The following is a 54,158-nucleotide window of genomic DNA, read 5'->3' on the forward strand; positions in this document are numbered from 1 at the left end:
GGCCGAGACCATCGAGGCCGGCCGCATCGCCACCGAGGCGGCGCTGCCGGACATCAAGGCCGCGCTGGCAGCCCTGGCGTGATGCGGTCGTGCGGATGACTACGTCCGTCCGCCGATCGGGTCGAACAGCGCGAAGCCGACGAGACCGGCGACGAAGCCGCCGAGATGCGCCTCCCAGGCGATGGAACTGCCGGCGAAGTCGCTGCCGAGGCTGCCCAGGCCGAACAGGAAATTGAGCAGCACCCACACCGCCAGGAAGGCGACGATGCGCGGATCGCGCAGCGCCTGGGCGAGCGGCAGCGCCGGCACGCGATAGGCCGCAGCCCCGTGGGCGCGGAAGGCGCCCAGCGGCCCGCCGGCCTCGAACACGAAGCGCGCCGCCGCCGCCATGCAGCCCGACAGCGCCGCCGAGGCCCCGACCAGCGGCTGCGGCTCGCCGATGTGCAGCGCCAGATGAGCAGCGGCGCCGGCCGCCGCGGTCATGACGAAGAAGCCGAGAAAGCGCGCCGCGCCGAACCGCCAGGCCACCGGCGAGCCGAAGGCGAGAAGCCACACGCTGTTGATGGTCACGTGCGCCCAGTCGGCATGCAGGAACGCGTAGGTGACGAAGGTCCACACGTCGGCGGCCACCCCGCCCGGCCATTCGACGAAGCCCATGGCATCGCCGCCGTAGCGGGCCGGGATGAAGGCGAAATAGAGCAGGATGTCGACGCTGGCGTCCCGCCCGACCAGCTCCCGGACGAGATGCACGACCACCATGGCGCCGGTCAGCGCCAGCACCACCTGGGGCACGTTGAACATCGGCTCTGCGCGCGGGCGGTTGAAGGCGTCCATGGTCACTCCCGTATGGATGTCGTCGCGACGGTATCCGCCCCAGGGGCGAAGCGGACCGGCGGGACCGGCAGCCGAAGGCAAGCGGTGGGCGCCCGCCATCCGGACGTCAAGGCATGGCCCGGACCGCGCCGGTGCGCAAGGCAGACCCGCTGGCGTGCAGCCTGTGGATAGCCGCCAACCCATCAAATTGCACACATGCCGATAGCCCCCGCTTAACGGTCGGGGCGCGATAGGCGTCGCCCGCCGAATTTTCTCCGCCTTGGCACCCCAGGTGTGCGGAGACGACCGAGGCCTGGCCGCACCGTTCCCCTCGGGACGCGCCGGCCGCAACGGAGCCGCATTATGAAACACCCGATCCTGCGGGATCTGTTTGCGGAGTGGACCCGGCTGAAGGGCAACGGCCGCGCCCCCGAACGGGCCATGCTGTCGCCCGCCGCCATTCCGGGCGTGCTGCCCGATGCCTTGGTGCTGGCGTTCGATCCCGGCGCCGGGCATCCGGTGCGGGTGGCCGGCTCGCGGGTCTGCGCGCTGTTCGACCGGGAGCTGCGCGGCCAGGGCTTCGTCGCGCTGTTCGAGCCGGCCGGGCGGGCAGCGGCCGCGGCGCTGGTCGAGGGCATCGCCGATGCCCAGAGTCCGGCGCTCGCCGCGTTGGTCGGCCGCAGCGCCAGCCATGGCGAGCTCGATTTGCAGCTCCTGCTGCTGCCGCTCCGGGTGGATGGCGAGACCCACGAGCGGCTGCTCGGCGGGCTGGTCGGCACGGCCCTGCCGTGGTGGCTGGCGCGCGATCCGTTGCGCAGCCTGCGGATCCGCTCGCTGCGCAACGTGCAGGATCTGGGCACCGCGCAGGATCTGGGCACCGCGCAAAACCTGAGCAACGCGCACCACCCGTGCGAGGCCGCCGACCGTGCGCTTCCCCCGCGCGTTGCCGGGGCCGGCGCGGCATCCGCCTGACTCCTTGCCAAATATGTGAACGCTCCCCACCGGAAGCTTACGCGGTGTTAACCAAACGCGAACATGCTAATGCCATAGGGAACCTCGACTCCAGCCTCAACGCCGGACCATGGCCGACGCTGCGCATAAACTCCGGCTGAACACGGCTGAACGGCGACGCCACCAGCGCGTCCCGGTGACGCTGCTCGGCCGCTTCATGCTGGAGGACCAGCAGGAATATCCCTGCCAGACGATCAACATGTCGCCGGGCGGCGTGGCGCTGATCGCGCCGGTGCTGCCGCGCAAGGGCGAGCGCGTGGTCGCCTACATCGACCAGATCGGCCGAATCGAGGGCAGCGTCGCCCGCGTGTTCGAGCACGGCTTCGCCATGACCATCTCGGGCACCCTGCGCCGGCGCGAAAAGCTCGCCGAGGTACTGACGTGGCTGGCCAACCGCGGCAAGCTCGGCCTGCCGGAAGACCGCCGCCACGCCCGGCTGGCGCCGCGCGATCCGCGCTCGATCATCACGCTGCCCACCGGCTCGACCTTCCCGTGCCTGGTGGTCGACGTGTCGCTGTCGGGCGCCGCGGTGCGCAGCGAGATTCGGCCGCCGGTCGGCACCCGCATCACCCTCGGGCGCACCCCGGCGCGGGTGGTTCGCCAGCTCGAAAACGGATTCGCCGTCGAGTTCGCCCGCTACCAGCAGCTCTCGACGCTGGAGGAGGAGCTGCGCATCCCCGACCCGGGGTTCTGACCTCCGGCCCGCAGCCTTCGCCCGCATTGACGCGGCCCGTCAAACCGGGCACGCAGCGACTTTCCCCCGCCCCCGTTTCCGTCAATGCCCGCTTCGTCCAGATACGCCGCGCTCGCCGGCATCGGCATGATGCTGCTCGGCGTCATGATGTTCTCGCTCAACGACGCCATGGGCAAATGGCTGGTGGCGACCTACACGGTCGGCCAGGTGGTGCTGATCCGCTCCGCCGCCTCGCTGGCGATGCTGACGCCGCTCTTGATGCGCGAAGGAATGGCGCGCGTGCTGCGGCCGGAGCAGCCCTGGCTGCAGGCCGGGCGGGTGGCCGCCGCAACCACCGAGGTCGGCCTGTTCTATTGGGTGCTGAGCTACCTGCCGCTCGCCGACACCATGACGTTCCTGATGGCCTCGCCGATCTTCGTGGTGGTGATCTCGGCCGTCGTGCTGCGCGAGCGGGTGGGCGGGCGGCGCTGGCTGCTGGTGGCCATCGGCTTCGCCGGCGTGCTGATCGCGCTCCGGCCCTCCGCCGACTCGGTGTCGCTGCCGGCGCTCGGCGCGCTGGTGGGGGCGCTGATGTTCGCGCTGACGAATGTGGCGAGCCGGATGCTGCGCGCCAGCTCCGACGTCACGCTGGTGTTCTGGCAGGCGGCCGGCGCGCTCGCCCTCGGCGCGGCGCTGGTGCCGTTCGGCTGGGTGCAGCCGAGCATGCGCGATTTCGTGCTGCTGGGGCTGCTGGGCCTCGTGTCGTCGGTCGCGCACATGTGCGTGACGCGCTCGCTGAAGCTGGCGCCGGCCTCGCTGGTCGCGCCCTATCAGTACACCTTCATCGCCTGGGCGGTGCTGTGGGGCTGGCTGATGTTCGGCGAGGTGCCCGACGTGCAGACGCTGGTCGGCGCGACGGTGATCGTCGCCACCGGCCTCGTGCTGCTGTGGTCGGAGGCGCGCCCCGGCCGGCGGGGGTAAGGCGGTGCGGCCGGGATTGCTGTCGCGGCTGCCCCCGATCCCGCGAATTTGAATCGAAGTCGCATCGCTTTCGCCGAAAATTCGCGTCTCCTTCGATTCAAGCTCGCGATTCAGTTTCTGCAAATTGTACGATCATTTTCCGCGCATTCGATTCAACATTTCATAAATATTGATTTCAGCGCTTAGCGCGCATTCAAAGTATTTGCGGCAGCCTTGTCCTTGCCCCGGGGAGGGTCAAATGGACATGACAGAGACTTCCACTTCGCGATATCGGTACAAAGCTGGGGCGGTAGGAGCCGCCGGCGCAGGCGGCCTTGTTTTGCTCGTCATGAGCGTGTTCTTCGGACACGATTCGGCGAGTGCTGCGCCCATCCGTCCGGCTCCGGTGATCCGGGCGCTGACCGAGAAGCCGATCTATATCGGCGTCGGCGACTATGCCCGCCCGCCCATGGGCTGGGTGCAGTTCTGCAGCGAGCATGCGGACGACTGCCGCGGCGGGCCGAGCGAGCCGCGTGACGTGCGGCTGACCGCGCCGACCTGGAGCCAGCTCGTCGAGATCAACGACCACGTCAACGCCATGATCCAGCCCGCCACCGACGTCGATGTCTACGGCAAGGTGGAGTACTGGACCTATCCGGTCGATCGCGGCGACTGCGAGGACTATGTGCTGCTGAAGCGCCGGCTGCTGCTGGACGCCGGCTGGCCGCGCGAGGCGCTGCTGATCACCGTGGTGCGCGACCAGCGCGACGAGGGTCACGCGGTTCTCACCGTGCGTACCGACCACGGCGAGTTCGTTCTCGACAATCAGGTCGCCGACATCCTGCCCTGGTACGACACCGGCTATCGCTTCGTGAAACGGCAGAGCCAGTCCAACCCGAACAGCTGGGTGGCGCTCGGCGACAGCCGGCCGCGGACGCCGGTCACCGCCTCGGATCGCAGGCCCTAAGCAGGCCTCAATACGAACGGCCCCGGACGCTGACGCGCGGGGCCGTTGAGTCTCGCGGATTTCCTTTTCGGAAATCAAAGATTTCGCGAAAATCCGCGACCGGAACCAACGGCCCGCCTTCGCGGCCGTTGGCATAAGGCCGGGCGATGGCCCGTCCGGTCAGCGTCCGGGCGGGGGATCGAGGCAGGTCAGGCCGGCGGCGTAGCGCTTCCAGTTGGCGACGTAGCCGGTGGCGGACTTGGCGAGCCGCGCCACCGCCTCAGGATCGAGGGCGCGGACGGCGCGGGCCGGCGCGCCGACGATCAGCGAGAAATCGGGAAACGTCTTGCCCTCGGTGATGAGCGCATTGGCGCCGACGAGGCAGCCGCGGCCGATGACCACGCCGTTGAGCAGGGTGGCGCCCATGCCGATCAGCGAGCCCTCGCCCACCGTGCAGCCGTGCAGGATGGCGTGGTGGCCGATGGTGCAGTCGGCGCCGATGGCGAGCGGAAAGCCCATGTCGGTGTGCAGCATGGCGCCGTCCTGGACGTTCGAGCGGGCGCCGACCTGGATCAGCTCGTTGTCGCCGCGCAGCACCGAGCGCCACCACACGCTCGCCTCGTCCTCAAGCCGGACACGGCCGATCAGCACGGCGTCGGGCGCCACCCAACAGCGGCCGGGCGGCGGGACTTCCGGGCTGATGCCATCGAGCGCATAGATCGGCATGACTTCCTCCGCGCAGGACCATGGTTTGGCGGTTGATCGACCGGAAATCGCCGCCGGCCGGGAGCCGCGCACCTTCTTCCCTCTCCCCTTGTGGGAGAGGGTGGCGAGACCGAGTGAAACGAGGTCGAGCCGGGTGAGGGGTCTCTTCAAGCTCGCTCAATTCTACCCCTCACCCGCCTCGCGATCTCTCGATCGCTCGGCACCCTCTCCCACAAGGGGAGAGGGAAAGAGGGCATCCGCCACAAGCTCGTCTCGCCCGGCCGCCATTCGGGCAGACCTCCGAACTCCGTATCAAACAAGGCCGAGCGCGCGCAACATCACGATGACGGTGGTACCCGACATCAGGCTCCAGAAGCCGGCGATCATCGTCGCCAGCGCCACGCCGATCGGGTTGTTGTTCTCGAAGCGCTCGCGCCGCACCGTGTTGCGGACGATGATGAAGGGCGCCGCGAACACCAGGAACGGCACGTGCGCGTAGGCCGCCGCATTGCCCGTCAGCAGCGCGTGGAAGCTCGCCGGGCGGGCAACCAGCATCTGGTAGCCGGTGGACAGCATGCCGGCGATGGCGAAGCCAAGACCCAGCGCGATGAAATTCTGAACGGTTTCCGGCGACATGACGCGACCCCCGCATTCTGCCGACGGCCCGCACGCGGGCTCGTCAGGGCGGAGGTTAACACGCCCCTAACGGCGCGCGCCGCAACTTCGTAAACGAAGGGTTAACGGCGCCGCGCGGCCGGCGCGTCTTCCTTCTGTCACCGCGATATGCCAATCGCCGTGGCGGGCGATCGCTGCCCCCTGCCCCGCCCCCCGGCGGCGCGCCGCTGCGGACCGGACCGATGAAAGTTCTCCTCGCGCACAATCGCTACCAGCACTATGGCGGGGAGGATGCCGTCTTCGACGCCGAGCGGGCGCTGCTCGCCGACGCCGGGCTGACGGTGACCACCCACGTCGTCACCAACGACCACATCACCGGCTTCGGCGCCCGGCTGCGCAGCGGCCTTGAGGCGCCCTACAGCCGGCGGGCGCGCGCGGCCTTCGCCGCCCAGCTCCGGCGCGACCGGCCGGACGTGGTGCACGTCCACAATCTGTTCCCGCTGCTGACGCCGTCGATCCTCGACGCCTGCCGCGACGAAGGCGTGCCGGTGGTCGCCACGCTGCACAATTACCGCACGCTGTGCGCGAGCGGCCTTCGGGTGCGCAACGGCGTGCCGTGCAGCCTGTGCGTCGAGGGCTCGCCCTATTGGGCGGTGGTGCACCGCTGCTATCGCAATTCGCTGCCCGGCTCGCTGGCGGCGGCCAATACGGTGATGCTGCACCGGGCGCTCCGGACCTGGCCGCGCAAGGTGCGGCTCTTCATCACCATGTCCGACTTCGCGCGCGCGGAGTTCATCGCCGCCGGCTTTCCGGCCGAGCAACTGGTGGTGAAGCCGAACTTCGTGCCCGATCCCGGCCCCGCCGCCGGCGACGGCGCCAAGGCCGGCGTGCTCTATGTCGGCCGGCTCAGCTTCGAGAAAGGGATCTTCGTCCTGCTCGAGGCGTGGAAGACGGCGAAGACGCCGCTCACCATCATCGGCGACGGGCCGGAGATCGAGGCGGTGCGCGCGGCGCAGTCGCCGACCGTCACCTTTCTCGGGCCGAAGAACGCCGCCGAGGTGCTGGCCGCCATGCGCCGCCACCGCTTTTTGGTGGTGCCGTCGATCGTGTTCGAGGGCTGCCCGCGGGTGGTGGCGGAGGCGTTCGGTACCGGCCTGCCGATCATCGCCTCGCGCATCGGCTCGCTGCAGGAGCTGATCCAGGACGGCGTCAACGGCCTGCACGCCATTGCCGGCGACCCGGCCTCGCTCGCAGCGGTGGTGGATGCGGCTGCCGCCGACCCCGCGCGGGCCGCCGTGCTCGGCCGCAACGCCAGGGCCTCCTACGAGCAGGCCTTCACGCCGGAGCAGTCGCTGCGCGCGCTTCTTGCGGTCTATGAGGCGGCGGTCGGCCCGGCCGGCGGCCGGCGCCCGTAAGCGCAGCGGCGCACTGGTTCGCCACCGGCACGCCCCGCGTGTTCCGATGAAATCAGCAAACTCTAAGGTTGCAGAAAGATCGCCGCGCGCAAAAATGAAGCCGGCGAAATCTTGCCTTGATAGAGGTCCAGAATGAGGCCAGTTTCATTTCATGGCGTCTGGGCCGTTTGACCTGACAATGGGTCACACGCGCTTCGCAAACGCGCTCTAGGGATGTCGCGGCCGCCACGGTTGACGTGCAGAACCGGAGGCGACGAGGATCTTCAGCCGATTTTGGCGTGACGGTCCACTTCCGACATTTGTATCCTGCCCGCGACAAACTCCTGGGCAAATGCCGGAACCAAAGGACCACTAGCAACCGCTTGAGTCTCGTGGAGCTTCTGAATTTGGCAGTTGAGACAGAGGGCGCCGCAGCCGGGACCCAGACGCCAAATTCGCTCCACTCGAAGTGCGGAGCCGGCGGCGTGGGATGTCAGCGCCGCGCGGCCCCAGCGCCACGGCGGCGTGCCGCTCACATCGCGGGTGCTTCGTCGAATGGACCACTGCGTCATCGAAGGACCTCTACGTCATCGAAGGATCCCCGCGATGAATCGCCAGCCCGGCCGGCGGACGCCTGCGACTTAATCCTGGCCTGACCAGACCTGAAGCCGATCCGTCTCGTCCGCCGTCCCTTCCCGTCGATCCGAGGTTTGCATGTCCGCCAAAGTTCCGTCGAATGGCCAGGTTCCGTCGAACGGCAAGGTCGCCCTGGTCACCGGCGTCACCGGCCAGGACGGCGCCTATCTCGCCGACCTGCTGCTGGAAAAGGGCTACACCGTCCACGGCATCAAGCGGCGCTCGTCCTCGTTCAACACCGGCCGCATCGAGCACATCTACCAGGATCCGCACGACCCCGACCTGCGCTTCATGCTGCACTATGGCGACATGACCGATGCGACCAATCTGATCCGCATCGTCCAGCAGTGCCAGCCCGACGAGATCTACAATCTCGCCGCCCAGAGCCACGTGCAGGTGTCGTTCGAGACGCCGGAATACACCGCCAATGCCGATGCGCTCGGCACGCTGCGGCTGCTCGAAGCGGTCCGCATCCTCGGCCTGGAGCGCAAGACGCGGTTCTATCAGGCCTCGACCTCCGAGCTTTACGGTCTGGTGCAGGAGACGCCGCAGCGCGAGACGACGCCGTTCTATCCGCGCAGCCCGTATGCCGCCGCCAAGCTCTACGCCTACTGGATCGTGGTCAACTACCGCGAGGCCTATGGCATGCACGCCTCCAACGGCATCCTGTTCAACCATGAGAGCCCGCTGCGCGGCGAGACCTTCGTCACCCGCAAGATCACCCGCGCCGTCGCCGCCATCAAGCTCGGACGGCAGCAGACGCTCTATCTCGGCAATCTCGACGCCAAGCGCGACTGGGGCCACGCCCGCGAATATGTGCGCGGCATGTGGCTGATGCTGCAGCAGGCGGAGCCCGACGACTACGTGCTCGCCACCGGCGAGACGACCTCGGTGCGCAGCTTCGCCGAATGGGCGTTCGAGGATGTCGGCATCCGCATCGAATGGCAGGGCAATGGCGTCGACGAGAAGGGCATCGATGCCGAGAGCGGCCGTGTGCTGGTCGAGGTCGATCCGCGCTACTTCCGGCCGACCGAGGTCGACCTCTTGATCGGCGATCCCCGCAAGGCGCACGCCAGGCTCGGCTGGCGGCACGAGACTTCGGTGCGCGAGCTCGTTCGCGAGATGGTGCGCGAGGATCTCAAGGTGATGCAGTCCGCCATCATCATGAAGGATGCGTGAGATGGCACCCTATCCGCTCGCCGGCAAGCGCGTCTGGGTGGCGGGCCACCGCGGCATGGTGGGCGCGGCGATCGTGCGCCGGCTCGCGCGCGAGGACTGCGAGGTGCTCACCGCCGCGCGCGCCGCGCTCGACCTGAAGAACCAGGCCGCGGTGTCGGCGTGGGTCGCGGAGCACAGGCCCGACGCGGTGTTCCTGGCGGCGGCGAAGGTCGGCGGCATTCTCGCCAACGCCACGCATCCGGCCGATTTTCTCTACGACAACCTGATGATCGAGGCGAACGTCATCGAGGCGGCGCACCGCGCCGGGGTCGGGAAGCTCCTGTTCCTCGGCTCGTCGTGCATCTATCCGAAGTTCGCCGAGCAGCCGATCGTTGAGGAGGCGCTGCTCACCGGGCCGCTTGAGCCGACCAACGAGTGGTACGCCATCGCCAAGATCGCCGGCATCAAGCTGGTGCAGGCGTTTCGCCGCCAGCACGGCTGCGACTTCATCTCGGCGATGCCGACCAATCTCTACGGGCCGGGCGACAATTTCGACCTCGCCTCCAGCCACGTCGCGCCGGCCTTGATCCGCAAGGTGTGGGAGGCGAAGACGCGCGGCGACCGCGAGATCGTCGTCTGGGGCACCGGCGCGCCGCGCCGCGAGTTCCTGCATGTCGACGACTGCGCCGATGCCTGCGTCCACCTGATGAAGGTCTATTCGGACGCCCTTCCCATCAATATCGGCTGCGGCGAGGACGTCACCATTCTGGAGCTGACGCGGCTGGTGTGCGAGATTGCCGGCTTCGCGGGCGAGATCGTCCACGACCTGACCAAGCCCGACGGCACGCCGCGCAAGCTGCTCGACATCGGCCGCATCCGCAGCCTCGGCTGGTCGCCAACCATTCCGCTGAAGGACGGGCTGCGCGAAAGCCTCGACTGGTTCCTCGCCGAGCGCGCGCAAGGGAGCACGCCATGAGCGCAATCGACGTGGCCACGCGCGAGGCGGTCGACCGCGGGACGCTGCGCGTTCTCGGCGTGCCGGTGAGCCTGGTGGATATGGCCGGGGCGGTCGACACCGTCACCGGCTGGGGCCGGTCGGGGCCGGCGAAGACGGTGTTCGTGCGCGACGTGCACGGCCTCATGCTGGCGCTGCAAAATCCCGCGCTGCTCGCTTTGCACGAGCGGGCGAGCCTCGTGGTGCCGGACGGCATGCCGCTGACCTGGGTCGGCCGGCTGCGCGGGTTCGGGTCGCGGATCGGCCGCGTGCCCGGCGCCGACCTGATGGCGGAGGTCTGCCGCGCCTCGGCGGGAACCGGGCTTCGCCACTTCTTCTTCGGCGGCAAGCCGGGCGTCGCCGAGACGCTGGTCGAGCGGCTGACGCAGACCTATCCCGGGCTGCAGATCGCCGGCACCTTCAGCCCGCCGATGCGCAGCATCGAGGCCGACGCGCCGCTGTCGCCGGAGGAGGCGCGCGAGATCGAGATCATCCGGCAGGCTGCGCCGGACATCATCTGGGTCGGCCTGTCCACGCCGAAGCAGGAATACTGGATGATGAAGGCGGCGCCGCACCTGCCGCACGGCGTGCTGCTCGGCGTCGGCGCGGCGTTCGATTTCCATTCCGGCCTCGTCCGGCGCGCGCCTCCCTGGATGCGCGACAACGGGCTGGAATGGCTGCACCGCCTCGCCAGCGAGCCGCGCCGGCTGTGGCGGCGCTATCTGGTTCTCGCGCCGCTGTTCGTCGTCAAGGTGATCGAGGAGCAGATCTCGGGGCGCTGGAAGGCTCCGTGATGAAGGTCTCGTGATATTGGGTGTGGTGTGGTGTTCCAAATGGTTTCCGGGTGATCAATGCGGCTCCTTTTCTTCCCTCTCCCCTTGTGGGAGAGGGTGGTGCGACCGAGCGAAAGCGAGGTCGCACCGGGTGAGGGGTACCTGTTGCATACGCTGAGAGATTCACCCCTCACCCGCCTCGCGATCTGATGATCGCTCGGCACCCTCTCCCACAAGGGGAGAGGGAAAAGGCGCGCCTTCCGGACAGCCGTTGTTCCGGACTGATCAAGCGGGAACCGCACCGCTCGCCCGCCATCATGCCCGCCGCGTACATCCGGCGTCCGATCGCGGCACTGGAAACAAATCCGGCCTTGCGGCACAAGGCGGGATGTGAACAGTGAAGCCTGTATCTTCCGGTTGCAGAGACCATGACCCTGACGCCCCTCATTCTCGCCGGCGGCTCCGGCACGCGGCTGTGGCCCGTGTCGCGGGACGGCATGCCCAAGCAGTTCCTGCCGCTGATCGGCGAGCGCTCGACCTACCAGCAGGCGCTGGCGCGGGTCGCCGATCCGGCGATGTTCGCGCCGCCGATCGTCATCACCAATGAGGCCTTCCGCTTCTTCGCCCTGCAGCAGGCCGAGGCGCTGGGCCTCGCGCCGACCGTGGTGCTGGAGCCGGCGCGGCGCGACTCGGCGGCGGCGATCGCCGCCGGTGCCGCCGTCGCGGCGCTGCGCGCCCCCGACTCGGCGGTGCTGGCGATGGCCGCCGACCATGTGATCCTCGACGAGGCGCTGTATCTCGACGCGGTGCGGGCGGCCGAGCAGGCTGCCGCCGCCGGGCACATCGTCACCTTCGGCATCCGGCCGACCGAGCCCAAGACCGGCTACGGCTATATTCGCCGGGGGGCCGCGCTCCCGGTCGAGGGCGTGTTCGCGGTCGAGGCCTTCGTCGAGAAGCCGGACGCGGCGACGGCGGCGGACTATGTCGCCGCCGGCTATCTGTGGAACTCCGGCAATTTCGTGTTCCGCGCCGACGTGATGGCCGCCGAGCTCGCCCGCTTCCAGCCGGACCTCGCCGAGGCGACCCAGGCCGCGGCCGCGGGCGCGATCGCCGACGGGCATTTCCTGCGGCTCGACGCCGAGGCGTTCGCCCGCGCCCCGCGCATCTCCATCGACTACGCGCTGATGGAGAAGACCGAGGCGGCGGCGGTGGTGGAGAGCACCTTCCGCTGGTCGGACATCGGCTCGTGGGACGCGGTGTTCGCGATCGCCGAGCACGACCGGCAAGGCAATGCCGCGACCGGCGATGCCGCGATCTTCGACTCCAAGGGCTGCCTCGTCTATTCCGACGACGGGCTGACGGTGATCGACCGGATCGAAAATCTGGTGGTGGTGACGACGCCCGACGCCGTGCTGGTGGCCGACCGCGGCCGCTGCGAGGACGTCAAGGCGCTGGTCAACCGGCTCTCGAACCGCCGCGAGGCCAGCGAGCACCGCCGCGGCGTGCGCCCGTGGGGCCATTATGACAGCATCGACCGCGGCTCGCGCTTCCAGGTCAAGCGCATCGTGGTGCAGCCGGGCGGCGTGCTGTCGCTGCAGCGCCATCTGCACCGCGCCGAGCACTGGGTGGTGGTGCGCGGCACCGCCGAGGTGACGGTCGGCGACACGGTCGAGCTGGTGCAGGAGAACGAGTCGGTGTTCATCCCCGCCACCGCCCGCCACCGGCTGGCCAATCCCGGCCGCATCCCGCTCGAGATCATCGAGGTGCAGACCGGCAGCTATCTCGGCGAGGACGACATCGCCCGCTTCGACGACGTCTACCGGCGCGCGTGAGAACGATGCCGGGTCGTTCGGTTCGAAACAGTCGCCGGCCGAGGGCCGCTCTCTTTCTTCCCTCTCCCACCCGGCCCCCGCTTGCGCGCGCCCGGGCGCAGGCTCTTGCGGGAGAGGGTGGCGAAACCGAGCGTCAGCGAGGTCGAGCCGGGTGAGGGGTAAATGCGGGCACTCGCCTGAAGATTCACCCCTCACCCGCCTCGCGATCTCTAAGATCGCTCGGCACCCTCTCCCGCAAGGGGAGAGGGGAAGAAGGGACCGGGCCGATCCAGCGGAAGCCGTGTGCAACGGCACCGCGCGCGGCTGGGGAATCGGTCGAATGCCGGCGGTTCCGTTAAGGGGCGCTTCAGGCTGCTACGCATCATTTGAGGCGCCGAGATATCCGTAACTTGCCCTGAAACCCTTGGGAAAGGTCCGACTCGGATGATGATGCCGAACCCGCGCTCAGGGAGTTGCCCGATGATCGCCTCGCTTGTGCTCTGCCATTTGCTGTTCGGCGCCCTTCTCGGAACGCGCTTCCGGGTGCGCGTGCTGGTGCCGGTGATGCTGGTCGCGCTTCCGGCCATCCTGGCCGCGACCCTTGCCGCGCAGGCCGGCGTGTGGACGATCCTCGGCGCCATGCTCGCTGCGGCGGTGGCGCTGCAGTTCGGCTATCTGGCCGGCGCCGCCCTGCAAGAGGACTCCTCCCCCACCCTGCCCCGCATCCTGGCACGTTGCGCTCCGCCGCTCACCCAGGTCAGGTGAGCCGGCGGTTGCCAACAAGGCGTGCGGTTTCCTGGCGACCAGCCGGCTTCCTTCTTCCCCTCTCTCACCCGGGCCGCGCTTGCGCGCGCCCGGGCGCAGGCTCTTGTGGGAGAGGGTGGCGAGACCGTGCGTCAGGAGGTTGAGCCGGGCGAGGGGTACGTGCGGACGCGCGCTTGAAGATTCACCCCTCACCCGCCTCGCGATCTGAAGATCGCTCGGCCCCCTCTCCCCCAAGGGGAGAGGGAAAAAAGGTGGTTTCCGTCCGACGACCGTTCCGAGCCGACCGAGCAGAAACCGTGTGGCATATCGCTCACCGCGACGGCGCAGCGGCCGGGGACGCGGCGAGCAGCCGCGACAGCGCCAGCTCGTTGACCGCCGGCGGGTTCTGCTTCAGCAGCCCGCTGACATAGGCGCGCCGGTTGGCCTCCGTGCGCTCGGTGCGCATGCGCTCGACCAGCGCCTCGCGCACCTCCTCCATCGGCCGGGTGTGGGACGCCTTGGTGTCCATCAGCTTGATCACGTGCCAGCCGTCGTCGAGCCGGATCGGCTCGGTGATCCCCGCCTTGGCCAAGCCGACAATCTGGCTCGCGATCTCCGGCCGCAGCTGCGCCTCGGCGAGCCAGCCGAGTTCGCCGCCCTTCTCGGCGCTGCCGGCGTCGTCGGACTCGCTCCTGGCCAGCGCCGCGAAATCGGCGCCCGGCTGCCTGAGCTTCTTCAGCATATCGTCCAGCCTGCGGCGCGCCTTGTCCTCGGCCGCCTTGTCGGCATCCTTGGGCACGGCGACGAAGATCTGGGCGATCTGGAACTGGCGCGGCACCAGGAAGGCGGTGGCGTTGGCGTCATAGACCGCCTTGAGGTCGGCGTCGCCCGGATAGTCGGCGGGCGGCGTGGTCAGCGACCGCAGATAGCTGTCGATGATCGCGTTCTCGCGCGCCAGCTCGATCTGGGCCATGACAGCGGGCCGCTGGTCCCACTTCTTGTCCAGCGCCTCCTTGAGCACCACCCGGTTGGCGAGCAGCGTGCGCACCGTCTGGCTGAGCAGCGCCGGATCGCGCGCCAGCGCCGCCTGCTGACGGGGGTCGAGCAAGCCGATCACCGTGCGGATCTCCTCGGCGGTGACGTCGGTGTCGCCGACGCGGGCGATCACGTCGCCCTTGCCCGCCTCGGCGGGTTGCGGCAGCGGCCGCGCCGGCGTCGCAGGTGTGCGCGCCGATGCTTGCGCCAGCGCGGGCGCGGACGAGCCGAGCAGCAAGCCAGCGAGGAGAGCGGCACCCGCCGCGGTGGTCTTGGTGATCATGGCGTGACCTTCTGATCGAGAATCCTGTCGCGATAGTCCTGCACGGTGTTCTGGTGCTCGACCCGCTTGAGCCCGAACACCGGGTCGTGCACCGCGATCGCCTCCAGCGGATTCATCGCCTCATAGCGCTCCAGGATTTCGCTGCCGGTCTTGGCAAGCGCGGCATTCTTGGCCTCGCAGCTCTTGGTGCTGGCCTTGAACGCCGCCGCCTCGCGTTCGAACTTGGCGCGCTCGGCATCCTTGGCGCGGGCCACGCCCGCGGCTTCCGAATAGGCGTTCTTCCAGCGCTCCAGCATCTCGTCGCGCTCGCCGAGCCGCTGGTTGAAGTCCTCGACCGCCTGCCGATAGGCCTGGTCGACCTCCTTCACCTGCGCCTTCAGCGCGGTGGTCTCCTTCTTCAGCCGGTCGCGCTCGCGCTCGGCTTCGGCTTGCTTGGCCTGCAGAACGGCACGCTGGTCTTCGAGCTGGCGCACCTGCAGGGTGGCTCTGCGCAAGGCTTCGCGCAGGCGGTCGGCATCCGATTGCGCCTGCGCCGACGCCGGCACCAGGATGGCCAGCGTGATGGCGGCGATGTTTGCGAAGGTCCGCATGGTCAGAACTTCGCGTTGAGGTCGACCTGAAGGACGTCGACCGCGTAGGGGGCGCCGGCCACCTCGTTGGCGCTCATCCAGCGCGCCGAGGCCCAAACTTTCGGGCCGAGAGCAAGGCTGGCGCCGATGATGTAACCCTTGAGATTGGTGCCGCCGAGGCCAAAATCGGAGTCGGTGAAGGCGTCGATGACGGCGTCCGACTCCAGCCACTTGTAGGCGACGCTGACATTCCAGTCCCACAGCTCCTTCAGTTCCTTGTGGCCCACCGTCAGGCGACCCATCCAGCCCTCATTGCCGCCGAAGTATTCGTTGTCGGGAAAGGGATAGGTGGCCGAGGACGCAAGCTGGTTGGCGCGCGCCCGCGCCGCCACCTGCTGACGGTCCCAGGCGACATTCTGGACGTACTCGCCATCGAGGATGATGTGGATCGGGTTGAAGTGGGCAAGATCGAGCCGCCCGTTCAGCATCACATTGCGGAACGCCGAGGCGAGGCCGAAATACTGGTACTGCGCCTCGGTGGGATCGGTGGGATCATCCGCCACGATGTCGCGCAGCATCATGTAGGTGTTGCCCTTCTGCGCGAAGGACGGCCGCAACGTGTCGGTGTCGCAGGTGTCGCCGGTCATGTTTGCCAGGCACGGGCTCGACAGCTGCCCCTGGACATTGGTGAAGTCGAAATAGGCGACGCCGAGCGTGAGGTCGATGTCGGAGTCGACCTTGAAGATGCCGCCGAACTGCGCGCCGAGCATCCATTTGTCGCGGCTCGGGAACTTGCCGATGACATCAACGGTGTCATAGGCGGTCAGGGTGGCGTTGAAATCGGTGTTGAACACCGGGAAGGCGCCGGCATTCAGGAACGGCGTGATGCCAGGATAGATCTCGTTCTTGAACTGGATGGCGAAGCCGTCGAATCTGAGATCTTTGTCAAAGACCAGATCGGTGGGCATGAAGAACGGATTTTCGAAGCGACCGACGTTGAGCGCCGCGTCCTCCCAGGGACGGTACTTGATGAAGGCGCGGTCGAGCCAGAGCGCGTATTTGCTGAAATTGCCGCCCGAGCCGCCCAGCGTCTGATTGAACGACACCGGTGAATTGCTGTCGCCGGTGGCGATGTGCAAGCCTGCCGTGAAGCCATCGAACAGATCCGTGTCCAGACCCAGCCGCGCCAGCAGGCGGACGCGGGTGCGGTCCTGATAGGTGTCGTAGCTCGGCCAATAGAACTGGTTGAGGTCGTTGACGTTCCACGGGCTGCCGGTGTTGATCGCATTGTAGTTGACGGCGCCGAACGGGTCGTTGCCATTGGGGAAGAAGTCGCCCTCGAAGCGGGCGCGGATGTCGCCCGAGAGGCGGATGCGCGACACCCATTCCGGCAGGGCGCCCGGCGCGGCCCAGCCCTCCGTCTTGGCCTTCGCCATCACCTCCTGCTTGATCTCCTCGCGGATCTGCTTCTTGACCACTTCCGGCACGTAGGTGACGCGCTTGGTGCCGGGCGGCGACACCGCCTCGGCCGCCGCCGCCGCGGTCTTCTCGGCGCCGTCGGCCTTCTTCGAGGCGTCGCGCAACGCCTGCCGCGCCACATAGGCCTCGTCCTCGGCCTGCTTGATCAGCGCGTCCGCCTGCTCCTCGGAGAGCACGTTCTGCTTCACCAGCAGATTGATCAGATTGATGGTGGCATTCGGCGACGGCGCGGCGGCGCGCGACACGGTCGGCCGCTTCTCCTTCGCCGCCTCGCTTTTGCCATCGGCATCCTGCGCCGCCGCCGGCATGGCGACGGCAACGCCGCACAGCGCCGCAGCAACCGGCGTCAGTCCGCGCCCCAGCCTCAAATGGCGCTCCACGAATTCTCGCTTCACGTCAATGCCCCATGCCATAATGAAACTCCGTTTACTGAACGCTCGGACGCCGTTGCCGACTGCGGCCGACCTGCCTCACGTCGGCTTGTGTGCGGTGACGCGGGTGATGATCGGCATCGGCATGTCCTTGGGCGGCGGCTCGCGCAGCGTGAGACCGCCCAGAACCTCGTTGCGGATGACCGCGTCGAGCTCGGGATTGCCGGTGGACGAGACGAGCTGCACGCGGTTCACCCGGCCTGCGCCGTCCGACCACAGCCGCACCTGGATGCGCATCACCGCGTGGCGGGTCTTCTGGTTGGCGCGCAGCGCCGACTCGATCTGCGACTGCACCAGGCCGGCGTACCAGCCCCAGCGGCTGCCGCCGCCGCCGCCGCCGGCACCGAGGAAGCCCTTGCCGCCCGGCTTGCCGCCGATTCTGAATTCGTCGCCCGGCCCCTGCCCTTCCTCATCGAAATTAAGCGGCCCGGGCGGCGGCTCGTCATTGTTCGACTCCTTCGGCGGCTCGTCCTTCGGCGTCTCGACCTGCTTTTCTTCGATGATCTCCTGCTGCACCGGCGTCTGCTCGACGATCTTCTCCTCCGGCGGCGGCTGTTGCGGCGGCGGAGGCGGCGGCGGAGGCGGAGGCGGCGGCAGGACGTTGATGACGGTGAGCTCCTGCACCTTGCGCGGCGGCTCGTCCTCGCCGCTCAGCAGCATCGCCACGCCCGCGCCGAGCAGGAGCAGGACGAGGACGCCGGTGCCGATGGCGATCGCGCGACGGCGGGCCGACGGGCGACCGTCGTCCCCGAACGCGTCCTCATAATCGTCCTCGCGCGGCTCCATCACGTCCTCGGCAGGTTCGGCTTCGACAAGATCGGCTTTGACAGGATCTCTTGCAGCGGGGTCTCTTGCAGCAGGCTCTCTTGCAGCGGGGTCACTTCACCAACGGCTTGGTCGCCAGGCCGACCTGGGTGATGTTGAGCCGGCCCAGCAGATCGAGAACGTCCATCACGTTCTGGTACTGGGTCTGGCTGTCGCCGCGCACCACCACCGGAAATTCGGGCGTCAGCGCCCGCTGCTGCACCAGCCGCTGCTCAAGCTCGGACAGCGTCACCGGCACGGTGTCGAGAAAGATCTTGCCGTCATTGGTGACGGTGATCGCCTTGGTGGTCTGCTGGGCGAGGCTGGGGGCAGCGCTGGCCTTCGGCAGGTTCACCTTCATGCCCTGCACCGTCGCCGTGGTCATGATGATGAAGATCACCAGGAGCACGTAGGCGAGATCGAGCATCGGCGTGATGTTGATGTCGTCGTACGGCTTGCTGTCGGATTGGACCTGCATGACTCACTCCGCGGCGAGGTTGCGCGGCCGGTCCGGCCGGCTGTGATAGGACTCGGCGATCTTCGTGACGAGCTCGTCGACGAAGACCTGCATGTCGCTGGTCGTGTCCTTGATGCGGGTGATGAGATAGTTGTAGGCGAACAGCGCCGGGATCGCGACGCCGAGGCCGGCGACGGTGGCCACCAGCGCCGCGGCGATGCCGGGGGCGATGGCATTGACATTGACGTCGCCGCTGGCGGCGATCGACGCGAAGGTGATCATCACGCCGATCACCGTGCCGAGCAGGCCGAGGAACGGCCCGCCGGAGATGGCGATGGTCAGCACCACCATCTGCTTGTTCAGCCGCTGGGCCTCGCGCACGAAGCCGCTGTCCAGCACCGCGCGGATGGCGGCGATCGCCTGCGGCGTCAGCGAGCCGATGCGCCCGTTGGCCATGAAGCGGCGGCGGATCTCCTGCATGCCGAGATGCAGCAGATGATGGAGCGGCGCGCCGTGGATGGCCTTGCGGTCCTTCTCCGACGCCATCGCACCAAAGCGCGCCATGCTGCCGCCCTGCTCGTCGAGATGCAGCAGCGCGTCGAGATCGCCGGACACCTCGCGGAATTCGCGCAGGAACAGCGCGTTGCCCTTGGCGACGCGGTTGAGATAGGAAATCTTGTCGACGGTCACGATCCAGCTGATCACCGCCATGATGGCCAAGAGGCCGATGACCACCCAGCCGTCGAGCGTCACCGATTTCAGGATCACCGCGAAATAGCCGCTGAACCAGCTCGCGGTCTCCTCGTCGACGCTGAACGACACCAGCTTGGCGTGTTCCGGCCCCTGCCCGATCGCCGCCACCTTCAGGAAGCCCGCGGGACGCGCCACCTTGGCGATCTGCATCTCGTCGATGTCGCCGACGAAGCCAGCCGCAGCCGCAGCCGCCTCGACAGGCGCGGCAGCCGCGGTATCGGCCGCCGGTGCCGCGGCAACGGGGGCGGTCGCGGCCGGGTCGGCAGCCGGGGCGGTCGCGGATGCGTCGGCAGCCGGTGCGGCCGCGCCATCGGCCGCGGGCGCTGCGGTCGCCTCCACCGGTGCGGCGGCTATTGGCGCCGCGGCCGGCGTGGACGAGGCGACATCGCCGCCGATCTGCGCCGGGCCGGCCATCGCCGGCAGCGATGCGGCGAGCGTGGCGAACGGCGCGCCATCGACATAGAGCGTGATCTGGCCGTTGGCCGCCGTCACCGCAATGTGGCGCCAGGTTGCCGGCGCGATCGCCGGCCCCTCGCCGCTACGCAGCGTGGCGCCGTTCGTGGTCACCTCGGCGAACGGCACGCCATTGTCCAGGCCGATGACGAGAGCGTTCGCACCGTCGCGGCGCGCATAGAGGATGGCGCGCGGTTGTGGCGCTGCCATCTTCACCCAGGCCGACCAGGAGAGCGCGCCGCCCTCGGCCACCGCCAGCGAGGGCGAGCCCGGCAGCATCAGCGGGGTCTGGCCGTCGAGGCGCGCGCCCTGGCCGATGATCGCGCCATCGGCGCCCGGCACGACGCTCTGCGCGCTGTTGGCCCAGGCGGACGTATCGTGTGCCGGCGTGCCGCGCTCGGCGAAATGATAGACCAGCAGCGTGTCGGGGTCGTAGGTGCCCTTGGCATCGACCGCGGCCGGCGCCTTCGGGTTGCCGAAATAGAGCCACATGTCGGTCTTGGTGCCGGGCTTCAGATCCGGCACGGCCACCCACACCAGCGCCTCGCCGAGCAGGGAGTCGAATTTCTCGACGTGGTGCTTGAGCGGCGTCTTGTCGTCGCCCGCGATGAAGCGCAGGTCGCCGCCATCCTCCTTGGCCGAGCCGAAGCGGAAATTGCCGACATGCAGGCGCACCAATACCGGCGTCGAGCCGATCGGCTCGCTGACGCCCGCGCCCGAAGGCCCGGTGTCGACGGTGATCTTCTTGCGCAGCGTCCACTCGTCGTTCCACCACGCCGCCGCCTGCCCCGGCCACAGCGACACCAGCGCCGTGAGCATCACCAGCGCGGCAAGTGCCGGCAGGCGCATCAGCGTCCGGAAAGACGGGTTGCTGGTTCGAGCCGTCATCAGAATTCACCCCAAAACCGGAAGGACAGGCGCGGATCGTGCGCGACCGTGACCTGCTGGCTGGTCAGCGGAACGCCGACCAGGACCAGGCCGTTCAGATATTCGAGAAGCTTGAAGCGGGTGCCGACGCCGTAGCTGGCGAGATCGAACAGATCGTCCTGCTCGGCCGTGGGATCCTTGACCATCACGCGCCCGACATCGCTGAAGGCGAAGAAGCGCCATTCGTTGATGACGTTGAACTTGACCGGCTGGCCCTCGGCGTTTTCCAGCGACTGCTCGAAGTGGCGCGCGAGATCGGGGGTGCGCAGCTCCAGCGTCGCCGAGCCGCCATAGTCGCCCAGCGCCTCCGATTCCAGATAGCCGCGCACCGTGTCGAGGCCGCCGATGCTGATCTGCTCGCTGGAGACCAGCGGCTGGTCGGCGATCTGGCCCTGCGCCTTGACATACGCCTGGAACCCGCCCGGCAGGTCGTGGGTGTGCGAGACGTCGCCGTGCAGGATGAAGAAATTGCCGCGAGAATTGTAGCGCTTGACGTCGAACTGCTCGGTGTCGCTGCCGATGCCGCGCAAATTCATGGTGGCGCTGAGGTTGGCCTGGGTCACCCGGCCCTCGCCCTGCCACGTCGCGCCATAGCTGGCGACCAGCGGCACGTAGGACACGGGCGAGGAGAATTCGCCGTCGGCGAGCGAGATGACCTGCTCGAAATCCTTGTAGTCCACGCCGACCGACAGCGTGTGGAACAGCTCGCCGCGGCTCGGCAGCGTCATCACCGCGCGGCCGCCGAACACCTGGCCGGGGCCCACCACATTGACGCCGCCGACGGTGGCCACCGAGCTGTCGGACTTCAGGCCGTAGAACAGCAGGTTGAGCCAGTCGGCCTCGGTGCGCGCCAGATACGAGCCGGAATAGACCCGGGCGTCGGACGGACGCTGCGGTGCCTCCTGATAGGTGAAGGAGAGCGAATGGCCGAGCTGCCACAAATTGTCGTAGCGCACCTGGGCGTTCAGGCGCAGCGGCGTGGTGTCCGGGCTCTGGCGGTTGTTGAGCTCGATCGAGGCATGCAGCGGGTGCTTGTCCTCGACATTGAGGTCGACATCGACGGTGCCGGGCGTGACGCCGGCCCGCAGCGCCGGGGTGACGCGCCGATCCGGCCACTGGTTCAGCGACACGATGTCCTTGGTCACGTGGTTGAAGTTGGGCAGCTTGCCCTCCTCCACCGAGCGCGCCTTGCGCTTGATCTCGGCGAGGTCGTAGTAGCGCGAGCCCTTCACCCGCAGGCGCCCGACCCGGTTCTCGGTCACCTTCAGCACGACGAAGCCGCGGCTGGCATTCTGCTGCGGCACCGAGACGCCGACCGTCTGATAGCCCTTGTCGTGATAGGCCTTCTCCAGCGCGGCGCGCGCCTTCTCCACATCGTCGGAGGAGCGGTTGGGGCCGAGAAACGGATAGACCGCCTCCTCGACCTCGATCTGCGGCAGCGCATCGGCGCCTTCGACGCGATACTCGTCGATATCGAAGCGCGCCGGCATGTCGGCGGCCGGTGCGGCCTGCGGCGCCGCGGCGGCCGGCACGGTCTCCGGCTTCGTCCCGGCGGATTTGCCGTCACCGGACTGCTTGGCGGGCGTGGACGACGGTGCGCCTGCGGAGGACGGTGCGCCCGTCTCCTGGCGCGGCGCCGGCGCGGCAAGAGCCATCGGTGCGGCAGAATCCACCGGCGCGGTGAGATCTACCGGCGCAGCAAGGCTCGGCGGCGCGATGAGCAGAGCGACAGCCGCGCCCGCTACGGCGCCCCACGGCGCGGCCTTGAACGGCCGCGTCCGCTGGTGCGGACGCTGCGCGCTTCGGCCGGTCCTCGGCTCGCAAGAGCGCGACGGCAATTTGATGCGGCCTGCCACGGACAAACTCCTCCGGTTCTGGCAGCGTGTCCTACTGACACGACCGGCATGCTCAGATCCCCTCGCCGCCGAGTTCTTCGGAGACGGTGGCGACCTCACGCGCGCAGCAATTCCGTGGCCTCGCCAGAGACACCTCTCCGGCCGGTCACGGCTTCAACAACGCTTGCGGCATCGCCATCGCGGTGAGCACACGCTCACCTTTCCGGCGACGTCCGTGAGCGTGAAACTAACCACGTCATATGAAAGTGCGATGTCGCCGCGGCACCGGCCGCGAAACATCTCGACGACCGTGGCCGATCTGCCACGGCGACCGCCTGGCTGTGACATGCCCACGATCGCAACGCCGTGTCCGGAATGCGACAGCGATCCGGACTTGGCGCGCGACCGGCGGCGCGCTCAGCGGCGCGGCAGCACCGGCGCCGGCGGTGCCGGACGCCAGGGCACGACCGAGATGCCGTAGTTCGGTCCGTACTGCTGCTTGACGGCGCCGGTGTTGGCGATGCCGGCGCGGATGTCGGACGAGCGCGCATCCAGCGGCGGCGCGTTGATGCCGGGATGGGCGCGCTCGACCGCCTGCTTCAGCCGCTCGTTCAGGCAGCCGAAGCTGCGGCTGCCGCCGATCTCGACATCGACGCAGCTCTGAAGGTCCGGCAGTCCCGCTGTCGCGCCGCCGATGATGGTCTCGCGCCGCGGGGGAGCGGGCGCCACTTCGGCGTCCGGCGACTGGGCGAAGGCCGGCGCAGGCGCCGCGGGAAGCGCCAGCACGAGGGCCGCCGCAAGGATGAGCGGGTGCGCGTTGGTCCGCTGCGTCGTCATCGGCTCATTGCTCCTTGCTGTCGCCTTCGCCGGCCGGCTCCTGCGCCCCTTCGCCGCCGCCATAGCCGACCACCTCGACGATGAAGACCGAGGCCTGTTCCGCGGCGCCGGTGCTGCCGGTCGGCGTCTCCCCGGCCTGGGACGCGGCGGCGGCCGCGGCCGACCCCGCGGTGAGCGCGCCGACATTGGGGGCCGCCACCATCGGCACGCCGGTGGAGCTGCCGCCGACGTCGATGTTGTCGGCGTTCATCACCACCTTGGCGGCGACGATGAGGTCGCCCGACACCCGGATGCCGGCATCGCCCGCATCCACCGTGCCGGCCGGCGCGAGCAGATAGAGGTTGGAGTCGGAGGCGTAGCTGTCCGCATCGCCGACGAGCCCGGTCTTCAGCACGCCGATACCGGCGCCGGTGACGAGCCCGCGCAGATCGATGGTCTGGTAGCCGTCCTCGTCGAACACCACCTTCAAGGGCGGCTGCGACAGCGTGGTCTTGGCGCCGCGGCCGGCATTGAGGTCGCCGTTCGAGCTCCACATCAGGATGTTGCCGCCAAGCTCGGTGAAGACCCGGCTCGAATTCACCAGCACGCTGCCATCGGTGAAGGTGTTGATGTCGCCGCCGCCGAGCGTGATGATGCCGAGATCGTTCAGCTTGAGGTTGCTGTTGGACTCCTTGGCGAGCGAGCCCACCAGGATGGAACCGCCGGGGCCGAGGATCGAGATGTCGCCGCCGCGCTGGGTCTGGATCGTGCCGTGCAGCATGTCGAGGCGGCCGGTCGCGACCTGCACCTTGGCGCCATTGGCGCCGCCGCCCAGCTCGTTCTCGGTGTAGCCCCACGAGGACGGGAAGAACGTCTCGATCGCCTGATAGCCGCGCAGGTACTGGCCGGCAGCGTCGCCACCCTGCGCCTCGCCCACCGCCTTCAGCTCGGCGAAGAACACCTGGGCGGCGAACACCTGCTTCAGATCGTCGGAGACGAGGTCGAACGCCGCCCATGCCTCCGCGCCGCTCGAAGTGTCGATGCCGATTTCGGCGAGGAATTCGCCAAGCTCGCCGAGGTAGTTGTGCGCGACATTGGCGGCGTTGGCCGGGTCGACATAGGTGCCGAGCACCCCATCGTAGTTCGCGCCATTGGCGACGCCGAACAGCACGATCAGGTCGGCGCCGGTGGCGGACAGGAGCGCGTTGCGTTTCTTCTCGGTGTTGACGACGGGACCGAGCAGCGCCGAGTCGTACATGCCGATGGAGCCGTCCGCGCCGGCGCTCGCCGCATCGATGGTGATGCCGGCTTCGAGATAGGCATTGCCCACCGGCACCACGCTGGCATTGCCGACCGAGGCGATGCCCTGCTGCAACTTGGCCAGCGTCGTGGTGTTGCCGGATGCCGGCAGGAACGGGCCGAGGTCGCGTCCCGCCTCCACCACCAGATAGCCCGGCCCCGCCACCTGCAGCCCGCCGGCATTGTTGTAGCCGGTATAATAGATGTCGCGGCCGGCGACGACGGAACTCACGTCGTCCGCGGCGATGTTCTGGACGATGAGGTTGAGATCGACGATGTCGCGCCCGGCATAGATTTTGGTCGGCCGGTTGATCTCGATCCGCTTGATCCGTGTGTAGGCGCGTTTGTCGGTGCCGGTATAGATCGTCACGTCGCCGACACCGATGATGTCGCCGGTGACCGCGTAGATCCGGGCGGTGGTGTCCGCCGCGCCATCATCGGCATGGGCCAGCACCGCCCGGCTGAACGCGCCGCCATAGCCTTCTTCGTCGGACGACTCGACGCCGTACCAGGCATTGGGCCGGTAGGGATTGAAGGCCGCATTGAGCAGCGACGGACCGGCGGAGAAGCTCGGCCGGTTCGTGCTCGAATTGGCTTCGTAGCCGCCGGTGAGATCGACGCTGCCCTCGGCCAGAAGCTGGAACGTGCCGTGCAGCGACGGGCTCAGCGTGATGCCGGGCATCACGCCCGTGGTCATGTCGGTGGTGATGATGTCGCCGCTCAGCGCGATCACCGACAGGCTCGCCGGATAGAGCGCAGCACCGGCGAACAGCGTCTCCAGGTACCTGGACAGGGTCGGCGGGCTTGAGATGGTGATGTCGCCGGACACGCTGGTCAGGCTCACCGCGCTGTCCGGGCCGTAGGTGTCCATGTAGATCCGGCGGTCCTGCGCCGCCACCGTCGAATTCGACGGATAGGCGGCACTGCCGGCCTGGGCGTGCAGCTCGGCGGGATTGATCACCCCGGCGGTGGCGATGGCGCCGCCGGCCACCAGATTGATCTGCCCGGTATCGACAGCGAGCAGCGCAAGATTGGTCTTGCCGGACGCGCTTCCCAGCTTGCCGGCCGAGCCGACCGAGCCGCGCACCACGATGCTGGCTTGGCCCGAGCCCTCGTAGAACGCGCCGCCGAGCAGGTCGCCGCCCACCCGCACCGCCATGTTGCCACTGTCATAGAGGTGCGTCACCGGCGTGTTGACCACGCCGGTCGACAGCGACGCGAGGCCGCCACTGACCCGGCCGGTGGTCGGCAGCGACACCGACACATCGACGAGGTTCCGCCCGGCCTCGACGCGCACATTGCCGCCGACGCTCATGATGCCCTGCTGGAAGCTGCCGAACTGGATCCACCACGCGGTGCCGGAGGCGACGGAGGTGCCGATCGGCGCGTAGACGCCCGCGCCCATCAGCGCCGCTTCGCTCGCTGTGGTGGAGCTGACCGGCGTGATGCCGGCCATCGCCAGCAGCCAGGGCGCGAAATACTGGTAGGAGGTGCGGACCGCGTCATCCGGATCGGAAACCGAGATGGAGTCGCCATAGCCGATGATGTCGCGCTGGGCCACGACCTCGACATCGCCGCCCTGGTGCGGGAAGGCGGCTTCCGTCGGCGGGCCGTAGATGCTGCCGGCGACGCTCGCCTGCCCCGATCCGTAGGCCAGCACCTGCGGCTCCAGGAAGCCATCGGGATTGGCCGCCACGACAGCGCCGTTCGTGAGATAATAGCCGGCGCTCGCCAGCCGCGCGGTGTTGACGCCGGCCGCATAGATCACGCCGGGGGCGATCTCATCCTTCAGCAGCACATCGCGCGCCGCGGCGATGGTGATGCTGCCGGTGCCGGTGCGCACCATGGTGGAGAGGTTGACCGTCTTCGAGCTTGAGCCGGTGGAGCTGTAGAGCGGCTGGCTGTAGGAGGCGTGGCCGTCGATGATCACGTCGCCGCGCTGCACGCTGGCGAGCGGCTGCATGGCGTTCGGATTGGCGCTCGAAACGTCGGCGCCGGCCGTGAAGCGGTAGGACCACGAGCCCGGATTGGTGACCGCCTCGATGGTCGCGCCCGCCGTGCCGCAATTGGCGGTGCAGACGTTCAGCGTGTTGGGGAACAGGTCGGCGGTGGCGAGCGCCACCTCGGTCGGGCTCTTGCTGTTGCCGGCGGCCGAATAGGGCGCCACCGGAATGGCATTGCCCTCAGTGGAATACGAGCCCAGCTGATAGAGATAGCCGCGCGTGGAGTTGTATTCGAGCCCCAGTCCCCGGCCGCTGCCGAGGTAGGTCGCGACCTGGCTGACATAGCCGGCGTCGAGATAGTCGCGGAACTGGAAGAAGCCGTCGGAGATCGAGGCGTTGATGTTGATGTTGCCGGCGGCGCGCAGCGTCAACGCGCCGGGATCGATCCCCAGCGACGAGACGTAGCGATAGTCGAACGTCACATAGCTCTGCCTGGTGGTGTCGTCCGTCTCATAGGTGTGGACGTACGTGCCGTCCTGCAGATTGCCGGCCGTGCCGGCGGCAAGGTTCCATGTGCTGGCGACGGTGATGTCGCCATTGTTGATCGAGCTGTTGTTGTTGACCAGCTCGATGCCGGGCGCGAGATGCACGATGCCCTCGCCCAGGGTCTGCGCCAGCGGCTCCAGCTTGGCGACGGCGTCGGCGAAGCCGTAGCTCAGGCCGTCATGGGTCCACGTGCCTTGCGCGAACGCCATGAGCGTGTCGGTGAAGAAGGAATTGTTGGCGGGGTCGATGATGCCGTCCCAGCCGAGCCCCGACGCATCGAGGCCGATGCTGCCGTCGGTGCTGAAGGTGACGTAGCTCTCCACCGTCACCGCCCGCGCGCCGGTGATTGTGGCGGCGAGGTTGCTGATCTGCACGTCGCCGCGGCCGGCCGCGCCGGCCACCGGCTTCAGCGGCGCGCGCAGCGTCAGCGTGCCGCCGGACAGCCCGCCCTTGGTGCCGCCCGCCACATTGATCGCGCCGCCCTGCAGGTCGATGTCGCCCTTGGCGCCGGTGGCGATGCCCAGCGTGACGTCGCCGCCACGCTCGTCGGAATGGGTGGTCGAGGCGTCGATCCGCCCGCTCGCCGTCAGCACCACCGCATTGGCGCCCCACAGCGCCACCTGCCCGCCGGCCTCGCCGGTGCCGTCGGCGGTGGTGCCGCCATAGCCGCGGGCGTCGATCAGGCCGGCGATGGTGACTTGGCCGAACTGCTGATCGGCGCTTGCCCCCCAGCGCGCATCGTCGGCGGTCAGCACGACGATGTTGGCCTTGAGCGTGTGGCCGTTCGACAGAGTGAGATTGCCCTCGCGGGTGTGGACGTTGACCATGCCGGTGACGCCGCCGGCCAGCAGCAGGTCGGCCAGCGGATCGAGGTCGACGCCCCCTGCCGTGTCGAGCTTGAAGCTGCCGCCGAGGCCGTTGCCGCCGCCGCCCAGCAGCGTGCCCCGCAGGTCGGCGCGGCCGGCCGTCGCCGTCACCTCGATCTCGCCGCCATAGCCGAGGCCATTCTCCGGCTGGGCGACGTCGATCACGCTGGAGGCCGCCGTCGCGACATTGCCGGCATCGGCCAGCAGCACCACCTTGCCGCCGGCGACATAGGTGTCGACATCGACCAGCGTCTTCTTGTAGCCGCCGGCGGCGATATAGCCGCCCTCGCCGAGGGTGACGTCGCCGACGGTGGCATGCAGCGTCAGCGTGCCGGCCTGCACCTGGATGGTGCCGGACTGGGCGATGCTCGCTGCGGTGATGGCGAAGATGCCGCCGATCTCGGCGCTGGCCTGGGGCGCCGCCTGGGCCCCCGCCGGCCGGGCGATCGCCACATTGCCGGCGGTGACCAGCGCGAACTCTCCTTCGGTACCGGTCGCGGTCGCCCCGGCGACCAGGATGTTCGGCGTCGTGATCGACAGATCGACCACGTCGGTGCCGGTGCCCAGCGTCAGCGTGCCGGAGTTCTCGACGAACACCTGCTCGCGCGCCACCCAGTCGACCTGCGAGAAGCCGGCGAGAGTCTGGCTACCGCCGCCCAACTCGATCTCGGCGGCCTCGAACGTCAGCGTGCCGCCCGTCGCGGCGGCCGCGGTCCCGGTCGCCGTGCCGGTGTTGACCAGCGTCACCGTACCGCCGACGCGCACCGTGGCGTTGCCGCCGCTGCCGGCGATGGTGCGGGCGTCGAGCGTGAGCTGCTCCATCGCCGAGCCGGGGTCGAACACCACGTCGCTGCCGGCGTTGTGGAAGGTGATGGCGCCGGCCATCGCCTTGAGCGACAGGCTCTGCACCATGGCGAGCTGATCGAGATTGGCCTGCGACAGCGCCAGCGCATCGTTGGCGCCGCTGCCCGAGCCGATGCCGATGGTGCGCGCGGTCAGGCTGGCCTGCTTCACGTTCAGGCTGGCGGCGGTGTCGATGACGATGGCATCGGTCAGCGCGGTCGCCTGCGCGGTCATCGCCGCCGTCGAGATTGTCGTGCCGCCCTCGATCGCCACCCGGCCGACGTCGCTGCCCGGCAGCTTGATCGTGCCGGACACCGGACCCAGGTTGCGGCCGTCGGCGAGAACCGCGTTGCCGAAGCTGACGGTGAGCTCCGGAACCGGCGTGCCGGTCGGCCCCGACACCGCAAGCGTCGTGTCGTTGCTGGCCACGAACAGCGCGCCGAGCCCGGCATTGCCGGAGGGCGCCATGGAATAGAGCGCCATGTTCCTCACGGCGCCGCTGTAGACCTTCACGAAGTCGGCGCCGGCGATGGTGTTGCCGTCCAGCGTGCCGCCGATGCCGACGCCGTAGGACGTGCCGTCGATGATGTCCGACGCCGTCGTCTGGCCCTGGGGCGTCGGCGATGCGAAATAGTAGTTGCGGCCATAGCCGGCATGCACCGTGCCGGTGGTGTTGATGACGCTGCCCGACGCGATCGTCACCGTGCCGCTGCCTTCGACCGGAGCATAGACTTGGAACGACACCGGCAGCGTCATGCCGACCTGCGGGAGCGTGAAGGTGTACGACAGCGTCCGTTCTTCCTTGACCGCCTGCGCCACCAGCAGCAGCTCGGGCGTGGTGATCGCCTCGCCGTCCGTGTCGACCAGCACGTTGGCCGCAGCCGCCGTGATCAGCGTGCCCTCGGAGGTGTCGGTGCGAAGGCCGCCGATCAGCACGCTCTCGAAGCCCCAGCCATTGAGCTTGGAGACGTCGATGCCGAGATAGCCGTCCGGGACGTCGCCCTGCACATATTGCTGGTGGCCGACCACGGCGATCTTGCCGGCCGACAGGTCGAGCTCGCCGCCGCGGCCGCCATTGGCCGGCTGGGTGAGCGCGATGCCGTCGAGGATCACCTTGTTCTGGGCGACGATGGCGAGGCGGCCGGCATCGATCGGCAGGCGCGGCACGACCACGCTGTTCTGCTCCGCCGCCTCGACGAAATAGCTGTTGGCGCCGCTCAGCGTATATTCGCTGTATTTGCTCCACACCGCCTGGGTCTGGATGGCGAACAGCGCCTCGCCGGCCGAGCGCGTCTGCGACAGCGTCGATTGCGTGTAATGGCCGCTCACCAGAACGGTGCCGTCGCGCAGCGTGGTGCCCGAGGCGATGTTGCGGCCGGTGTTGTCGCCGTAATAGACCACGCGCAGCGCTCCCGGCAGCGTCGCGTAATGGGCCGGATAGAGCGTGTAGGTGCCGGCGGGAATGCCGCTGCTGCCGTCGAGATAGACCTGCGTGCCGGCGAGCGGATAGGCGTCGCCGCTGTCGGTCGCGCTGTGCGCGGCGGTGAAGTGCACGTCGAACGCCGCGACCGAGTCATTGGTCGAGGGCAGCAAAGCGTAGACGGTCTCGCCGGTGGTCGAGCCGGCCAGCACGTCGCGCGTGCCGCCCTTGCCGGCGACGAACTCCATCGCCTGCAGGTCGCCGCCGCCGCTGAGGTCGATGACCGCCCCGCTGTCCTCGACGACATTGGCGCTGGTGAGCACCACGGATTTGGTCGGCGGCGCCTCCAGCGGATAGAGGTCGGTGTTGTAGAACCAGTTCGTGCCGTCCAGCGTTTCGCCATAGGGCACCACCGTGCCGCCGAGCGACACCGACGTCAGGCTGTCGGCGCCGAGCGTCACCTGCGTGCTGGCATTGAACGCGATGGTGCCGAGCGGCGCGAACACATGGCCGTTCTGCTCGATGGTGCTCGCCTGCACCGTGATCGAGCCGCCGGCCGACAGCGGCACGACGTTCCGCCCGCCGGCGCTGTCCTCGAATGTCACCTTGCCCGGGGTCTTGATGGTGAAGTCGACGGCCGTCGCGACATAGGTTCGCTGCGCATCGAGCAGCAGGTCGCCGGCCGACACCAGGCTGCCGGCGAAGCGCGACGTGTCCTGCGACGTGTTGCCGGCATCGGTGAGGCCGTTGACCACCTTCGGCGTGCTCAGGCGCAGATCGCCGCTGCTGACCAGCGCCACCGACTTGAACCCGGCGAACGCCGCGCTTTCGACATCGATCGCCGCGGCCGACACGGTGAGCGTGCTGTTCCTGGTGTTGGTCGCCGTGCCGCCGCCGCCGGTGAGCAGCACGTAGGGCGCAGCGAGCTTGACCGTGCTGTCCGCGGTGGCGGAGGTGATCGACTTGGCCGCAAGGTGCAGCCGGTTGGTCACGCTCCAATCGAGCGGGCCCTTGATGGTGAGGTCGCTCAGCGTCGGCGCAACGACGCCATAGGTGTCGCCGGCAAGGGCGGTGAAGATGCGCGGCGCGCCGCCGTTCGCATAGCCGCTGTAGAGGAACACAGTGTCGAAGGTTTCGAGACTGTCGGCCGCGGCGACGATCTGGCCGGCATAGGGCGCGAGCGTCGCGAAGGTCGTCCCGGTCATGAACGCCGCAAGATCCGTTGCCGTCGTCGGCGAGGCGATCTGACCGAGCGCCGCCGTCACGTCGGACGCGTTCTGCTGCAGCGTCACCGCCGAGCCGCCGAGGATGAGCGTGCCGCCATTGGCGCGCGGATCGGTGGCGTTCGCCTTGAACGTGCCGCCCCACAGGAAGGTGGCGGTGTTGATGCTGACGGTGCCGGCATCGCTCCACCAGTCCGCGTTCGTCGTCGCGATCCGGTTGCGGGTGCTGCGCGCGGTGTCGATCACCTTGACCGTGCCGGAATAGCCCGACACGTCGACCACCGCCCCGCTCTCGGCCACCACATAATTGGTGCTGCCGGTGGGCGTGTTGACCCGGCCGGTCGGCTCGCCGCTCGCGTCGAGATCCTGCGCGCCCTCGACGATAAAGCTGCCGCCGCCGACCACCGTGCCGCTCACCAGCGGTCCGTTGGCGAGGCCGAAGCGCGAATTGGCGATATAGGTTCCCGACAGGTCGATCAGCGCCTGGGCGCCGAGCCAGGTCTGATAGGCGTGCACCAGCACCGTGCCGCCGTGATCGATGATGCGGCCGCGCAGCAGCACGTTGGTGGCGCGGGTCTCGACCGTGTTGAGGCCGGTGGCGGAATCGATTGTGGGCGTGCCGGTCAGCGTGATGGTGGCGCGCGGATCGGTGATGATGGTGGCGCCCGCGTCGATGAGGATGTTTCCCGCCGCCAAAGTGAGGTCGACCGGCGCGCGCAGATCCTGCCCCAGGGTCGCAAGCCCGGCCACCGCGGCGATCGAGCTGCCGGTGGCCACGGAGCGGTAATTGGCGCTGCTCGACAGGTTCTTCTGCGTCAGGGCGATATCGGCGCCGGCAACGACGGTGATGCCCGCCGTGGTGCCGCTCCAGCCATCGGGAGACGACTGGAGGACATAGCTGCCGAAGCCGCCGCTGTTGAGGAACGCCTCCGACAGATGAAGTCCGACGCCGCTCCCCGCCGTCTCGCCGCCGACCTGGATGAGCTTCGGCGCCGCCAGGGTCAGGGTGGCGTTGCGCTCGAACCCGTAGCCGATGAGGGTGCCGTCGATCTGCAGGCTGGCGACGGTGCTGATGAAGGACGAGGGCAGCGTCGGGCCGATGCCGCCATCCGTCCAGTCCTTGCCCTGATAGAGCAGCAGCGAGATCGACCCGCCGCTGCCGGCCATCACGCCGGTCTCGGCGGTCTTCGCCTCGCCGGACGCCGCGATGTAGCCGCCGCTCGAAGCGTCGAGCACGCTGTCTTCCGCCAGCAGGATGCTGCCGGTGACGTCGCGCCCGAGGCTGGCCTTGCTCGTGACGATGCTGATGTCGCCGCCATCGATATAGGCGGAGCCGGTCGCCGCCAGCCCGGTCTTGCCGGTGTCGTTGACCCACAGGCCGCTGACGTCGAGCGTGCCCCCGATGAAGATGTCGTCGTGCTTCGACGCGGTGGAGGGCGGCGTGAACAGGTTCGTCCCGAACAGGGCGGAGATATCGTAGCGGTTCGTCGTCAGGCTGATCCGGCCGGCATGAGCCGAGATGGTGCCGGCGATGTCGATCGCCCCGCCCACCGTCGCCTTGAAGGTGCCGCCGGCCGCGAGGTTGACGGTGCTGCCCTTCTCCACCACCAGATTGTTGGCGGTGAGGATGAGCCCGCTCAGTCCCCACGACGACACGGTCTCGGCCGACAGCGTGGTCTGGTAGGCCTTGACCGTCGATGAGACATCCGGCACCGAGAAGTTGGTTCCCGCCGGCAGGCTCACCGTCTGACGGCTCAGCACGGTGGTTGCGTCGAAGCCGTCCGGCAGCGCCGCCGGGCCGTTGCGGCCGATCACCACGGTCGCGGGGACGGTGAGCTTGAGATAGCCGCGCGAGGGCATCTCGTCGCGGCTGGATTGTGTCGGCACCACGCCGCTGGTGTCGGAGGGCGAAAGGCCCGCGGCGATCTGCCGCTCGCCGGCCACCGAGCCGAACAGCAGCGTGCCGGTCAGCACCGGATTGACGGTGGTGATCTCGATGCCGCCGGCATCGTAGCCCTCGGTGTAGCCGGCCTCCTGGACCCACTGGACGCCGGAGCCCGCTTCCGTGATGTCCCAGGTCGCGTGATCGGTGCCGGAGGTGCCGGCGACGCCGGTATAGACGCGGGTGGGATCGGCCTCGGTCATACTGTAGATGCGGCCATCGGCGCCGACGAGCCGCGTGGTCGGCACCAGACCGCCGACATAGCGCACGCTGCCGCCGGCGACGTTGATCACCGATCCTTCCTCCAGCACGACATCGCGGCCATGGGTGCCGGCATTGTTGGTGTCCGTGGTCATGGACACCGTGCCGCCCTTGGTCATGAGCTGCTTGATCGAGCGGCCGACCTTATTGACGTAGCCCGAGGCGTCCGCCAGCGGCGTGCCGACCCATTCCGTGCCGTCGGCGCGGGTGCCGGTCTCGCGGATGTCGATCCACAGCGTCTCGCCGACCAGCGCGCCGTCGCGCTGCAGCGGCATGTCCGCGAACTCGGTGCCGCGCGGCTTGAACGAGATGTAGTTGTAGCTGACCGGAATCTCGACATTCTGCAGGCCGGCGACGTCGATCGTCGCGCCGGATGCCAGCAGGATGCGCTGCGGCCCGGTGAGGCTCGACGCCGTCGCGGTGGTGCCGCCGATGTTGTTGCGGGCATTGAGCGACACCACCGCCGACGGCGCCGAGATCAGGCCGGTCGATCCGAGCAGCACCTGGAAGCGGGCGCTCATCTCGACGAAGGCCGGCGTGAATGTCTGTACCGTGCTCTCGCCATCGGTCGAGCTGTCGCTCAGCAGCGGCAGGGTCTCGCCATTCTCGTAGGGCTGGATGCTGATCGTACCGTCGAGGGTGACGCGGGTCGCGGCGTCGATCAGCACCATGCTGTTGCGGCTGATGCTGGTATCGGCCGAGATCACGCCCTCCGCGCCGATCGAGATCAGGTCGCCGTTCATCACGGTGATGCCGCGCGGCGTCTCGATCAGCCCGTCATTGACGATGGCGCCGGTACCGGCGCGGTAGGAGCCGGTGCTGGGCCGCACCGCCCCATCGCCGCTGATGAAATATCTGTCGGCGTACTGCTGGATCTCGAAGCCCGTGCCGCGGAAGCTCTCCGACCCGTCGGCCAGCACGCTGTCGGGAATGGTGGCCGCCGCATAGGCGCCGGGGGTGATGGTGAGGGCCTGCGCCGCCACCAGCGCCACCTCGCCGCCCGATGAGCTGAGCGTGCCGTAGTTCGCGACATTGGCGCCGAACAGATAGATGAAGCCCGGCGAATCCGGGCTCACGATGTCGGTGGTGATGGTCGCGCCCTTTTCCACCACCACGCCGCCGCCGACCTCGCCGCCGTGAAAGAGGTTGGACGAGCCGGCAACGGGGTTGTTGCGATCGTACTCGTCATGGGTGGTGGAGAAGCTCGTTACGAGATTGCTGGCGTTGCCGACGCCGGTGTTGAGGAAGAAATCGTCGCGCACCATCCGCGAGGTGCCGAGCAGGCCGACGTCGAGGTCGGAGGCGACAAGCGCGTGGACGTTGACCTGCGCGCCGCCGCCGAAAATGATGCCGTTGCGGTTGATGATGTAGACGCCGCCGATGGCGTTGATCTGGCCGAGGATCTTGCTCGGCGCGGTGGTGGGGTCGTTGACGCGGTTCAGCACCGTCCAGTCGGCGGAGGCCTGGTTGAAATTGACCGTGGTCTTGAGGCCGACATTGAAGGTCTCCCAGTTGAGGATCGCCTTCTGCTGGGTCTGGTTGATGTCGACCACCGTGCGGCCGTCCTGGGCGCTCTCGGTCGGCAGGTCCGCGCCCTGCCACAGGGTCGGGTCGGTGGCGATGCCGGAGTCGGGCACGAGGCCCCCGGTCGTGAGGCCATCCGGAATCCCGCGGGCGTTCTGCAGCGCGGCGGCCCGCGCCGCGGCCTGCGCGGCCTTCACCGCCCGCACGTTGGCGGCGGCCCGCGTCAGCGACGTCTGGGCCTGCTGCGCGGCCTGGGCGGCCTGGGCCGCGGCGGCGGCGGCCTGCTGGGCGGCGACGGCGGCGGCGGCGGTGGCCGCGCTGGTGCTGGTCAGCCGGCGCGCCCCCGCCGGGCTGTAGGCCGCCGCAAGCGCCAGCATGCTGACGCTGCACAGGAGCACCGCGACATGGGACCGACAGGAGCGCAGGCCGACATGCGCCGGCCTCGTCACCACCGGCAGCTTGCGCTCGGCCGGGATCTCGCCGGCTTGCGAATGGGCGCACGCCTTGCGCGTGGTCAGGCTCTCGTTCGACGACATCTGCACCGCTCCGATCGGAGAACACTCCGGTCCGATCGCCGCCCGCCGTCCAAACGCTGCGCACCGCAATCGACCGACGCAGGTGCTCTCCGGGGCTGCCGAAGCGAAGCCGGCAAACTCCGAAACACCTGCGGGGCCGAGTTTACGGAGCGTTTACTGACAGCCGTGTGTCGCTTTTATTGCAGATGTGACTGCGCGCTCAGCGCCGAGGCGGCGCAGGAGGCGGCGAGGCTGGCGGCGAGGCCGGCGGCGCGCCGAACGGACTGCCCGGCGGCGGCGCGCCGAAGGGATTGCCGGGCGGCGCCCCCTGCCCCGCCGGAACGAACGCCGGCGCAGCCGTGGCCGGCGCCGCCGCAGCCCCCGCTTTCGCGGCCGGCGCCGGCAGCGACAGCACCGCGGTCTCGCGCCCCTTCTCGAACCGTGCCTCGCGCCGCAGCACGGCGCGCAAGGTCCAGCCCTTGTGGGTCTCGCCGGTCTTGAGCCGCAGCACGGCCTTGGTCGCCGGATCCACGAACACGCCGATCCCCTCGTCCTCGCCGGCCACCGTGCCGACCAGCGACAATTGCGGCCGGTCGGGTTCGGCCGGCTTGGGCGGCGGCGGGGGCGGGGGCGGCGCGGCGGGCCGGGGCGTCGCGGCCACCGCGGGCGGCGGCGCGCGGCGGGTCGGTGCGAACAGCGGGCGCTCGCGCGTCGCCGACAGCCGGCTGAGCGGCACCGCCCACAACGGGTTGCCCTCCGGCGCGCGCTCGGCCGGCGCCGGAGCGGCCGACACCAGCGGCGCGGCGGGCCGGGGCGCCTCGAACTGCGTCTCGCGCGGCGCGGCGCCGAACGGGCCGGTCGCGGCCGGGGCTTCGGCACCCAGTGCCGCGAGGAGCCCGGCCACCAGGACGGCGAGGCGGCGTGCCATGCGATGCCGTGTCATTTCGCCCCCTGCCATTGCCCGGAGACCGCCAGCAGCACCCGCATCCTGCCCTCCGGCGTGGCGGCCGCGCCCGCCGGGGCCTGCACCACAAGCTGTTCGACGAACAGGAACGGCATGCCGGCCTCCACATCGTAGAGAAGCGGCTGCAGCGCCGCCGGCTTGATCTCACAGCTTGCCGTCACGGTGATGAACCCCGCCTTCGATTGCGGGCCCTGCAGGTCGACCTGCGACGACATCACGTGGCCGCCGGCCCGGGTGATCGCGCCGGCCACCCGCTGCAGCAGCGCCGCGCCGGCGACCGACAGGCTCGATCCCTCGACGAAGGGCGAGCCGGCGGCGACCGCGGGGTCGGCGGCGCTGAGCGTCCGCTTGGGGCTGCGGCCCTCAAGCTGGCCGAGGATGTCGGCCGCATCCAGCGCCGCGCCGCGCCGCGCCGCCGCATCGACCGCGCTGTCGAGCGCCATGACCGCGAAGGCCACGAGCACCGCCGCATAGAGCGCGGCGGCGGCGACGGGAAAGCGTGCGGGAAGGCTCTCGAAGCGGGGCGCGCTCATGATGGCTTGTCCCTCAAGGTGTGCATCGGCATGCGTCACGGCTCCAGCTTGAAGTGCGGCCGCATGCGCGCCTCGACGTGGAAGCGCTCGCCGGGGTCGTTCTCGGCCCGCGTGGTGGGCGCGAAGAACGTCGCCCGGCCGAAATGCGGCGACTGCTCCAGGATCTGGATCAGCGAGGGCGCATCGCGGGTGATGCCGACGATCTGCAGCCGGTCGTCCTCGATGCGCAGCTCGGTGGCGTAGGTGTGGTCGGGCAGCAGCGCCGACAGCGCCTCAAGCGCCATCACGCTGGCGGGCGTGGCGTGCTTGCGCCGCTCCAGGAGACCCTGGGCCGAGCTGCCGCCGCCCTGGCCGGCGCGGATCGCCGCCCGCCGCTCGGCGATGCGCTGCTGAAGCTGCTGCGTCTGCGCGTCATAATGATCGGCGACGAAGCCGGCCGCGGTCATCGTCACCAGGGCGGCGAGGCCGCAGGCCACAAACGCGACATGCAGCCCGCTTCGCACACGGTCGCGCCGGTCGGCGCCGTGCGCGCGCGTCTCGTAGACCGTCACTGCATCGCCCTCCGGCCCGTCGGTCGAGACGGCGACGGCGGCGGCGCCGAGACCGGCGACCGCCTGGGCCAGCGGCGCCACCACGGCGCGGGCGGTCGCCACCACGGTCAGCGTGATGCGCTCGCCGGCCTGCTCGCGCGGGCGCGTCCAGTGATAGGCCGCATCCGTCGGGCTCCACGGCGTCAGCCGGTCAATCTGGGCGCGCACGATGCCGTCGAGGAACTCGCCGGCGCGCTTGGGCAGTTCGAGCGGGCAGAACAGGAAGCGCGAGGGGCGCAGCACCAGCTCCACCCGGCTGCCGCGCAGCGCCGCCGACCATGCGGGCGGCAAGGTGTCCTCCACGCCTTCGCCGGTGAGGCGCAGGCGATGGTCGGGCAGCGGCGCGGACGTGTCGCCGTCCTTGCGTCGATCCTGGCGCTCGCGCCCGCGCCAGCCAGGGTCCGGATCGGCGAGGCGGAGCGCGAAGCTGCCGTCCTCCTCCTCGACCATGCGCACCCGGCGGTGCGTCTCGTAGCGCGCCAGCGCCGCGTCGGCGGTGCACGCCACCGCGTCGATCCACGCCGCATAGACCGCCCTCAGGGTGGCAAAGCTGCTCATCTCATCTTCCCTCCACCGGGCTGGGCGGCGCGCCGGTCATCGGATCGACGTCGTCCTGCCAGGACAGGATCTGGTACGGATTCGTCACGCCACCCTGCTGGATGACGACGTCGGACACCGTGCGGCGGCCGCTCGCCAGCGTGATGCCGACGCGCACGCGCACCGCCGAACTGCCGCGGGTGCCGGCGCCGAGCTGGTTGCCGCCCAGCGCCCCGGCGACGAATTGCGGCGCCGACGCCAGCCGGTCGCGCTGGCGCAGGAAGGCGTCGAGCCGGGCCGGCGTCATGCCCGGCAGCGCGGCGATCACCTCGGGCGGCGCATCCAGCACGTTGACGTCGCTCTGGCCGCTATAGACCGTGACGAAGGGCAGCGCCCGTTCCACCAAGGCCGGCGGCAGGCCGTGCACCAGCCACAGCTCGGCGACATGGTCGAACGGCGCGCCGCGCGGCCCATACGGCAGGCCGGCGGCGCGGTAGAGCGACGCCTCGGCGTCGGGCGCATCGGGCTTGGGCGGCGTCCGCCAGCCCACCACCCGCTCGGCATAGGCGACGGCCGCATCCGGCTTGGCGCCGAGCGTGGCGAACAGCCCGGCGATCATCGTCTTGCGCGCCGCATTGAGGTCGATGCGCGCCGCCTCCGACATGAACTCGACCGCGATCTCGGCGCCGGCAAGCCGGAAGCGGAACGCCCCCTTGGTCGGGCGCCCGACCGGCGAAGGCGACGACATCTGGTAGGACGCAAGCTCCAGCGCGGCGGTGATCAGCTCGTCGGTCTGCACCCGCTCGTCATTGACGCCGAGCGCCACCGCCGAGCGCGCCACATAGACGGCATAGACCGAGGCCAGCGTGGCGAGCGCGGCGATGATCCACAGCGCGGCGACGATGATGAAGCCGTTGCGGGCCGAAGCCGGGATTGAGCGGCGGGCGCGGCGCATGGTCAGCGGCCCCGCCGTCCGGCCGGCGCGCCGCCCTGCGGCTGCGTCCCGGGCGGAACCGCCGGCTCCTCCGGCGGCTCCGGCTCGGGCGCGCCCGCCTGCACATGCACCAGCGTCGCCGTCGACACGTCGAGCACCCGTTCGGTCCCCGCATCGCGCACGGTGAAGCGCACCGCCAAGGGCAGGCTGCCCATCTTCTCGTGCCAGACGTTGCGCCAGCCGCCCTCCGGCCCGGCATAGGCGAACACCACGCGGAACGGCGCGCGCAGCAGCACCACCGGGTCGGCGAACGGGATGCGGTCCAGCGAATTGGTGCCGGCCGGCAGCGGCACGAAGGGCGCGCGCGTGCGCACCAGCGCCCGGCCGAGCTTGTCCGCCGTCTCGGCGATGCGCACGAACTCCAGGCCCGGCCGGGTGTTCGGGCCGATCGCCGTGCGCACGAAGATCACCGACAGCTCGCCTCCCACGAACAGCGGCTGCACGTGCTGGCGGTTGGGCGCCACATGCTGGGCGGCGGCGAGGTCGGCGGCCAGCCGGTCGAGCGCCACCGCCACCTGCTCGTTGCGCTGGATGCGCGCCATCCCGCGGTTCCAGTTCGGCAGCCACTCGGCGGTGATGGCGGCGAGCGCGCCCATGATCAGCCCCATCAGCGCCATCGCCACCAGCGCCTCGAACAGCGTGAAGCCGGCTTCGCTGGCATTGCGCGGGCGGGTCATTGGCCGGGCCTCGCCACCAGCCGCACCGTCTCGACCGCCAGCACCGCGCCCGAGGGTGCGCGCACCCGCAGCACCACGCGCTGCGGAGCCCAAGGAGAGTTGGCGACGTGCTGGCTGCCGCCGCCGAAATAGGGCGACGTATCGATGCGCCAGCGATAGCGGCCAACCTCGCCGCCAAGGTCGCTGCGCGCCAGATCCGCGCGGCCCAGCGCGGTGGCGGCAACGAGGCGCGCGGTCTCGACCAGCGCCACGTGCTGCTCCAGCGTGCGCGTGCTGGTCGCCGCCGAGGCGACGAGCGAGCCGATCGCCGCCAGCGACACCGTCACCAGCGCGAGCGCCGCCACGGCCTCGATCATGGTGAAGCCGCCCTCGCCTCTCCGCTTCGAGCATCCGACGATCCGGTTGGAACGGCCGGACGCTCTCGGTTCCTCGTTTGTCGCATTCTCTGTCGCAAAACCGGTTCCCACTTTTGCGGGGAATGCTTTAGCGCCCACCGCGCGCGACAATGTCGATGCCTCCCGTCAGCCAGTTGACCCGCACGTCGAAGCCGTTGCCGAACCGCATCAGCCGGATGACCCCGCCGCACGACATGCCGCTGGAAAAGAAGCTGATCGTCGACAGTGCCGGCCGGCCCTCGCAGGTCTGCGGCAGCAGCGCCTCGAACGCCACGTCCTCCGGCAGGCGGAGAATGCGGCCGCTCGATCCGGAGATCACCGTGCGGCCGGTGGCATCGACCTGTGCCGCCACATGCCGGCGATGCCGGATGGCGGCGGTGCGGTCGGCCTTGAGCAGCGCCGCCGCCTCCAGCGCGTAGGCCTCCAGCCGCGGCTGCGAGGTGCCGCGCGGCACCCGCGGCACCAGGATCGCCGCCAGCAGCGCCACCATGGCGATGACGCACACCATCTCGATCAGCGTGAAGCCGGCGTCGCCCCTCGCGCATCTAGTTCGACGACGACGAGATATCGGCCGCGGACCCCGCGCCGCCCTCCTGCCCGTCGGCGCCCAAGGAGCGCACCTCATAGGCGCTGCGTTCGCCCGGCGATCTGTAGACATAGGAATTCCCCCACGGATCGTTGGGGACGGTGCCGCCCTTGAGATAGGGGCCGTTCCACCCGCCCGCGCCGCCATCCGGGCGCACCAGCGCGGTGAGGCCCTCGGCGCTCGACGGGTAGCGGCCGACGTCGAGATAGAAGAGATCGAGCGCGCTCGAAAAGCTCTGGATCTGGATCTTGGCGGCCTTCATCTTGGAGTCGCTCAGATAGTTGAGCACCCGCGGGCCGACCAGGGCCATGATCATGCCGATGATGGTGATCACCACCAGCATCTCGACCAGCGTGAAGCCGCGCTGGCCATGGAGTCTCCGCCGCCGGCCGCCACGCCGCGCGGCGCCGTTCGCCTCAAGGTTTCCCACCCGCAGCTTCATCGTCACCCGTCTCCCACTCATCCCACGATTTGACTGACCGACAACAGCGCCGTCATCACCGACACGATCAGGCCGCCCACCACGATGCTGATGACGACGATGGCCAGCGGCCCGATGATGCCGACGATCTTGTCGAGATGGCGCTGCAGCTTGGCCTCGTAGAAATCGGCGACGCGGCCGGCCAGCACCGGAAGCTGCCCGGTCTCCTCGCCGAGCCGCAGCATGCGCACCGCCATCGGCGGCAGGATGGCGCTGACCGCCAGCGCATCCGACAGCTTGCCGCCGTGGCGCACCCGGTCGGCCATCGCCGTCCACACGTCGAGGCTGCCGGTCACCGCCATGATGTCGACCAGGATGCGCAGCGTCGCCGTCAGCGTGACGCCGCTGCCGAGCAGGATGCCGAGGTTGCGGCAGAACAGCGCCGTGCGGTGGAAGCTGAACACCGTCGCCACCCCCGGCATCCGCGCCACCTCCGACACGACACCTGCGCGAATGGCCGGCCGCCGCCAGGCGAGCCAGGCGCCGATGACCAGCGCCGCCGCCGTAACCGCGATCTCCAGCCCGTGGCCGCGCAAGAGATCGGACAGCGCGAGAAAGGTCTCGATCACCGGATCGGTCTTGGCGTTGAAGTCGTGCAGCACCGACGAGAACTGCGGCAGCACGGCGACGACGAAGAAGATCAGCACGCCGCCCGCCGCCAGCAGCACGAAGGCCGGATAATGCAGCGCGTCGGTGAGCTTGCGGCGCAGCGCCTCGGCGCGCACGCGCTCGTTGCCCAGCATCTCCAGCACGTGATCGAGCGTGCCCGACATCTCGCCGACCCGCACCAGCGCCACATACATCGGCGTGAACAGATGCGGATGGCGGCCGAGCGCCTCGGCGAAGCTCTCGCCGCCCAGGATGGCGGCGCGGATCTTGACCACGGTCGGCCGCAGCCGGCCGACATCCATGTCGTTGGCGAGGAGGTCGAGCCCGTCGTCGAGCCGCGCCCCGGCCTTGAGCAGCAGCGCAAGGTCGCGGGTGAAGATCGTCACGTCCTCGGCCTTGGGCCGCGAGAACATCGCCAGCGAGAACGACGACAAGGCCGCCGAGCCGTCCTCCGGCGCGGTCTCGATCGGCACGAGGCCGAGATATTCGATGCGGTGGGAGACTTCCGCCACGCTGGGTGCGGCGATCGAGCCGGTGACGATCTCGCCGGTCTGGGTCAGCGCGCGGTAGCGGAAGTTCGGCATGGTCAGCGCACCGTGGTCACGCGCAGCACCTCGGCCGGCGAGGTCAGGCCGGCGCGGCACTTGGCGAGGCCGTCGTCGATCATCGTCGTCATGCCGTTTCGGATCGCCACCTTGTCGATCGCCGCCCAGTCGGAGGCAGAATCGACGAGGTTTCGCACCTCCTCGGTCATTTCGAGGATTTCGAACACGCCGAGCCGGCCGCGATAGCCGGTGCCGCCGCAGCGCTCGCAGCCGGCCGGCTCGAAGATGGTCTCGCCGGCCGCGAGCCCCAGCGCGGCGTAGCGCGGGTCGGCGGCGATGTCGGCCTCGGTCAGCGCGCGCGGCGCCTTGCAGCGCTCGCAGAGCTGGCGCACCAGCCGCTGCGCGATCACCGCGCGCAAGGTGGAGCGCAGCAGGAAGGCCTCGACGCCGAGATCGAGCAGGCGCGGCACGGCGGCCGCCGCCGTCTCGGTGTGCAGCGTGGTGAGCACCAGATGGCCGGTGAGCGCGGCGTGCACGGCGATGTGCGCGGTCTCGGAGTCACGCACCTCGCCGACCATGATGACGTCCGGATCCTGGCGCACGAAGGAGCGCAGCGCGGCGGCGAAGGTCAGCCCGATCGCCGGCTTTGCCTGCGTCTGATTGATGCCGGCGATCTCGTATTCCACCGGATCCTCGATGGTGAGAATCTTGCGCGTCGGCTCGTTGAGGATCGACAGCACGGTGGCGAGCGTCGTCGTCTTGCCGCTGCCGGTGGGACCAGTGACGACGATCATGCCGTGCGGCAGCGTCAAGAGCCGCCGCAGGATGGCGTCGTCGCGCTCCAGGAAGCCGAGCTTCTCGATCGCCAGCAGGCCGCGCTCCTTGGACAGCAGGCGGATGACCGCGGACTCGCCGTGCTGGGTGGGCATGATGGCGATGCGCATGTCGAGCTCGCCGCGCGACAGCCGCACGCGGGCGCCGCCGTCCTGCGGCAGGCGCCGCTCGGCGATGTTGAGGCCGGACAGGATCTTGATGCGCGAGATGACCGCCTGCGGCAGCGCGCCGGCCGGCGTCGGCACCGTGCGCAGCAGGCCGTCGACGCGCATGCGGATCACCAAAGCGTTGCGCCCGGGCTCGATGTGGATGTCGCTGGCGCGCAGCTCCACCGCGGTCTCGAACAGATCGTTGACCGCGCGCACCACCGGCGCGCCGCTGGCGAGATCGCGCAAGGAGTCGATGTCGTCCTCGTGCGCCGGACCGCTTGCTGCGCCTTCGGCAGCCGGCCCTGCCTGCTCCTCGCCCAGGCGCTGCTCCAGCGCGGTGGTGATGTCCTCGAAGCTGGCGATGCGGATCGCCAGCCCCTCGCCCAGCACAATGGTGGCGGCGCGGATGGCCGCCGTGTCGGTGGGATCGGCGAGCGCGACGGTGGCGGCGTCGCCCGGCCCCGCGAACGGATAGATCATCACCTCGCGCAGGAAGCGGCGCGAGAACTGCTGGACGAGCGGGCGCGCCGCCAGGAGATCGGGCAGCGCCAGCCGCGGCAGGTCAAAGTAGGCGGCCACCTCGTCGGCGAAGTCGGACGCCGACAGCTCGCTCGCCTCCCACAGCTTGCGCAGGCTGCGCCCGCCGGTCGCGCCCGACGCCTCCTGCTGCATGCTGGCGGGCGGACGGTGGCCGATCCTGCTGTGAAGGTGGGCCGCGAAATCGCCCGCGCGCACATTGACCATGAGCGTGTTCCGAGATGGGCGCGTTCCGAGACCGCACTGCCAGCCGCCAGACTGCCGGCCTCAAGGCGGCAACCGTGCCCCTTCTATCACCGGCTCCTTATTGGATTTGTGACGCTGCCGCGACTTATGCTCGTGTCGCTGCCGCGACTTATGCTCGTGTCGCTGCCGCGACTTATGCTCGTGTCGCTGCCGCGACTTATGCTCGTGTCGCTGCCGCGACTTGGCAGGCCCTGTCATGTGGCCTTCGGATGGATGGATCGGCTTCTTCTTCCCTCTCCCCTTGCGGGAGAGGGTGCCGAGACCGAACGAAGCGAGGTCGAGCCGGGTGAGGGGTTTCTTCAAACGCAGTGATTTCACCCCTCACCCGCCTCGCGATCTGACGATCGCTCGCCACCCTCTCCCACAAGGGGAGAGGGGAAGAGCGCGGCGCACGACCAGTGGCTGTTTCGAGCTGACGTCTCGGAAGCGGAAATGGCATCACCATCCGCAGCGACCGCGTCCGCACGCAACGCCAATACACCTGTCACATTCCGCGGCTAAAAGCCTTCAAGCCTGGGGTTCGCGCGGCGACGTGCGGGCTCGTGTCAGCGTTGAAGTCGAACAGGTGAGACAGGTGGGACAGCCAATCCGCCGAGACCCGGCGCGTCGATGCGGATTGCTTGTCGTGTGTTCCGCAATCTGCGCGACGCTGCTTGCAGCCTGCAATGCGGTGCCGCTCGGCCCCGATGACGGGCGCGAACCGGACGTGTTCGACAAGGTCCGGGCGATCGACCTATGGCCGCGCTTTCCTTCCCAGGTTCAGCAGAACGAGCCCTCAACCGGCAAGCGCGTCGCGACGGCTGTCTATATCGGCGACGAGAACGCCGCGCTCGCCACGCCGGCGCAGGCCCAGTCATCCGCCGACGGCCAGCGCTACGACCTCAATTTCGAGAACACGCCGGTGGCGTCGGTGGCCAAGGTCGTGCTCGGCGACATTCTCAGCGTCGGCTACACCATCGATCCGCGCGTGCAGGGCACGGTGAGCATGGCCTCCGGCCGGCCGGTGGCGAAATCCGACATCGCCTTCGTGCTGGAGAACGCGCTGCGGCTGAGCGGCGTCGCGCTGGTGCGCGACCCGTCCGGCTATCGGCTGATGCCGCAGGCCGAGGCGGTCGGCGCCGGCGGCGTCGATGCCCCGGGGCGGGCCGAGCCGGGCTACGGCCTCTCGGTGGTGCCGCTGCAATATGTCTCGGCGCAGACGCTGCTGAAGCTGATCGACAGCTTCGCCACCAAGCCCGGCATGGTGCGGGCCGAGCCCGGCCGCAACCTGATCATCATCCAGGGCACCGGCAGCGAGCGGCGCAACGCCATCGATCTGGCGCTGAGCTTCGATGCCGACTGGATGCGCGGCCAGTCGGTCGGCATCTTCCCGATCCGCAACAGCAATCCCGAGCCGATCATCAGCGAGATGGAGAAGATCCTGGACTCGGGCGAAGGCGGCCTGAGCCAGAACGTGGTCAAGTTCCAATCCATCGCCCGCATGAACGCGGTGCTGGCGGTGACGCGCAAGCCCGAGGTGCTGAGGACGGTCGAGACGTGGATCCGCCGCCTCGACGAGGCCGACACCGCGCGGGCCGGCGTGCGCGTCTACACCCTGAAATACGGCGAGGCCCGCCACGTGGCGCGCCTGCTCAACGAGATGTTCGTGGGCGGCGGCGGATCGTCGGCGTCGAACTCGCTCGACAGCGCCAGCAACCAGCTCGCGCCGGGCTCGGGCGCCTCCTCCAGCTCCAGCCTGGGCTCAAGCTCGGGCTCAAGCAGCGGCTCGAGTTCGAGCATCAGCCGCCTGTCGGCCGGCAACAGCGGCCAGTCGTCCTCCAGCGGCCTCGGCGGGCGCTCGCAGAGCGGCAGCGGCGACGCCGGTGGCGGCGCGTCGCTGTCCGGCGGCGCCAGCCAGGGCGGGCTCGGCCTCACCTCCGCGGTGTCGTCCGGCGGCGGCGGCACGCCGATCATGCAGAACGTGCGCATCACCGCCGATCCGGTCAACAATGCGCTGCTGATCTATGCCAACCAGGAGAACTACACCATCATCGAGCGGACGCTGCGCCAGATCGACCGGCCGCAGCTCCAGGTGGGCATCGACGCCACCATCGCCGAGGTGACGCTCAACGACAACCTGACCTATGGCGTGCAGTTCTTCCTCACCAGCAAGAATCTCGGCCTGCCGGCGGACCGCGGCTCGGTGCTCAACACCGCCGCCGCCACCGTCACCAAGACGTTCATCAACCGCGCGCTGCCCGGCTTCAACTTCCTGGTCGGCCCGGAATCGCAGCCGAACATGATCCTCGATGCGCTGCATTCGGTGACCGACGTCAAGGTGCTGTCGAACCCCTCGGTGGTGGTGATCGACAATGAGGTGGCGACGCTGCAGGTGGGCGACGAGGTGCCGGTGTCGACCGGCAGCGCCACCGTGCTCACCACCTCCAACACGGTGGTCAACACCATCGACTATCGCAACACCGGCGTCATCCTGCGCGTGGTGCCGCGCATCAATGCCAACGGCACCGTGCGGCTCGACATCGAGCAGGAGATCAGCAACGTCGCCAACACCTCGACGGGGTCGTCGTCGTCCTCGTCGTCGAGCTCATCGAGCACGCTGACGCCGACCGTGTCGCAGCGCAAGGTGCGCAGCTCGATCTCGGTGGCCAGCGGCCAGACCGTGCTGCTCGCCGGGCTGATCAGCGAGCGCCAATCGGGCGTGCGCGACGGCGTGCCGATCCTCGACCAGATCCCGCTGATCGGCGAGGCGTTCTCGCAGACCGGCAAGACGATCAACCGCACCGAGCTGATCATCTTCATCCGGCCGCAGATCATCCGCGACAGCGTCGACGCCCATTATGTCGCCGAGGAGCTGCGCACCAAGCTGCGCGGCACCATCGGCGCGGTCGGAGCGGGCACGCCGCTTCTGCCGAACTACCGCTGATTGGGATGCGCAAGCGATGCGGATGACGGCCGGCATGGATGAAGGCACGCAACGGCAAGCGCGCATGCGTCGAGGGCGGCCCTTGCTGGCGCTGCTGGCGCTCGGCGCCACCCTGCTCGCCGCATCGCCGCCGGCCCGTGCCGACAGCCTCGCTTCCGGCCGCGCCGCCTATGCGCGCGGCGACTATGCCAAGGCGGCGCGGGTGTTCACCACGCTGGCCGAGCGCGGCAATGCCCGCGCCCAGGCGATACTCGGCTTCATGTTCGCCACCGGCCAGGGCGTGCCGCAGGCCTATGACGCCGCGGTCTACTGGTATCGGCTCGCCGCCGAACAGGGCGAGACGCGGGCGCAGTATCTGCTCGGCCTGATGTACGACAAGGGCCTCGGCGTGCCGATCGACACGGTCGCCGCCCACAAATGGCTGAACCTCGCCACGGCCGGCGCCACGCCGCGCAACCGCGAATATTTCCAGCGGCTGCGCGATGCGGTGGCCTCGAAGATGACGCTGGGCCAGATCGCCGAGGCGCAATGGCTGGCGCTGGAATGGACCGAGCGCCAGCGCGGCCCGAGCCTGCCGCCGCCTCCTCCGGGCGCCATTGCGATCGACCCGCTTCAGTAGACCACCGGCAGCGCCGCCGAGCCGAGGCCACCGCCGGCACCACGTGGTCACCCATCGCGTGGCTCGGCGGGCACCCTTGATCCCACCATCGTCCCATCCGGCATCCCGAAGGGATGAGCCGAAAATGGTATTAAAATAACAGCCGCGACCGCGGACCGTTGGTTCCGGTCGCGGATTTTCGCGAAACCCTTGATTTCGGATGAGAAAATCCGCGAGAGTCAACAGCCCCACGCGTCAGCGTCTGGGGCCGTTGGTATTACACTTTCTGGGCGATGAGGAAGAAATCACCTTCCTCAAGCCGTCTTCCTGTCACCAGATTCCCAACAGTAATCGTCAAGTCAAACAACCCGCCGAAAACCGGGCTCTTGTGTCTCAAATGCTCTCGACGTGAACTCTCGTAAGAGCAGTTCAGGAGGATTTGCGCTCCAACGCCTTGAAGCATTGCCGACAGATTGTCTGGCGCAATGAGCGGATCGAAGACAGTTCGAAATGGCGGGTAACCTGGTTTTCCGGCGTTGAGATTCTTGAACAGGTTACGATGCACCCACACATGAAACCAGTGCGGCGTGTATGCGGTAATTAGACCCGACAGGGAATCTCTCTTTGGCGCGGCCAATATTATAATTCCACCGCGCTTGAGGCTGCCGATCAGCTTCACCAGGACAATCCGGGGATTATCGAGGTGCTCGATGACATCATAGCAGACCACCGCGTCATATTCAGCTTGCGGAATCGCAACAGTATGCAGGTCCCCGTGAATCTTATGGTCGGCATATTTGTTATTTTCAAGCTGCTCCCGCGATATGTCGATCACCGTGATGCTGTTCGGCTTGTTGAAAGTCACATTTGACAGCGAACCCCCGCCCGCTTCAAGTATTGATAATTGCTGACAATTCTCTTCCCATGAATTGATTACGTCGCACAGTTTCTTGTAGGCCGCCTCAAAGTTCAACACTTCCGACATGGCAGACACTCCAAATTCGCTCACAGTTATTAAGTAGGTTCATATGAGAGCGTCTGCCAATCCCATTGATCAGACAGCCGCTATAGGATTTCGACTTGGCGCATTTTCTTTGGTAGGCCGGCATTCACTGTTGTGGAGAATGCTTCAGACGACATACAGGACCGCCTCCAGCAGCCAGCCGAGCCAGATCGCCGGCGCGAAGAACAGGCCGAACGGCAGCCGGCCGGTCGGGCGCAGCCGGCGGCGCAGGCCGCGACGGCGGAGCATGGCATAGCGCACCGCATAGGCGGCGAGCGCCGACAGCGCGGCGATCTCGACGGCAAGCGGCATGACGAGCCAGCCGAGCCAGACGCCGGCCACCGCCGCCAGCTTGACGTCGCCGAGGCCGAGCCCCTCGCGGCCGCGCAGCCGCAGATGGATTTCGCGCAGTACGAAAAACATCGCCGCAAGCACGCCGCCGCGCAGCGCCGCCGCGGCCAGCGCCTGCACCCCATCGTCACCCATCGCACTGGCGGCGGCGGCCGCATGACCGAGGCCGAGCAGCAGCGCCGCAGCGTTGAGCGAATCGGGAATGATGAAGCGGCGCGCGTCGATGGCGGCGATCGCCACCATGATCGCCGCCAGGCCGGCGCCGAGCCAGCCGGCGAGCCCCGGCAACGCGGCGATGCTGACGCCAGCGGCAGCAAACGCGATGACCGGCACCGCGGCGCCGCGTGCGCGCTCAAGCGGCGGCGATGCCGACGTGGCAGGCGAAACGCCGGCCCCTTGGCCGGATTTCACATCGAACGTGTCCGTGGTCATCGGTGTTCCCGGCCCGCGCACGGCAAGGTCTGCCTTCAAACACAAGGTCTGCCTTCAAACACAAGCCCTGTCTTCAAACGGATGTGCACCCGGCAAAGCCGGGTGCACACGTTTCATGTTCGCCGTATCAGGCGCCCGGCTTGCCGGCGCAGTTGCCGCTGCCGCCGACATTGATGCCGTCGGCGCCGAACGCCAGCGCCTGGATCTCCATGAGCCAGTTCTGCGGCGGGAGGGCGAAGCCGTTGGCCTGGATGACGGCGCTGGCCGCGCCGCTGGAGTAGTGCCACTGCAGGTACTGCTTGATCACCGAGGCGTTGGTGGCGCTCGCGTAGCACTGATAGAGGTCGAAGAACGAGAAGCCGACGAGCGGATAGGCGCCCGACAGCTTCGGGTTCGCGGCCACCGCCTGGAGGCTCCAGTTCAGCGGGTTGGTGCGGGTCGCGGCGGTGAACACCGGCGACGCCGACTGCATGCCGATCGCGGCGGCAGCCGCGGTCGGCGGGGTCCAGGTGGTGCTGCCGAGGTCCGCCTCGCTCTGGAGGTTGGCGGTCGCCAGACCGGTCGGAACGACCGGCTTCACATAGTCGGAGGTCGAGTAGCCGATCGCGCCGTTGGTGGAGGCGATCGCCGCGACGACGCCGCTGTTGCCCTGGCCGGCGACGAAGGTGCCGCCGCCCGGGTTGGAGATCGCAGCGCTGCACTGGTCGACAGCGCCGGCATCCGGCCAGTTGTTCTTGTTGCTGCCGCGATAGGGCAGCGCCGGGCACTGGGAGGCCGCCACGGTGTTATCGGACCACGGGAACTCGTAGAGGGTGAGGGCCGGGTTCGACTCGTTGGTCGGGCCGAACTCGCTGCCGCACTGGGCGGCGAGCGCGCTGGTCATGAGGAAGTTGGTGCCGCTGCCTTCGGCGCGGTGAACCACGGTGATCGGCCCGGTGCCGAGCGCGGTGCCGCCATTGTCGGCGGTCAGGATCGGGTTGTCCCACTGGGTGATGTGGCCCGAGAAGATGCCGCACATGGCCTTGCGCGACAGATTGAGGCCGCTGGTGCCGCCGGTCGGGGTGGGATTGGTGATGTTCAGCGCGTTGCCGGCGCCGTCCTTGCCGTTGAAGGCGATCGTCACGGGGCCGATGACGGCCGGGATCTGGATGATCCGGCCATAGTTCGCCAGCCCGCCATTGGTCTCATAGAGGGCCTGGTCCGTCGCCAGCCACGGATCGTCGCTGCCGGCGAAGTGGAAGCTCGGATAGGGGAACTGGCCCGGAGTCGGCTGCCTGCTCGACTTGTAGGGAACGGTGTTCGAGGAGGAAGGCGTGCCGAGCTGGCTGGCGTCGTGCATGGCCAGCGCCTTCTTGCCCTTGCTCGAGCCCACCGGGGCGTAGAGCATCAGATACGGATAGGGCGGGTTCTGGATGGGGCAGCCCGCCGCATAGGCCATCGGGCTCGGCAGGTCGGCGCGCACCGTCACGCAGTCGAACAGCTGACGATAGAGGGGCGCGGGGAAGGTGGCGCCGCCGCCATAGATCACTTGGGCGTTGGCCGACTCGACCGCGCCGAAGCAGGTGACGGCGACGGTCGCCATCAGGCAGGATTTCCAGTTTTTCATATCGAATGCTCCAGTAAATCATATGCCGGCAAATTACCGTTTTCGGAAAAACGCCGGCCGCAATAGCGATAGGAGCTGTATGTGATCCTTTTATTTTGGTTTTACGAAATGTGGTTGAAATAGGGATTATGAATATGCCGCTCGACAGTTCGCGCGCTTACTTATGATGGAAACCTTCAACCCGATAGCGCCGGTCGATCTCCTCCAGCCGCTCGCTCGGCACTCGCACCGTCACCAAAATCCGGCCGGTATTTTCATCGCCGGTCCGGGCGATGACATCGGCATGCCGGTAGAGCCAGGCCAATCCCTCGCCGTCCTCGGGCGCCAGCGCCAGCGTGCGGGTGATGCGGCCGGCGGTGATGCGCGCTTCAACCTGATCGAGCAGCGCGTCGACGCCATCCCCGCTCAGCGCCGACACCAGCGCCGGGCGCTGGTCGTCCGGCCGGCGTTCCACCTCGGCCTCGGTCTGGGCGCGCGCGCCCTCGTCCAGCAGATCGACCTTGTTCCACACTTCCAGAATGCGGGCGTGGTCGTCCGCATCGATGCCGAGTTCGCCCAGCACCTTTGCCACGTCCGCCGCCTGGGCCGCCGTGTCGAGGTGGGCGACGTCGCGCACGTGCAGGATCAGGTCGGCCTCGATCACCTCCTCCAGCGTGGCGCGGAACGCCGCCACCAGCGTGGTCGGCAGCTCGGAGATGAAGCCCACGGTGTCGGACAGGATGATGCGGGTGCCGTGCGGCAGCGCGAGCGCGCGCAGCGTCGGGTCGAGCGTGGCGAACAGCAGGTTCTCGGCAAACACCTCGGCACGCGTCAGCCGGTTGAACAGGGTCGACTTGCCGGCATTGGTGTAGCCGACCAGCGCCACCACCGGGAACGGCACGCGCTCGCGGCTCTTCCTGTGGAGCGAGCGGGTGCGCGTCACCTGTTCCAGCTCGCGCTCGATGGCGGTGATTCGCTCGCCGATCAGCCGGCGGTCGGTCTCGATCTGGGTCTCGCCCGGGCCGCCGAGGAAGCCGAAGCCGCCGCGCTGGCGCTCCAGATGGGTCCACGAGCGCACCAGCCGGCTCTTCTGGTAGTTGAGGTGGGCCAGCTCCACCTGCAGCGTGCCCTCGCGGGTGCGCGCCCTGCGGCCGAAGATTTCGAGAATCAGCGCGGTGCGGTCGATGACCTTGGTCTTCCACGCCCGTTCCAGATTGCGCTGCTGGACCGGCGACAGCGCCGCGTCGACATAGGCCAGATCGACCCCTTCGGCCTCGACGATGGCGGCAAGCTCCTCGACCTTGCCCTTGCCGAGGAAGGTCGCCGGGCGAATCTCGGCCAGCGGCACCAGCGTGGCGACGACGACATTGAGGTCGATGGCGGCGGCCAGGCCCACGGCCTCGTCGAGCCGGGCCTCGGGCGTGCGCGCCGACGCCCCAACAGGGCTCCGGTCGCGGGTGCGGTGGGGCACAAGCACGGCTGCCCGCGTCGGCGCCTGCCGTGTATCGCGGGCAACACCGTGGGTATCCCGGCGCGTCTCGTCGCTGGAGGTCAATTATTCCTTCTCTGTCGTGCCTGCGTCATCGGCCGCTTCGAACAACTGGACGGGCTGCGCCGGCATGATGGTCGAGATCGCGTGCTTGTAGACAAGCTGCGAATGCCCATCCCGCCGCAACAGCACGCAGAAATTATCAAACCACGTCACCACACCCTGCAACTTGACGCCATTCACAAGAAAAATGGTGAGTGGAACCTTGTTCTTGCGGACGTGATTCAGAAACGTATCTTGCAAATTCTGTGCGCGTTCGGCCGGCATTTCTTGGTCCATTATCTGTCGATTCGACTGCGACGAACCGGTTATTATTTTGCCCCGCAGAGCACGGTGCAGTTACGGCTGCGCCGAAGAGGTGGACGCCGACATTAGAGGCCAAACCGGCCCTTGCACGCAAGACGGTGAGCGCCTTCCGGTCGCCTTGTGCCGCAATTTGTCTTCCCGGTCACGGCGCGATTTCGGCAACCTTGTGGAATTCCGCCCGCAGCGCGCGGGCCGCGCGCCCCGGCTTGCCGTCGCCGACCACGCGCCCGTCGAGGCGCACCACCGGCATCACCCCGAGCGAGGCGGAGGTGCCGAACGCCTCCACCGCGGCATAGGCTTCTTCGCGCGCGAACGGCCGCTCCTCGACCGTGAGGTTCAGCCGCCGGGCCACCTCCAGGGTGACGGTGCGGGTGATGCCGCGCAGGATGCCGAACTCGGCCGGGCGGGTGATCAGCGCGCCGCCGGCCGAGACGATCCAGGCGTTCGACGAGCCGCCCTCGGTGATGAAGCCGTCGCGGTCGACGTACCACGCCTCGCGGGCACCGGCGGCCTTGGCCGCCTCCTTGGCCAGGCAGTTCGGCAGCAGCCCCACCGTCTTGATGTCCACCCGCTCCCAGCGGTTCTCGGGCAGCGTGATCACCGAAATGCCGGTCGCGGCGGTCATCTCGGTCTTTGCCCGGTCGGCCGGGCGGGCGGTGACGACAAGCGTCGGCGCCACGCCGGCGGGGAACAGGAAGTCGCGCCGCGCCACGCCGCGCGTCACCTGGACATAGACCACGCCGTCGCGCACCCGGTTGCGGCGTACCACCTCGCGCATCACCACGCCGAGCGCGGCCCGGCTCATCGGCATCGCCATGCGCAGCTCGCCGAGCGAGCGGAGAAGACGGTCGATGTGGCGGGTCTCGTCGACCAGATGGCCGCCGAGGATCTCGCAGACCTCATAGACGCCGTCGGCGAACTGGAAACCGCGATCCTCGATATGAACGCCGGCCTCCGCGTGCGGCAAATAGAGGCCGTTGACATAGGCAATCCGCGACATGGCTTGAGGCTGTCCTTCTCGTGCAGGATAGGGTGCCGGTTCTTCCCTCTCCCACCCGGACCGCGCTTGCGCGCGTCCGGGCGCAGGCTCTTGTGGGAGAGGGTGCCGGTTCTTCCCTCTCCCCTTGTGGGAGAGGGTGCCGAGCGATCGAAAGATCGCGAGGCGGGTGAGGGGTAAAACCGAGCGGGTTCGAGGAGAGGCCGCCCCCCCGGCGCGGGGGGCGGGGGGGGGGGGGGGGGCCCCCCGCCCCCCCGGGGGGGGGGGGGAGGGGGCGGCG

41 protein-coding genes (1 of these 41 cut by a window edge) are annotated in these 54,158 nt (G+C 68.9%); 13 read left to right on the forward strand and 28 right to left on the reverse strand.

The window, feature by feature from the left end:
• Positions 1-82: the end of a patatin-like phospholipase family protein gene (locus F1193_RS00810; RefSeq protein WP_150095769.1), read on the forward strand. It extends 956 nt beyond the left edge of the window; the window shows 82 of its 1,038 coding nt (coding positions 957-1,038); its start codon lies beyond the left edge, outside the window; the stop codon is at positions 80-82.
• Between the two features lie 17 nt (positions 83-99).
• Here F1193_RS00810 and F1193_RS00815 read toward each other — a convergent pair whose 3' ends face one another.
• The gene (locus F1193_RS00815; protein ID WP_150095770.1) at positions 100-834 is read right to left on the reverse strand and encodes a rhomboid family intramembrane serine protease; all 735 of its coding nucleotides are present in this window, start codon (positions 832-834) and stop codon (positions 100-102) included.
• A gap of 342 nt (positions 835-1,176) precedes the next feature.
• Between F1193_RS00815 and F1193_RS00820 the strand changes: the two genes are divergently transcribed.
• The 4 genes from F1193_RS00820 to F1193_RS00835 all read left to right on the forward strand — a co-directional run bounded on the left by F1193_RS00820 (position 1,177) and on the right by F1193_RS00835 (position 4,424).
• On the forward strand, positions 1,177-1,785 hold the full coding sequence (locus F1193_RS00820) for a PAS domain-containing protein (RefSeq protein ID WP_150095771.1): 609 nt from the start codon (positions 1,177-1,179) through the stop codon (positions 1,783-1,785).
• A 109-nt stretch (positions 1,786-1,894) separates the two neighbouring features.
• Positions 1,895-2,518, forward strand: a complete 624-nt coding sequence (locus F1193_RS00825; protein WP_150095772.1) for a PilZ domain-containing protein — start codon at positions 1,895-1,897, stop codon at positions 2,516-2,518.
• An 84-nt stretch (positions 2,519-2,602) separates the two neighbouring features.
• Complete coding sequence (locus F1193_RS00830; RefSeq protein WP_150095773.1) at positions 2,603-3,478, forward strand: DMT family transporter; 876 nt, start codon at positions 2,603-2,605, stop codon at positions 3,476-3,478.
• Positions 3,479-3,806: 328 nt separating this feature from the next.
• Positions 3,807-4,424 (forward strand): transglutaminase-like cysteine peptidase, encoded by a 618-nt coding sequence (locus F1193_RS00835; RefSeq protein WP_150095774.1) that lies wholly within the window; start codon positions 3,807-3,809, stop codon positions 4,422-4,424.
• Between the two features lie 159 nt (positions 4,425-4,583).
• Here F1193_RS00835 and F1193_RS00840 read toward each other — a convergent pair whose 3' ends face one another.
• Both F1193_RS00840 and F1193_RS00845 read right to left on the reverse strand, forming a co-directional pair.
• Complete coding sequence (locus F1193_RS00840) at positions 4,584-5,129, reverse strand: gamma carbonic anhydrase family protein (RefSeq protein ID WP_150095775.1); 546 nt, start codon at positions 5,127-5,129, stop codon at positions 4,584-4,586.
• A 291-nt stretch (positions 5,130-5,420) separates the two neighbouring features.
• The gene (locus tag F1193_RS00845) at positions 5,421-5,744 is read right to left on the reverse strand and encodes a DUF6949 family protein (RefSeq protein ID WP_150095776.1); all 324 of its coding nucleotides are present in this window, start codon (positions 5,742-5,744) and stop codon (positions 5,421-5,423) included.
• Positions 5,745-5,965: 221 nt separating this feature from the next.
• On the opposite strand from F1193_RS00845, the gene F1193_RS00850 reads away from it, so the two are divergent.
• The 6 genes from F1193_RS00850 to F1193_RS00875 all read left to right on the forward strand — a co-directional run bounded on the left by F1193_RS00850 (position 5,966) and on the right by F1193_RS00875 (position 13,254).
• Positions 5,966-7,138, forward strand: coding sequence for a glycosyltransferase (locus F1193_RS00850; protein WP_150095777.1), 1,173 nt, complete (start codon positions 5,966-5,968; stop codon positions 7,136-7,138).
• A 693-nt stretch (positions 7,139-7,831) separates the two neighbouring features.
• Positions 7,832-8,932 carry a GDP-mannose 4,6-dehydratase gene (gene gmd, locus F1193_RS00855; protein WP_150095778.1) on the forward strand — a complete coding sequence of 367 codons (1,101 nt, stop codon included), beginning with the start codon at positions 7,832-7,834 and terminating at the stop codon, positions 8,930-8,932.
• Complete coding sequence (gene fcl, locus F1193_RS00860; RefSeq protein ID WP_150095779.1) at positions 8,925-9,887, forward strand: GDP-L-fucose synthase; 963 nt, start codon at positions 8,925-8,927, stop codon at positions 9,885-9,887. The genes gmd and fcl overlap by 8 nt, the downstream gene beginning before the upstream one ends.
• Positions 9,884-10,699, forward strand: a complete 816-nt coding sequence (locus tag F1193_RS00865) for a WecB/TagA/CpsF family glycosyltransferase (RefSeq protein ID WP_150095780.1) — start codon at positions 9,884-9,886, stop codon at positions 10,697-10,699. Before fcl ends, F1193_RS00865 begins: the two co-directional genes overlap by 4 nt.
• Before the next feature lie 407 nt (positions 10,700-11,106).
• On the forward strand, positions 11,107-12,510 hold the full coding sequence (locus F1193_RS00870) for a mannose-1-phosphate guanylyltransferase/mannose-6-phosphate isomerase (RefSeq protein ID WP_150095781.1): 1,404 nt from the start codon (positions 11,107-11,109) through the stop codon (positions 12,508-12,510).
• A 459-nt stretch (positions 12,511-12,969) separates the two neighbouring features.
• Entirely contained in the window at positions 12,970-13,254 is a 285-nt protein-coding gene (locus F1193_RS00875; RefSeq protein ID WP_150095782.1) for a hypothetical protein, read from the forward strand.
• Positions 13,255-13,564: 310 nt separating this feature from the next.
• On the opposite strand, the gene F1193_RS00880 is transcribed toward F1193_RS00875, so the two are convergent.
• The 19 genes from F1193_RS00880 to F1193_RS00975 form a co-directional block, all read right to left on the reverse strand.
• Entirely contained in the window at positions 13,565-14,551 is a 987-nt protein-coding gene (locus F1193_RS00880) for a peptidylprolyl isomerase (protein ID WP_150095783.1), read from the reverse strand.
• Complete coding sequence (locus tag F1193_RS00885; protein WP_150095784.1) at positions 14,548-15,141, reverse strand: hypothetical protein; 594 nt, start codon at positions 15,139-15,141, stop codon at positions 14,548-14,550. Before F1193_RS00885 ends, F1193_RS00880 begins: the two co-directional genes overlap by 4 nt.
• A 2-nt stretch (positions 15,142-15,143) precedes the next feature.
• Complete coding sequence (locus tag F1193_RS00890) at positions 15,144-17,012, reverse strand: putative porin (protein WP_150095785.1); 1,869 nt, start codon at positions 17,010-17,012, stop codon at positions 15,144-15,146.
• 57 nt (positions 17,013-17,069) lie between these two features.
• Complete coding sequence (locus tag F1193_RS00895) at positions 17,070-17,816, reverse strand: TonB C-terminal domain-containing protein (protein ID WP_150095786.1); 747 nt, start codon at positions 17,814-17,816, stop codon at positions 17,070-17,072.
• A 91-nt stretch (positions 17,817-17,907) separates the two neighbouring features.
• Entirely contained in the window at positions 17,908-18,312 is a 405-nt protein-coding gene (locus F1193_RS00900) for an ExbD/TolR family protein (RefSeq protein WP_150095787.1), read from the reverse strand.
• A gap of 3 nt (positions 18,313-18,315) precedes the next feature.
• A complete protein-coding gene (locus F1193_RS00905) occupies positions 18,316-20,385 on the reverse strand; it encodes a DUF2341 domain-containing protein (protein ID WP_210247273.1) in 2,070 nt (689 codons plus the stop codon).
• Positions 20,385-22,079 (reverse strand): ShlB/FhaC/HecB family hemolysin secretion/activation protein, encoded by a 1,695-nt coding sequence (locus F1193_RS00910; RefSeq protein ID WP_150095788.1) that lies wholly within the window; start codon positions 22,077-22,079, stop codon positions 20,385-20,387. The genes F1193_RS00905 and F1193_RS00910 overlap by 1 nt, the downstream gene beginning before the upstream one ends.
• A gap of 597 nt (positions 22,080-22,676) precedes the next feature.
• Entirely contained in the window at positions 22,677-23,096 is a 420-nt protein-coding gene (locus F1193_RS17380; protein WP_246164046.1) for a hypothetical protein, read from the reverse strand.
• 4 nt (positions 23,097-23,100) lie between these two features.
• Positions 23,101-35,478: a filamentous haemagglutinin family protein gene (locus F1193_RS16980; protein WP_170263190.1), complete on the reverse strand. Its 12,378-nt coding sequence runs from the start codon at positions 35,476-35,478 to the stop codon at positions 23,101-23,103.
• A gap of 199 nt (positions 35,479-35,677) precedes the next feature.
• Complete coding sequence (locus F1193_RS00930; RefSeq protein WP_150095789.1) at positions 35,678-36,385, reverse strand: hypothetical protein; 708 nt, start codon at positions 36,383-36,385, stop codon at positions 35,678-35,680.
• A gap of 11 nt (positions 36,386-36,396) precedes the next feature.
• A complete protein-coding gene (gene gspM / locus F1193_RS00935; protein ID WP_150095790.1) occupies positions 36,397-36,954 on the reverse strand; it encodes a type II secretion system protein GspM in 558 nt (185 codons plus the stop codon).
• A gap of 35 nt (positions 36,955-36,989) precedes the next feature.
• Entirely contained in the window at positions 36,990-38,102 is a 1,113-nt protein-coding gene (locus F1193_RS00940) for a PilN domain-containing protein (RefSeq protein WP_150095791.1), read from the reverse strand.
• Position 38,103: 1 nt separating this feature from the next.
• Positions 38,104-39,036: a type II secretion system minor pseudopilin gene (locus F1193_RS00945; RefSeq protein ID WP_150095792.1), complete on the reverse strand. Its 933-nt coding sequence runs from the start codon at positions 39,034-39,036 to the stop codon at positions 38,104-38,106.
• A gap of 2 nt (positions 39,037-39,038) precedes the next feature.
• Entirely contained in the window at positions 39,039-39,752 is a 714-nt protein-coding gene (locus F1193_RS00950) for a PulJ/GspJ family protein (protein ID WP_150095793.1), read from the reverse strand.
• Complete coding sequence (locus tag F1193_RS00955) at positions 39,749-40,108, reverse strand: general secretion pathway protein GspI (protein WP_150095794.1); 360 nt, start codon at positions 40,106-40,108, stop codon at positions 39,749-39,751. Before F1193_RS00955 ends, F1193_RS00950 begins: the two co-directional genes overlap by 4 nt.
• A 127-nt stretch (positions 40,109-40,235) precedes the next feature.
• The gene (locus F1193_RS00960; protein ID WP_150095795.1) at positions 40,236-40,772 is read right to left on the reverse strand and encodes a prepilin-type N-terminal cleavage/methylation domain-containing protein; all 537 of its coding nucleotides are present in this window, start codon (positions 40,770-40,772) and stop codon (positions 40,236-40,238) included.
• A complete protein-coding gene (gene gspG, locus F1193_RS00965) occupies positions 40,693-41,175 on the reverse strand; it encodes a type II secretion system major pseudopilin GspG (protein ID WP_246164048.1) in 483 nt (160 codons plus the stop codon). The genes F1193_RS00960 and gspG overlap by 80 nt, the downstream gene beginning before the upstream one ends.
• Before the next feature lie 17 nt (positions 41,176-41,192).
• Positions 41,193-42,407, reverse strand: a complete 1,215-nt coding sequence (locus F1193_RS00970) for a type II secretion system F family protein (protein WP_150095797.1) — start codon at positions 42,405-42,407, stop codon at positions 41,193-41,195.
• 2 nt (positions 42,408-42,409) lie between these two features.
• The gene (locus F1193_RS00975; protein WP_150095798.1) at positions 42,410-44,095 is read right to left on the reverse strand and encodes a GspE/PulE family protein; all 1,686 of its coding nucleotides are present in this window, start codon (positions 44,093-44,095) and stop codon (positions 42,410-42,412) included.
• 664 nt (positions 44,096-44,759) lie between these two features.
• On the opposite strand from F1193_RS00975, the gene gspD reads away from it, so the two are divergent.
• Entirely contained in the window at positions 44,760-47,057 is a 2,298-nt protein-coding gene (gene gspD, locus F1193_RS00980; protein WP_246164049.1) for a type II secretion system secretin GspD, read from the forward strand.
• A gap of 64 nt (positions 47,058-47,121) precedes the next feature.
• The gene (locus F1193_RS00985; RefSeq protein WP_150095800.1) at positions 47,122-47,676 is read left to right on the forward strand and encodes a tetratricopeptide repeat protein; all 555 of its coding nucleotides are present in this window, start codon (positions 47,122-47,124) and stop codon (positions 47,674-47,676) included.
• A 256-nt stretch (positions 47,677-47,932) separates the two neighbouring features.
• On the opposite strand, the gene F1193_RS00990 is transcribed toward F1193_RS00985, so the two are convergent.
• The 6 genes from F1193_RS00990 to F1193_RS01015 form a co-directional block, all read right to left on the reverse strand.
• Positions 47,933-48,640: a class I SAM-dependent methyltransferase gene (locus tag F1193_RS00990; protein WP_150095801.1), complete on the reverse strand. Its 708-nt coding sequence runs from the start codon at positions 48,638-48,640 to the stop codon at positions 47,933-47,935.
• Between the two features lie 144 nt (positions 48,641-48,784).
• On the reverse strand, positions 48,785-49,441 hold the full coding sequence (locus tag F1193_RS00995; protein WP_150095802.1) for a prepilin peptidase: 657 nt from the start codon (positions 49,439-49,441) through the stop codon (positions 48,785-48,787).
• Positions 49,442-49,568: 127 nt separating this feature from the next.
• On the reverse strand, positions 49,569-51,047 hold the full coding sequence (locus F1193_RS01000) for a substrate-binding domain-containing protein (protein WP_150095803.1): 1,479 nt from the start codon (positions 51,045-51,047) through the stop codon (positions 49,569-49,571).
• A gap of 157 nt (positions 51,048-51,204) precedes the next feature.
• The gene (gene hflX / locus F1193_RS01005) at positions 51,205-52,581 is read right to left on the reverse strand and encodes a GTPase HflX (protein ID WP_425457189.1); all 1,377 of its coding nucleotides are present in this window, start codon (positions 52,579-52,581) and stop codon (positions 51,205-51,207) included.
• Positions 52,582-52,842, reverse strand: coding sequence for an RNA chaperone Hfq (gene hfq, locus F1193_RS01010; protein WP_150095818.1), 261 nt, complete (start codon positions 52,840-52,842; stop codon positions 52,582-52,584). It abuts the gene before it with no gap.
• Positions 52,843-53,023: 181 nt separating this feature from the next.
• Positions 53,024-53,881 (reverse strand): D-amino-acid transaminase, encoded by an 858-nt coding sequence (locus tag F1193_RS01015; RefSeq protein ID WP_150095805.1) that lies wholly within the window; start codon positions 53,879-53,881, stop codon positions 53,024-53,026.
• Positions 53,882-54,158: the final 277 nt, after the last annotated feature.

It is taken from the genome of Blastochloris sulfoviridis (assembly GCF_008630065.1).
GTDB classification, from domain to species: Bacteria; Pseudomonadota; Alphaproteobacteria; order Rhizobiales; family Xanthobacteraceae; genus Blastochloris; species Blastochloris sulfoviridis.

Excerpts from the sequence above, each read along its gene's own strand:
- fcl (WP_150095779.1), top strand. The coding sequence starts at position 8,925 with ATGCGTGAGATGGCACCCTATCCGCTCGCCGGCAAGCGCGTCTGGGTG.
- hfq (WP_150095818.1), bottom strand. The coding sequence starts at position 52,842 with ATGCCGGCCGAACGCGCACAGAATTTGCAAGATACGTTTCTGAATCAC.
- F1193_RS00835 (WP_150095774.1), top strand. The coding sequence starts at position 3,807 with ATGAGCGTGTTCTTCGGACACGATTCGGCGAGTGCTGCGCCCATCCGT.
- F1193_RS01000 (WP_150095803.1), bottom strand. The coding sequence starts at position 51,047 with ATGAAAAACTGGAAATCCTGCCTGATGGCGACCGTCGCCGTCACCTGC.
- F1193_RS00985 (WP_150095800.1), top strand. The coding sequence starts at position 47,122 with ATGCGTCGAGGGCGGCCCTTGCTGGCGCTGCTGGCGCTCGGCGCCACC.
- F1193_RS00975 (WP_150095798.1), bottom strand. The coding sequence starts at position 44,095 with ATGGTCAATGTGCGCGCGGGCGATTTCGCGGCCCACCTTCACAGCAGG.
- F1193_RS00970 (WP_150095797.1), bottom strand. The coding sequence starts at position 42,407 with ATGCCGAACTTCCGCTACCGCGCGCTGACCCAGACCGGCGAGATCGTC.
- F1193_RS00845 (WP_150095776.1), bottom strand. The coding sequence starts at position 5,744 with ATGTCGCCGGAAACCGTTCAGAATTTCATCGCGCTGGGTCTTGGCTTC.
- F1193_RS00885 (WP_150095784.1), bottom strand. The coding sequence starts at position 15,141 with ATGCGGACCTTCGCAAACATCGCCGCCATCACGCTGGCCATCCTGGTG.
- gmd (WP_150095778.1), top strand. The coding sequence starts at position 7,832 with ATGTCCGCCAAAGTTCCGTCGAATGGCCAGGTTCCGTCGAACGGCAAG.
- F1193_RS00940 (WP_150095791.1), bottom strand. The coding sequence starts at position 38,102 with ATGAGCAGCTTTGCCACCCTGAGGGCGGTCTATGCGGCGTGGATCGAC.
- F1193_RS01015 (WP_150095805.1), bottom strand. The coding sequence starts at position 53,881 with ATGTCGCGGATTGCCTATGTCAACGGCCTCTATTTGCCGCACGCGGAG.
- F1193_RS00960 (WP_150095795.1), bottom strand. The coding sequence starts at position 40,772 with ATGAGGTGCGCTCCTTGGGCGCCGACGGGCAGGAGGGCGGCGCGGGGT.
- F1193_RS00990 (WP_150095801.1), bottom strand. The coding sequence starts at position 48,640 with ATGTCGGAAGTGTTGAACTTTGAGGCGGCCTACAAGAAACTGTGCGAC.
- F1193_RS00815 (WP_150095770.1), bottom strand. The coding sequence starts at position 834 with ATGGACGCCTTCAACCGCCCGCGCGCAGAGCCGATGTTCAACGTGCCC.
- F1193_RS00945 (WP_150095792.1), bottom strand. The coding sequence starts at position 39,036 with ATGCGCCGCGCCCGCCGCTCAATCCCGGCTTCGGCCCGCAACGGCTTC.
- F1193_RS00850 (WP_150095777.1), top strand. The coding sequence starts at position 5,966 with ATGAAAGTTCTCCTCGCGCACAATCGCTACCAGCACTATGGCGGGGAG.
- F1193_RS16980 (WP_170263190.1), bottom strand. The coding sequence starts at position 35,478 with ATGTCGTCGAACGAGAGCCTGACCACGCGCAAGGCGTGCGCCCATTCG.
- F1193_RS00865 (WP_150095780.1), top strand. The coding sequence starts at position 9,884 with ATGAGCGCAATCGACGTGGCCACGCGCGAGGCGGTCGACCGCGGGACG.
- F1193_RS00840 (WP_150095775.1), bottom strand. The coding sequence starts at position 5,129 with ATGCCGATCTATGCGCTCGATGGCATCAGCCCGGAAGTCCCGCCGCCC.
- gspM (WP_150095790.1), bottom strand. The coding sequence starts at position 36,954 with ATGAGCGCGCCCCGCTTCGAGAGCCTTCCCGCACGCTTTCCCGTCGCC.
- F1193_RS00870 (WP_150095781.1), top strand. The coding sequence starts at position 11,107 with ATGACCCTGACGCCCCTCATTCTCGCCGGCGGCTCCGGCACGCGGCTG.
- F1193_RS00955 (WP_150095794.1), bottom strand. The coding sequence starts at position 40,108 with ATGATCGAGGCCGTGGCGGCGCTCGCGCTGGTGACGGTGTCGCTGGCG.
- gspG (WP_246164048.1), bottom strand. The coding sequence starts at position 41,175 with ATGAAGCTGCGGGTGGGAAACCTTGAGGCGAACGGCGCCGCGCGGCGT.
- F1193_RS00905 (WP_210247273.1), bottom strand. The coding sequence starts at position 20,385 with ATGACGGCTCGAACCAGCAACCCGTCTTTCCGGACGCTGATGCGCCTG.
- F1193_RS00930 (WP_150095789.1), bottom strand. The coding sequence starts at position 36,385 with ATGGCACGCCGCCTCGCCGTCCTGGTGGCCGGGCTCCTCGCGGCACTG.
- F1193_RS00995 (WP_150095802.1), bottom strand. The coding sequence starts at position 49,441 with ATGACCACGGACACGTTCGATGTGAAATCCGGCCAAGGGGCCGGCGTT.
- F1193_RS00875 (WP_150095782.1), top strand. The coding sequence starts at position 12,970 with ATGATCGCCTCGCTTGTGCTCTGCCATTTGCTGTTCGGCGCCCTTCTC.
- F1193_RS00830 (WP_150095773.1), top strand. The coding sequence starts at position 2,603 with ATGCCCGCTTCGTCCAGATACGCCGCGCTCGCCGGCATCGGCATGATG.
- F1193_RS00895 (WP_150095786.1), bottom strand. The coding sequence starts at position 17,816 with ATGGAGCCGCGCGAGGACGATTATGAGGACGCGTTCGGGGACGACGGT.
- F1193_RS00880 (WP_150095783.1), bottom strand. The coding sequence starts at position 14,551 with ATGATCACCAAGACCACCGCGGCGGGTGCCGCTCTCCTCGCTGGCTTG.
- F1193_RS00890 (WP_150095785.1), bottom strand. The coding sequence starts at position 17,012 with ATGGCATGGGGCATTGACGTGAAGCGAGAATTCGTGGAGCGCCATTTG.
- F1193_RS00900 (WP_150095787.1), bottom strand. The coding sequence starts at position 18,312 with ATGCAGGTCCAATCCGACAGCAAGCCGTACGACGACATCAACATCACG.
- F1193_RS00950 (WP_150095793.1), bottom strand. The coding sequence starts at position 39,752 with ATGACCCGCCCGCGCAATGCCAGCGAAGCCGGCTTCACGCTGTTCGAG.
- F1193_RS17380 (WP_246164046.1), bottom strand. The coding sequence starts at position 23,096 with ATGACGACGCAGCGGACCAACGCGCACCCGCTCATCCTTGCGGCGGCC.
- F1193_RS00825 (WP_150095772.1), top strand. The coding sequence starts at position 1,895 with ATGGCCGACGCTGCGCATAAACTCCGGCTGAACACGGCTGAACGGCGA.
- F1193_RS00910 (WP_150095788.1), bottom strand. The coding sequence starts at position 22,079 with ATGGCTCTTGCCGCGCCGGCGCCGCGCCAGGAGACGGGCGCACCGTCC.
- F1193_RS00820 (WP_150095771.1), top strand. The coding sequence starts at position 1,177 with ATGAAACACCCGATCCTGCGGGATCTGTTTGCGGAGTGGACCCGGCTG.